This window comes from Photobacterium sp. GB-72, from assembly GCF_003026095.1.
In the GTDB taxonomy this organism is placed as follows: Bacteria; Pseudomonadota; Gammaproteobacteria; order Enterobacterales; family Vibrionaceae; genus Photobacterium.
In genome coordinates this window covers 115,343-162,027 of the sequence record NZ_PYNV01000011.1, presented here as the reverse complement: position 1 = coordinate 162,027, position 46,685 = coordinate 115,343, and the positions used below count along the sequence as shown (strand labels likewise).

Sequence of the window (46,685 nt, the reverse complement as noted above, 5' to 3'; positions counted from 1 at the left end):
TGCTGCCTCTAATTTAAATTCAGCACTAAATAATCGTCTTGTTCGTTTTGTCATGATGTCACCTATCCATGTTAAGAGGTGATGATATCACCTCTGAGTAGGTGGCCAAATTTAATGTACCACTACACATTGACCTTTCTCAATACCAGTATGCACTAGATTTATATCACCAGCACATAGAAGGTTTAGAACGTTATATCCAAGGTGATAATGAACTCAAGAGCGAAATACGACACATAATTTCTACTCTAGTGGATCGTATTACCGTAGATTCTAGATACATGATTCGTATCCAGTTTAAAGACGGTTCAACTAGCTATTACATACTACTCCGTAGACGTGATGGAAAGAAATTACACCAGCGTCATTACGCACGTATCCAAATCGTTTCTGAAAGCGATTACAACGGGTTAATATCGGTTTCCCCTGAGCTAGTTAGTGTGATATCAACCGAATCACTCATAGACTCGCACATTGCTTTTCTTGAGGATGTGGTCAACCCGATCCCTCTCGGAAATGTCTACGTTAAACCAGACACAAAAGTTGAAGCGTTTTTTAACTTGCTAGTGGATGATGTCTATGAATGGAAACGTAAAAGCATCATGGCTGCTGGTGCTACTTGTACGCAATGGCAAGACTACAAAGATAGTGACGTTTCAGTATACGGGTGGACTAAAGTTGTAGTGGAACTAACTACTAAGTACTACACCAAACGTACTACAACCTTGATCCACCGTAACAACTTACAACTAGATCAAGTAACAAATAAACTAGGTGTACATAAAGTAAGTATTTGTAGTTAAGATCTATAAGAAATAGACAACTACCAAAATGAAATCAGGGGCTTTGCCCCTGAATCATGCCTATAACCATATAAAATAATATGTCGTTGACCTTGTTTCTCTTGGTATTGACTGTGCAGACTTCCGACATCGTAAAACACGTAATAATAACGTTGCACCACTACGGGCTATTGGTTAATACAAAAAAGGCTGTCATTTAGACAGCCTTTTATTTTTGGTAGTTAAGATCTATATAGTATAAGTAACTACAAATTGTACTCAAAGGGGTTCCCCCTTTGATTTCTGGTATTTCCATTTAATCTACCTTACTTGCTTTTATACAAGCTTTCAAAAATGGTGAAATATCACCATTGCCTTTAGCTGTAATACTTTCCGTTAAGTTATTTTCTCGATAGAGACCATCACCAATTTTGTAGTAATGAAGTCCAGTTTTTGGATGCAACCCAGCATAAGCAATTGGAACACCTATAGCTTTCAATGCCTTGACTCTGGGTAGATCGGTAACCTCTCCAGTTTTTGGATCATATGTCCCAGCGGCTTCCATTGGATCGTGCTGTTTAAACGTCATTGCTTGTAGTTCCATATAGATCATTTCTACCCCATGGGCTTGATCATCGGGAATGCTTTTAGTAATCATTATTTGTTCTTCTGTTAAGTTATCTTCAATTTTATCGTACCAGTTAAGATTTGAGTATTTTCTTTTAAAATCAACTGCTTGATTTGATTGAAAGTTCTTTTTATGTTCGATGTATGGTTTTAACTGAGCCATAAAACTAACAAGATTAGAGAAAGCTTTTTTCTCTTCATCCGATCTGGGACGACGTTTTATCGTCCCATCAGCATCAATTAAGCCAAGTTTATATGCTTTTAAGTCGGTCACTTTGTTATTAAGAACTGCAATCAAAGTCGTTAAAGCTAATTTCTCAGCTGCTGGTGTTATATCTCTATGATCCATTACGCATACCTTCATTAAAGAATCTAACCCATTCACGTGTATAGATATCTATAGAGTTTGAGCCATATTTCTTTTCCCAGTATTCAATTGATTTTGCTGGATCAAACTTGCCATGGTCAGCTTGACGGTCAATATAGTCTGGTGTCGGATATCTATTCATATACTCTTCACGACTATCTTGTATAGTGTCCATGCACCATTCTTTTTTAAAAATCATTACAGCCCCCTTCCTTAAGCTAATTGTCTTAATCGTTGGTGGAACATTGGAGATAAAAGATCATCAACATCACATTCCATAGTTATAACCGTTCCTGATTTCGTGGTAGCTTTGATTAAGAACTCCTTGAAATCAGGATCTGTTTTGCGCGAGTCTTTTGGTTTACGGTGTATAAGATCAAAGTCAGCGAACATACTTGATATTTCGCGGTTTTGGTGAATAGATTCTGCTCTTGGGCTTCGTGATAGCTTTACGTGTCCATCTTGTTCTTCTTGTTCTTTTTTAAACTGCTTAAATCCAGTTAATGGTTTTTTAGAGCCAACTTTGATAACTGGTTCAATACTTGCCTTGCTAACTGGTTCAATAGAACCAACTTTATTAACTGGTGCTATGTGGGTTTTCTCTGTGATTTCTTCAGTGTTATCAACATCAACGCCACCAAGTATTTCCTTCAGATTATCAATTGCAAACTTACGGCTTTTATTATCATTAGAATAAAGCAAATCAATTAACACCATGCTTTGACTTAATGCCTTTAAATCACTACCACCAGTATTATTAGGATCAATAACTGTATTAATAATGGCATCAACTTTTGCTCGTGCATCATCGTCACTTGGTTGTAATTTACTCAGCTTACCTAGTTGTTCATGCTGTAAGTCAGATAGTTCACTATCTGGAGTAATCAAGTCAGGAAAACCAATAACACCATCATTAAAAGGAATGTTATATTGATTGCATAACGCTCGCTTTTGTACTTGGTCAATCCAGCGTTTAAACCGATTGATATGGAAAACTGCTAATTTCTTATCAATCAATACCGTATTTTTTATATTTTTAATAAAGGTGCTGCCAGTCAATAAAATCTCATCTCGCAGTGTTTCATTCACTTCAGTTTTAAACGCATCAAGTAATACCTTTAATTTAATCTCATCGGTTCTGATAAACAGTTGCGTTAATTCCTCGACAAACTCATGCTCTCTTAGATTCAGCTCAACGTTTATTCTTTTCTTTGGTACTAATTTCTTATCTAGATTGCTTAAAATCTCTTGTAGATTGACGATAAGAGTGTGATCAATGCTCTGCTCTAAGGTCATATTAAACTGAGCACCATTCATTTTTATGATGTAACCATACTCAGTTTTTTCTGTAAGAAACTCACCTTTGTTTTCAGGGTGATTGTTCAGTGATTTCAGTAAGTCATTCAGTTGATTTTCTCTTAGTTCTCGGTGAATTTGCTGGTGGTTTTTTTCTTTAAACCCTTTAAAAGTAATCATGTTGTTAATCCTTTGTGTGTTTTATATATATGTATTTATGAAGAAAAATTTCCTCACTAAATACATATATGAAAAGGAGGATTAACGGTGAAACGTTATGAAATCGAACAAATTATAAAAAATGCGGAAAAAGGAATATCAATTTCATTCCAAGCTAGACAACTTGGGTTGAATGCGAAAACTTTGCATAGTCGCATTAACAGGTTTAAAAAACGTGTTGTTTAATAGGCAACATATCTTTGTGTTAAGTCCCTCAGAAATGGGGGCAATTTTAACTTTTCGTAATTTATAATTCTTTTAAAGCAAAACCCCATAAGCATAAGCTTATGGGGTTTTTTATTGCATATATTTGAAGTTGTCTCTATGAATTAAAAGATCTTCTTGTTCTTTACTACTCAATGAATGGAAGTGTTTTGCATATACGTCAAACTCAGCTTCTAAGTAATCAAAATCTTCATCGTCTAAATCATCTAAGTCAATTTGGTTTTGATTAATTGACGTCGGAATAAATGTAACTTTTTCTTGTTGTTTTTTGGAAAATATAGCTTTTATTTTATCGAGCATGATTCTAATCCCATTTTATGTTGATATTTTATATCACTGTTAATATCCACTGTAACCGCTTGCCATTATTCCACTATCGGGATTGTAAGTAGGTAGGTTGAAACTTGAGTATTCATTGATACCATTTGACATTCCAATGAACAGTGGTTCATATGTATCTTCAATTCTGTCATCATGATAAGTCGACATCATTTGATAATAACTACTGTTATCTCTTGCTGTCATCATAGTCACACATGCCATTGTCAGATCGTCATGATGTCCAACAGATTTGAATACATCTGGGGAAACTTCAATGAAAGCTTTTAATTCATTAAGTAATTCAACGTCATAGAATATAAATGCACTGCTTTCGATCTCAGCTTTTAGTGTCTTACAACCACGGTTTTTATTCTGATTGTGCTCAATACCTGTTGTAACTTTATTTTCACTGTCGCCTTTTTTAAAATCAGATTTGAATAAATGCTTGTATTTCAATTCTTTTTCAAGCTTATATGACAGTAAGTGACCATCTTTATTCAGCTCGACAATGATCATTGCTTTATTAAAGAAATTAGCTGTTGTTACAATTAAGTTTGCATAACATGCTATTGAAATATTCTTATCAGCAAAAGTAGCAACAACATCACCATGATCGTGTGAATAGACTATAAAAGCGGAATAGTCATGCCCAACACCTCTTGCAACATCCGCTGATAACACAAGCTTTTCATGATCAAGTACATTCCTAAACATTCGGATTGTATGCTGGAAGTTCATTCCCTCGGTTTTATAGTTCACTGGAACATAAGACGGGTCATGTGTATCAATTGTCATTAAGACATCACCGCTTATCAACGTGTCGTTTGCAACATTAAAGCTTGTTTCATATTCACGTTCAAAGGTTGATAAACTATTACCATTTTTTGCTAATTTGGAAGCTTTGAAGAACTTTCCATTATCAAAAACTTTGTCATTCTTAAATGCTCTGATACCCATATTCCAGCGACTTTTTTTCTTGTCAGAACGGTTGAAAAAGAGATTTTCTGGATTTTCTTGCCAGTTAACACGGTAACGAATAAAGCCATTTTTTGACTCTTGACCATCCTCAAAACAGTCTCCAGCAAGATCGAACATCTCTGCAAAATAATTAATATCTTTATTCCCGTTAGGCGTAGAAAAGATAATACATTTTGTATCATCACCACTGGAAAGCGTTGGTTCAATCGTTAATGAAAATGTCTCTTTGAAACCATCAATAAATGCAGCTTCGTCTATGAATACAACTGAACACTGGAAACCACGCATTGAGTCTTCGCGGCTTGCAAAAGCTTGGATACTACTTCCGTTTGCAAACTCAATCCTTGATTTCGACATCGATACAATTTCAGGTTGAATCCAATCAGGAAGATTGCCGATTGTTAACATGATCATTCGCAACATGTTTTCAGCTTTTGACAAACTATCCGCGACAATACCAACTGATTTAAAAGGATTGAAAGTAACATAATGCGCTGCATACCCTGAAGCTGTTTGAGTCTTACCAACCTGACGAGACATTGCAAAGACTGTATTTCTTTCAAACTGCATCAATCGCAATTGCGTTTCTTGATACTTTCTTGGTATGAACTTCACTAAACCATGGGTAACATGCTTCAAATAACAGTATTCTTTTATGAAATAAAGCGGATCAAGACACCGCATATACTCCATCACATGATCTACTGAATAAGATAATTTGAAGTCCTGTGATTTATAATCAGGTTTCTTGTTAAACCGATATTCGTCGTTTTTATTTTTATAATGCAGATTCCCAATGTCATAACGGTCAACATTGACTTTCGCCATTGGGAAAACTTTGCGTAATTTCTCTGGGCTATTTAAAACACCATGTTCTAATGGTTTAACATGTTCGTATAGTTCAAACTTACTATCACCAAGACTGTCCACGTAATTTTGCATAATTAACATGAAATCATGGTTTGACATATCTTCATTAGAAATGCTTTTTTGAAAATACTTTCTTGCAGTCTTTAATTTGTTATCAATTGATAGAGTCATACTATTCACCAATTGACTTCAAAACTTCTTCTTTTTTCTCTACACGTCTAATTGCATTGGCAACTGTATTACGGTGTACACTCAGTTTTTCCGCAATCTCGGTTTGTGTGAAAGCACCTGACTTCCATAATAGGTAAATCCTACGGTCATAAGACTTCTTAATTATTCCTTTAGCCATTTTTACACCTCATTTTTATTAATTGTATTTATATGATTATTTAGTCTTGTGCAAAATGGTGTGTATCCTGTTCATAACGGTGTGCAATTAAATGTAGTTATTGTGCAAGATGTGCAAGATTTTATGTTGTGGAATGGGTAAACGAGGATAAATGGTCTGAATATACTATATATTTTAAGTCGGTATTAGAACCATACTCGCTATAAAGAAAAAAGGGGAACCATTACGGCTCCCCTATTTACCTTTCATTACTCTGTCAGGTTTGATGATATACTTTCGCTAGCCAACTAGTGATTTGAACAACTTAATTCCAATTACGACGAACCGTCGACAATGATACTTTTAATTCATCTTTAATCTTATTCTGGCTTAAACCTTTTGTTTTAAGTTCTTGAACTTTATCTTTAACTTCAAGCTTTGGACGCCCTAACACATCTCCGTTATGTTTTTTCTTTGCTAGTGCTTCTTTTGTACGCTCACTAATTCGATTTTTCTCAAACTCCGCAAAGGCTCCAAACATTTGTAACATCAATTTACCTTGCGCACTTGATAGATCTTGAACTGGTAAATCTAGAATAACTGTTTTGACTTCCATTTGATCTAACATCGTAACAACCTGTTGTACATCTATGTTGTCACGCCCTAAACGGTCTAATTTAGCAATGACTAGCGTATCGCCTTTTTCTAACTTGTTATCAACTAAGTTTTTAAAGTTTGGACGTTCCATAGCACGTACACCACCTGAAATCTTGTCAGTGATAAAACGGTGAACTTCTACTGGATAGCCTGCATTACACATAACCATTAATTGTTGTTCTGTTGTTTGATCATCTGTTGAAACACGCCCATAGCCATAAACACGATTAGTCATTTTGAACCCTATAATCATTTATATGTTCTTTAACGTGTGTTCATTATGTTTGCTGTGTTCTTTATTGTCAATACGGTTTTTGAGCATAAAATAAAGGGGTTAAATGATTATCTGTTTTTATGCTCAAATACGGTCGTATTTGAACACATTAATTTTTGAATAGTCGATTGACTTTTAGTAGCAAGTTTTAATCATTCTAGATCTTTTAAATCAGGAATCATAAAAGAAAATTATGTATGCTCAGTATCTATTATCTGAATCAGTGAACGTTTAAGGTGCTAGGTATTAATCGTGATCTAAAAAAGCTCTCCTTTTATGTACTTACTCGAATCCATCTCCAATAAATCCAGAAATCAATACCTTACGAACATAACTTGGTAGACTATAAGGTTTAAACTCACCATTGAAATCTAAATTATTATAATCCTGTATTGCATCAAGAATTATATCTTCTGCTGCGGTTCGAAAGCTCTGATACTCTTCTAGGACATTCGTCATATCTAGATCCTCACTTGCTTTTTTCTCGTTAAAGAACCCTGCATGTTTTAGCGAATTGTATACGCTTCTATCAACTAGACGAGTATCTTTTATTATCTGTTTTTTCTCTTCTCTACTTAATGGATTTGCGCCCCACTTTATTTCCAATTTATTGGAGACCATTTCCTTTCCTGCCTCACGTAATTCAATTATTCGTTTAGCACGTTCCATTGTTTGTGTAGTTTTACCCTGTTCTTTTAATAATGGTTCACAAATGTACATTGCAGCTCCAGCAAGTAAAATCGCTTGGATGTAATCAAAGTCATCTTCTGCTTCAATGTATGATTTAGCAGCACGATAAAGCATGTGTGGCGCAATTTCGAGTTTATTCATTTTAGTCCTTAATAAATGAAAAAGGTGACCATATGGTCACCTTTTCCTTATTTTCCGTCTAGCTTTTTAGATAGTGCCTTACTATGTCGTACATTTTTAAGCTTCATCACGAAATTGACACTTGTTGCTATTACCATGTAGATACAAAACAACTGTACGTAGGTTAGTGCAAGTAGGAACCAAAGCCCAATAAAGCTAAACACATTTGGATATGTTGCAAACATACTTGTTTTCACGATGAAAACTTGTAAAGACGTACCCAGTACAAGAAATCCCATTGTCGCAGCGGATAAGACAACAACCCCAACAAGCAACTTAACCGTCAACTCATCTTCATCAGAAAATACCGCTACAACTTTACTAGGTTGGACAATACGTAAAATCACATTAGGGTAAACATACGCAATCCATAAACCCATGATAGTAAAAATCATGGCTGAAGTATTTTGTAGAATAGATACTAAACCCTGTATTTCAGGAAACTTAATATCGCTTCTAAAACAATAACTTACTGACGTAACAAGCAAAACGACTAATATATGCCAAACAATAAAATTCTGACTTGGCGATTTCATTTTTATCACCCATTAACTTCTTCTTTTTGAACATCTTCTTGTTCAAATGCAGCCAATAGGTTATCACGTTTTAGTTCTAAAGCATTGAACAATCGTTTAGTTGTATAGTGACCAGTGTCATCAACACCACCACCAACCATGTCATTCACAACAAGCACGTTTTTGACTACAAACTGGTTAAGCCAGCAGATACCACCGACACCCTCTTTACGGAAACCCAAGTTACGCCAATCATCCAAACCGCCATCGTATTCATCGTTATAGCTATCAAAGATCTTTCTCAGCTCTTCTTCAGTTGGCTTTGCATCGATATTAACTTCAATTTTACGTGTCTGCTTCGTCACTTCACCAGAAACAAAAGGTAACCCTTTGAAAAAGCGTGTCCAATCATTTACTTGTACATCTCGTGCTGCAATAACCTCACGTTTAACAAAGTGTGTAATATCTTTAGCAATCTTTCCTAAATCAGCTTGCGTTGTCAGCTTAGTGTATTGTTTAGTTTCGCAACGGAACCACAATTTTTCGTTGTTATTATCATCATCAGACTTAAAGTAAACAGATGTGTAGTTGCCCTGCTTACCCTCCTTGACCTCACGCACCTTAGTTTTAATGTTGCTGTGCAACCACATAAAATCACGGAAGAAGTTATTCAGCATTGAGGTATCTGCAATTGAATTATGAAAGCGAATGGACGCAAACACATTTTTGCTAGGAACAAACCAATAGTAAGCTGCTTCACCCCAGATAACCTTTGCATCGTCTTCTGCTGCATCATCAGCGTTATACAAACGGTTATCGTCAAGTTTCGAGTCAGCACGAATGCCGTAAACACCATTACCTTGACCAATAGCTCGCCATAGAACCATCATGTAATCCCCTGTCTCTGGATCACATTCTAGTGCTTTGAGATATACTTTCTTTCTATGGGAATAACCAGGAGTTTCATCATCCCACAACAGAGTATCTTCTAATGAGACACGGTCTTGGAACCATTCATGCAGAGATTCAAGCATGTCACTCATACTTAAATCTTCACAATAGTCATCTTCTCTGTAACGATAAAATCCAAGTTTTTTGTATTTAAAAAAGGAAACAACCCCAGTACTCATTTAATAGGCTCCAAATGAAACGTCTTGCGTATTGAAGCATAAAAGTGCATTATTTCAAACAACTTAGCGCACATAATTAATGGTTCAATGGATAGATTTACTTAATAGAGGATCATAAACTGACAGACTAGGTTTATTGATTTGACTCCATAATTATGTTGGAAATTGCTTTGCTATCTTTACGTTCAATGATGTGTTGACGTTCTAGCATTACTTCATTTAATTCTTCTTCAGATATAGTCGCTAAAAATTGCGCCAAACGTACTTTCCAAGAGCCTTCATGCATCTTTTTAGCTTGGTTGAAGTGGTTAAGCTTTCCTTTACCTTCAACTGATTGTTTAGTGAAGTTTTCATAGTTCTTGTTAATAGTCCAACGAACTTTATCGAAAGTTTCACCAAACCCTTCTACATTATTACCTTTGTTTCCACGAGTCATAGTAAACTTACCATCTGTTAAACGGGTCATTAGACCTTCCATTGAATTAACACAAGCAAACGAACCTTTATGAACCCCACTTGTTACAAGAATGAACATGTCATATTCACCTTTGTAATACTTCAATGTATTACGGTGTCTTAACCGACTATAAACACGTTTCATTTCAGGGGTATTAGTGTTTGCCTTTGAGAAAGCAATCAAAGCTTTCTTTGTTGGAAACTGAATATAATCAACTTTCTGACTATTAATAGTAATACGATATTCGTTATTGATGTTAAGTGATACTTCTGTTTTGAACTTGATAGTTTTCATTGTTTATTTTCCTTCGGATATTAGGTTCGTTAGGATTCGAACCATTTTTTAATGTAAATAGTCTTTTAAGCTATCTAGCTAATATTTATGTTTTTATTTTTTCAGCGATCATTAACTTAACTAGAGTCTCGTTAATTTTATATTTGGTTGGATTATCTAGTTAACGACAACGGCTAATAACAGTATGTTTACCTTTAAAACATAACTAAGACTTCCCTATTTACTATCAATTACAGAACAGTTCCTATGCTGCTCACAGTAATATTTCGCGACCTTTAATTTAGATATTCGCTCATTTTTTTACACATTAAGATTTATCCTAAAAACATTTTTAAAATCATCTCAAAATTGTGTGTTTTGAACGAATCAATAAACATTTTTAATGTTATATGTATAATTTAATTTTTTAACGTCAATGGATTTTTACAACTATAAAAGGTTATATCAGTGAGCTTACTTAGAGACATTCAAACTTCAGTCATTTCGGATTCCCCAAACTTAAGTTCTGTGTTGCTTAAGTTACGATTACTTGCTGCTCGATTAAACAGCGATCTATTGGGAGATTGGATTTCATATGAATTTTCTGGCTACCCAAAAGACGTGGATGTTCCTGATTATAGAAAGGTAGTTGTTTCATTTACTGGTACATTTAATGGTGGGTTTGGTAGTTCAATAACGAATGCAGCAATACCAACATATCTTATCGAAAAATTTGTAGGTAAAGGAGCTTCTACACGAATTGTAGATGATGGTATAGGTACAATTGATGATTTGGTTAAACATGCCGATAATACAGGTAATGGCATGATTAACATGGATTATTCCAACTATATTATGTATCTACAAGGCAAGGTCTACCCTGATTATGCTTGTAATAATATATCAGGTTCGTTTGCACGTACTTCATGTGTTCAGATCCAAAATGAAGTAAAAAGTCGTATTCTAAACTTCACGATTGAGCTAGAGAAAGCAATACCTTCAGCAGCAAGCATCACTATCGAACCTAAAGATAGTGATCGAGCAAATGATAGTGAAGTAAGCCGTATAGTATATAAAACGGTTTATAACATATCAGCTGGAAATAACGCTAAGATAGGTATTAACCATTTTCAAGGTAACCTCGATGCATTGACGAGCGAGATCAAAGAATTAGGTTTCTCTAGCGAAGATGCTGAAGAACTTGCAAAAATTGTCGAAAATGAAGAACCAACATCAAAAGAAGAACCGTTGGGTCAGAGAGCGAAATCATGGATGGCTGATAACTTAAAGAAAATAGGAGAAGGCTCAAGTAAAGTGGCTGTAGGCGTAGCCACAACTGTTATCACAGAAGCAATTAAAAAGTATTACGGACTGGGATAATAAAAAAGGGAACTCTTACTAGAGTTCCCTTTTTACTATCAAGTTCAAGAGCAGTTCCTATGCTGCCCTCAATAGTATTTATGCATCTGGATACCATAGATGTAGGAATTAAGTTTTGCGCCCCCAACAACAAGGACGCAAAACACACACAAAAAGGACGCAAAACATAATCTTTGCGTCCCAATTTGCGTCCTTGTAAAGTTGCAAACAATCACACAAGCCAAGTATTTACTGACATATATAGATATTATCAATAATCATTTCAGCTATATTATAAGATGAAATAATTTATTAATTTAAAAAGGACGCAAGACTAAAAATAGAAACTGGAGAGGTGCTTGCACCTCGACAAGCAAGGAGGAGGAACGACGACTTGCCGATGTGGTTAAAATAGATAATTTAGCTGTCTAGATCTTGAACACTATTTTTAATCAAAGCTTCAAGTGAAAAACTACTACGTAGTTTTGATTCTTTATAGTTCTATATTGAAAAGAGTTTACGTATAAATTGCTATTGAAGTAATAACTATTGTATCAATGTAGTAAACCTTTTCTTGAATTGTATAGATAGCAAGCAAGCTTGCAGTTTAACAAATTCAACGAACTTTATTATTATCCAAAAAGAAATAAGAGTATTATATAACTACTATTAACGCTTATAGACAATACTCTTCATACATACGAAATTATAACTATCATGCTTAAAGACAAAAAACCCAGTCATATCGACTGGGTTTTAATTATTCTTGTTTGTCAATTTTATGGTAAATCTCTTCTCGATGTACTGAAATATCCGTTGGTGCATCAACGCCTATACGCATTTGATTCCCTTTAACACTCAGTACAGTAACTGAGATTTCGTCACCGATTTTAATAGTTTCGCCAGCTCGACGTGTCAAAATAAGCATAGTACTTTCCTTGTATAATTTATCTAAGTAAAAACATTTCTTACTCATATGTATTTAGTTTTATTATTTTATGATCTGTTGTAGCTTACGTGGTTTTCTAGCTCTCGGTTTTTACCTCTTACCAGAATAACTTTTTCGGGATTTTTACCTATCTTTGGTGATTGTGGGTATATCGTTGGTCTTCCCACCACTACTCTACTCATTGCATACTCCTTGCTTAATTATTTATTTAAGGAACGTGAAAGGTTGTTTCCTTAAATACCTAAGTAAAGAAGTGGAATTAACCAGTTTTCAAGCTGCAAAACTGGGATTTTTAAAGGATATGAAAATGACAATTATTGCTGACCTCACACAATCAAATCTTGATCATGATCTTCAAGCTTTCAAGAATACTTATCAACGTTCACCAAAACACATACAAACTGTTTTAGAACAATCCCCCTATCTACTAGCAAACTCAGCTAGTAGACGCATGTATGAGCACCGTAGGAAGCGTATAAGAAATTCATTATTAACAGGAAGACCAATCAACAAAGGTCTAGAATGGCTTTTAAATTAAAAAACCACGAACCAGATAGGAACGTGGTTTTTTTGTTAGAGTGAAGAGTATTAGTTTACGGTGATTATTCTTGGTCAATCTCCCATGGGTGCAACTCTTCTACAGCTATCAAACTATACCAACATGCCCCAGAAACAAGAAAACCCACACTAGGTGGGTTTTATTATCAATTGCAGTGTGCAATACAACACAAATCCACTAAAGGTGCTCTAATATTTTAGAACAACTTGTTTTCGCATCGCCGAACAACATATGGCTATTATCTTTAAAGAATAATGGGTTTTGAACCCCAGCATAACCAGTACTCATTGAACGCTTAAACACAACCACTTCTTTGGCATTCCAGACTTCAAGTACAGGCATACCAGCGATTGGACTGTTAGGATCCTCCATCGCGGCAGGGTTAACAGTGTCGTTTGCACCAATAACAAGTACAACATCAGTTTGTGGGAAATCATCATTGATCTCATCCATTTCTAACACGATGTCATAAGGCACTTTTGCTTCAGCTAATAGCACGTTCATGTGTCCAGGTAGACGACCAGCAACAGGATGAATACCAAATCGAACATCAATGCCTTTTGCACGTAACTTATCTGTGATCTCGTGAACAGGATATTGCGCTTGAGCAACCGCCATGCCGTATCCTGGAGTAATGATAACTGAGCGTGCATCTTTTAGCATTTCAGCCACTTCTTCTGCTGAAGCTTCACGGTGTTCGCCGTATTCTTCATCAGAGCTTGCTGCTGTACCATCCGAACCAAAACCGCCAGCGATAACACTAATAAATGAACGGTTCATCGCCTTACACATAATGTAAGAAAGGATAGCACCAGAAGAGCCTACTAATGCACCTGTTACGATTAGAAGGTCGTTTGCTAACATGAAACCCGCCGCTGCTGCAGCCCAACCAGAATAAGAGTTAAGCATGGATACAACCACTGGCATATCAGCGCCACCAATTGAAGCAACAAGGTGGTAACCAAATACAAACGCAATAAGTGTTACTAAGATTAGCGCCGTTAATGAACCTTCTGACTGTACAAACCAAACTAGCAATAGTGCTGAAACAACAAGCGCTAACAGGTTTAATTTGTGACGGTGAGGAAGCATTAGTGCTGATGATGAAACTAATCCGCGTAACTTAGCAAATGCAACTAACGAACCGGTAAAAGTTACGGCACCGATAAATACGCCAAGGAAAATTTCAACCAAGTGAATGTTTAACATTACACCTGTAAGGTCACCGTGATCTAAGTAAGTATTAAAACCTACTAATACCGCAGCCATACCTACAAAGCTGTGTAACATAGCAACAAGCTCTGGCATCTCTGTCATTTCTACTTTTTTAGCATAGAAAATACCAATTGCACCACCAATGATCATCGCAAGGATAATCCAAACTGTGCCTTCAGTGTGAGGACCAAAGATAGTAGCAATCAGAGCGATTGCCATACCAGCAATACCAAAGTAATTACCGTTTCGTGCTGTTTCTTGCTTAGACAGTCCCGCTAAAGACATGATAAACAGTACGGCAGCAACAAGGTAAGCTGCTTGTACGATTCCTGCAGACATGTGTTACTCCTTATTTATCTTTACGGAACATTTCTAGCATTCTCTTGGTCACCGTAAAGCCACCAAAGATATTAATACTAGCGATGAGAACAGCAATAAACGCGAGGAAGGATACCACCCCATTTCCCTGCCCGATTTGGAGCAAAGCACCAACAATAATGATACCCGAGATAGCGTTAGTTACTGACATTAAAGGAGTATGTAAAGAGTGGGATACATTCCAAACCACGTAGTATCCAACGACACATGCAAGGACGAATACAGTGAAGTGCGTTAAAAACTCTGCTGGAGCATAATTAGCAATCCAAGCAAATAGCGCAATCCCCGCGCCCATTAAGCCAAATTTCTTAACCGGTGATGCAGGCTCTTCAACTTTAGGTTCAACTTTAGCCGCCGCTTTTGGCTGTTGAGCTGCCGCAGAAACTTTAATTGGTGGCGCAGGCCATGTTAGTTCACCCGCTTTAACAACCGTTAGACCGCGTAATACTTCATCATCAAAATTGATATCAATATTACCGTCTTTCTCTTTGCAAAGCAGTTTAAGTAAGTTAACAAGGTTTGTTCCGTAGAGCTGAGAAGACTGTGTTGGTAAGCGACCAACCATATCTGTATAGCCGATAACTTTTACACCATTTGGTGTCGTAACAACTTTATCTGCTTCAGTGTATGCACAGTTACCGCCATTCGCAGCAGCAAGATCGACAATAACACTGCCTGATTTCATTGAATCTACCATTTCTTTGGTGATCAATTTTGGTGCTGGGCGCCCAGGGATAAGTGCGGTAGTAATGATGATATCGACATCTTTCGCTTGCTCTGCGTATAAACGCTCAGCCGCTTTATTGAATTCATCAGACATTTCTTTAGCGTAGCCATCTCCCGTTGAAGTATCTTCTTTATAATCAACTTCTAGGAATTCAGCGCCCATTGATTCAACTTGTTCTTTAACTTCAGGACGAACATCAAAAGAACGAACAATCGCACCAAGGCTACCAGCAGCACCAATAGCGGCAAGACCTGCAACACCAGCACCAGCAACGAGGACCTTCGCTGCAGGCACTTTACCTGCAGCGGTAATTTGACCAGTAAAGAATCGACCAAACTCATGAGCGGCTTCAACAACAGCACGGTAACCTGCGATATTTGCCATTGAGCTTAAGGCATCAAGCGCCTGTGCACGTGAAATACGCGGTACAGAATCCATCGCCATAATATTAATATTTTTAGACGATAGTTTTTCTAATAATTCAGGATTTTGAGCAGGCCAAATAAAACTAACTAAGCTTGCACCCTCTTTGATGAGCTCAAATTCATCTACACCTGTTACAGGATTAACCTGCGGTGCATTGACTTTAAAAATAAGATCCGATTGCCATACTTCATCAGTTGAGACAACCGTTGCCCCTGCCGCTTCATAAGCAGCGTCATCAAAGCTTGCTAAACGTCCAGCTCCTTGTTCAACAACAACGCTGAACCCCATTTTCAATATCTGCTCGACCGTTTTAGGTGTTGCAGCTACTCGCGTCTCATGAGCGAGTACCTCTCTCGGTACACCAATCTGCATTATTATTCCCTGTACATTGGCTAAAACATAATCATTTTGTATCCAACCCAGCAAGCAACATCAAGCTTTTTGTAGTAAAAATACAAAAATCCCCATATCTACAAGTCAAAAACCCTAGTGACTGTCATTATACTACTGAAATTAAACTACATTTATATTTCTAGCATCCATAATAGTACATTTAAAAATAATGACTGAATCACACTTTCTATCTGCTTTTGACTCTAAAACGATAATTGTCAGCTATATACTCAATAAACAATATTTAACCTAATCAACTTATTGTTTTAAAAAACAACCAACTTTAAATATGCTTAACTGATAATTTTGTCATATGAATATTCACAATAGGATAATGATATAATGTAAAATTCATTTTTAATGTTTAAAAAGATACTTTTATACCATTACAATTGCAATGAAATTTGTTGAATATTACTACAGCTTTTATTTGAACATTTTATCGCCCATTTGTTTAATAAACATTTCTGCTTTTTTAATCATAAATGTTTCCGCATCATGACGAGAGCTGAGTAAATCTGAACGAATAAAGTGGTGTGTATTTAATTCTCCGTCGATCTCTTTACAAATTCTTCCAGCGATTCTAAATTGCCCTCCTTCTTGCTTCGGCTCAGGATAAATTAAGTAACCATTATAAAGAGTTGGCTCAACTTCCTGAGTGGTAACCTCTGATTTTTTAGAACCAAATAGCTTTGAAAAAAAGCCCATTTTTATACTCCTACGACTAAATCATTTAATAATATTTTTATTTTTAGCAATGAATATTTTACTTTAACTAAAGCCAAATAGTACCCACTATTTTTAGGCGGTTATAGCGGAATTTTAAGCAAAAAAAAGCCGGCAATCATGCCGACTTTAAAAATCTCAATACAAAATGTTATCGATAGATGCCAATATCTTTCTGTAAATGAACTGGGATATCTTCAATACTGTAAGCGACTGACTTTTTTGATCGGTTAAATACAATATCAAATAGGTGTGCAATCAATCCTTTGATCGTTACTTCGTAACTTTTTTTATCCTGAAGATGTAACGTTGTAGCTGCGTCCACATCAAATGTATGTGCCATGATTGCCCCTGAAAAAGGTATTAAATTCAATAAACACGAGTAGTTTATCGTCTGTTTACATAACCTATAAATGACAATATTTCTTTCATAGCATTAGTTTTTCTTATGTGTTAACACTTGATTACTAACGATTATTACCCTAAAGCACAAAAGACTATTAAGAACGATTACATTACTAAATGTTTAGTTTTTTGTTTCAAATAGAATCTTTTTTTGTATTTAAACAAAAACAATGATAACAATAAGTTAACAAAAGGATTTTTAACTTATGCTTTTTTTTCTTAATAAATATTCTGCTATTTTATTGATGTTTGCAGGTATCGTCGGTTTTAGCTTTCCAAGTATTAGTCGTATTGTCTTCCCTGCTTTACCGTATATCTTGTTTTTCCTGATGCTTTTTACTTTATTAGGAATTAAACAAGAGTTACTTATCCGCAAGTTGTTATCTAAAAGTGTTTGGTCTTATGCGCTTTTCCATAGCCTAGGGCTCACTTTATTCGCCGCTGTATTGCTATATATCTTTAACATTTCAACGCCACTATTTATCGCTATAACGGCGGTAACGGCGACAGGTACATTATTTGCGACCCCTGCCATAGCGAAAACCTTAGGCTTTGATGTATTGCATGCGATGGCATTAACGATTGCCTCAACATTAATGATGCCAATCATATTATTTTTTAACCTTACGTTACTTCAAAGTGACACAGTAACTTTGGATTTTATCCAATATATACAACGACTAACGATATTCATTATTGGACCAATGGCTATTTCTGCGCTTTGCTACAAAATGATAAACCCAACACTATTACAGAAAATTCATCACAGAATATCTAAGTTAACCGTTCTGCTAATTTTTACTTTTCCACTTGGACTTGTCGCTCCTTTGAGGGAAATGTTTGAACGTTCATTACACGAAGGGATGAGCTATTTACTGCTAGGCTGTTTACTTTGCGGATTATTTTTCGGTATCACTTACTTAACCTATTATAAGAAAAATCAACAAGCCAAAACGCTGTATGCCATTACTGCAACTAATCGTAATGTATTACTTACCTACACCATAGCAAGCAGTTATTTAGGATTTGAATATTTAGCACTGATGGCAGCGATTCAAATTCCGACTTATACATTACCTGTTCTTCTTAAACTCATCGCCAAGACTAAGTTTGAAAACCAAGATTCATTTGTCGATAAAAAGAAAGCCGACTAACGGTAAATTGTTAGTCGGCTTAAGCTTTGTTTCTATCGATGAGTTTACCTAGTATTTAGGCGACATCTTGATTACCAGTACAGGGAATATAAACCGTATTATTATCTACTGGTACATCAAAGTATTTTTTCTGTTTTGCATAAGCTTCAAAAGCATCAGCCATTGTAACGTTAAGCGGCATAGGCTCTTTAACGTAATCTAATAATGGCGCATAGCCTTCTTTACCTGTTGCGGTATAGCCCGATGAAACGGAACTATAAACTTTATCATCTTCAACAGGTATCCACTTACCGTCTTGTAAATGCTCTAATAACTCAATGCGTGTACCTTTCACAGCACAACAACGATAGGTGTAACGAAGATCTGCTACATAGGGAAAACTTCCATCACCAGTCCCATCTACACCGTTACTAATCGCATTATCAATCGCTCCTTCAAGCGCTTGACGAATACGTTTACCTTTAACGCTATAAATCATAATACCAATAGCAAAAGGTAGTAATTTCCCTGCGATATCTGCTGGTGTAATAATACCTGGATTTAATGAGCACCTAACGCCACCAGCGTTATGAATACCAAAATCGACGTTATGACCTAGCTCACGGGCTTTCCAGACGAAACTTTCAACCACCCAAGGAGCAATTTGACTTGGACCTCGTTGATCAGGAATACGAATATGACGAAGCGGCTCATTAATAACAGCAATTTCTTCAGTTTGCAGTGCACGTACCGCAGGGCGATAGTGCTCATTGAGTATATTTTCAATGATAGGATCTTTCACTACAAAACGAATGTTATCTTGCTGGCTTAAAAAATGACGAACGATTTCATGATCATCACTTTCTAAATGCTCGGTGCGGCTTGCATCTACCGTAAATTGACGACCTAATAATAGTTGATTAGCACCAAACGCCTGCTCAATTGTTCCGTCTTCAGCAAACTCTAATGTTATATGTCCTACCGCCAATGCATTACAACCCGCTTGTACAACACAGGTATTATTAACAGTGTGTGCGTATTGATCAGTTTTACCGTAACCAACGTTGGTGAAATCACCTTGCATGGTGTGAGTATGGCCACCAATAATGACGCCTATTCCATCAACAGCTTGAGCAAGCTCAATATCGTGGTCATAGCCTAGATGGCTTAACACAACAATCTTATTGATACCCTGCTTATGTAGATACTGAACAGTATTACGCGCAACCGTCTCGACATTCATAAAGTGAGTATCGGGATCTGGGTTCGCAATGCCGGCCATATTTTCGATCGCTACACCAAAAATCGCAACAGGCTCACCATGCACATCTTTTACAATATATTTAGCGGTTGCAGTGCTATTGTCATAACCGTAAACATTGGCTTTATCTCGCAGCGGATTAGACTTGGTTTGAACTTCTTGTGACAGATCCCAATTACCAGCCAGTAACGGGAAATGCGTATGATCAAGAAAATCAGCGACACAGTCGTTACCCATATCAAGTTCATGATTTCCCAATGCCATCGCTTCAATACCAATCGCATTTAGTAGTACAGCATTAGCCATACCTTTATATAATGAGAAATATAACGTGCCTTGGAAACAATCACCTGCGTGTAAAAACATGAATTCACGTTGATTCAAATAGGCTTCAGCTTTTAATTCACTTACTGCCGATGAAATACGAGAAAAACCACCACAACTGGCATAAACCGAGGATTCAGTATCTAAAACGTGTTCAGGTAAATTCAGTGATATAGATGATGGTTCAAAATTTGAATGCGTATCATTGATATGAGCAAATGTAATCTTTGCTTTTTTATTATTCTTTGTCATAAAAAATTACGTCTCTCCCTGAAGGACTCATATGAATGAGAGATATGTTTAGTTTAAGTCACCTATTTAGCCTAAACGATTTCACTATAAGACAAAATAACTGTGATAAATATCAATATAGCATGATTCATGATGATCATTTAATGAATAGTAAGACTAATTGCTATTTATCATCTTACTATCCATTAAATCATCTTTGCTAAAATGTTACTGATAACGAGCATGGCGTTGTAAAAACTCAATTTTGTAACCATCCGGATCTTGTACAAAGAAAAACTTCGCTAATAACGTCCCCTCACGGAAAAACTCTTTAATCTCTAAAGGCGCATAACCACAATCCGTTAATTTTGCATGTTCAGCTTCTAAATCATCCACAGCGACAGCAATATGACCATAACCCGTACCATGGGTATACGGTTCTTCCGTTCCCTCATTCCAAGTCAGCTCAAGCTCCATATCATTTTCATTGTTGCGTAAGTAAACCAGACTAAACCCTTCAAAATCTAAACGCTCAGCAATCTCTAAATCTAATGCTTCTTTGTAAAACTTTAATGAAGCGTCAAGATCTAACACACGGATCATTGAGTGAATTATCTTAGCCATCTAACTCTTCCTTCTATTATTATTTGTTTGAAATCATATAACTATTTAAAGCATATCATGCTATGAATATGTGATCAGTTCTTGCGAGTCAACGATTGATTTACTATATCGTATACAGGAATAAACGAGGTTTGTAGAGTTTTATGCATTTAGAAAGAATTGAAATATCCGGTTTCCGTGGTATTAAGCGTTTATCCTTGTCTTTTAAAGAGTTAACCGTCCTAATTGGTGAAAATGCGTGGGGTAAATCCTCTTTGCTCGATGCGCTTTGTTTAGCATTGTCTCCAGATGCTGAGTTTTACGAGTTTAACTTTTCCGATTTCCATATCGATCATGCGTTAGGTAATGAGCGAGCGACAGAAATTCAGATTGTTTTACATTGGAATGAAGATTATAAAGGTGAACATAATGCCCGTCGCTACCGTGGGTTTCAGCCTTTTCTCTCAGAAAAAGACGGTATAAAGCATTTTTATTATCAAATTCACAGCCATATTGAAAACGATAAGATCATTACTAATAGACAATTTTTACATTCAACTGGTCATGGCATTTCACATCCTGATACGGATAAGTTGATTCGACAGCTAATGGTGCTTCACCCTATTGTTCGTATTCGTGATTCGAGACGTCTTCACGAAGAACGTCATGACGGTAATAATGAGCAGCCATTAACGCAAACGCCGCAAGAGCTTCGCGTACAAAAACGTTTAGATAATACCTGTCGACGGTTAATGACACAGCCCGGTCACGTCAGTACAGCAGAAATTAAAAGTAGTATTACTACGTTACGATCGTTAGTTGATCACTACTTTGCCTTTGCGCCCCACCAGCGTAGTAAAGCATTATCGCCACACTACTCTTCATTACAACAAACCAATACACATGGTTTATATGCAAATCCGTTTGATCAATTGATTCAGCCCCACATGACAAAGCAAGCGCGTTTATTGTTAATGGGGTTATTGAATGAATATATTCGTGCAAGGGGTCCTGTCGAGTTAAAACGCATTTCACGACCTATTATGATCTTAGAGGATCCAGAAGGTCGTTTGCATCCGATCATGCTCCATCAAGCATGGGCGTTTATTCAAAATATGCCGATGCAAAAGATCTTAACGACCAACAGCCCTGAGCTTTTAACTTCTGCGCCGTTAACCGCGATCAAGAAGTTGATACGTCAGCCATATAAAACGGAAGTATATGGTGTAGATAATGGGGAGTTGAGTAAAGATGATACCCGTAAAGTCACTTTTCACGTACGCATGCATCGCCCGAGTGCTTTCTTTGCAAGAGTATGGCTGTTAGTTGAAGGGGAAACGGAAGTATGGTTATTTAATGAAATGGCACACCTAAATGGTTATAACCTTGCCGCAGAAGGGATTCAAATTATTGAGTTTGCGCAAAGTGGATTAAAGCCATTGATCAAGTTGGCAAAGATACTCGGTATTGAATGGCATTTAGTGGCTGATGGTGATCTAGCGGGTAAGAAATATGCAGAGAAAGTCCGTAATATGCTTGGCGATGATCCCGAGCGTGAACGCTTGACAGTATTGCCAGCAAAAGACATTGAACATTTCTTATATAAAAATGGCTATGAACCTTTGTTTCGTGACTTAGCGAATATCACTGATACTAAAATACCAATGCGTAAGATCATTCATAAGGTACTAAGAAAAACAGCGAAACCCGATATGGCATTGGCAATCGTTAAATATACTCGCGATGAGAAAGATAACCGCACACCTTTGCTTATCCGTTGGGTATTAAAACGTATCGTTGCAATGTCGCGTGGTTTTGGCTGATAACCAGCATCGAGTTTAGTTAAATCAAAGCCTGTTTAGATGTAGGCTTTTAATCTTTTGATTAAAGATGTGCTAGAAGAGAACGATCTCTCGTATTTAATGGTTACCGTTTTCTTCTTTCTTTTTCTTTATCACATTTTGATATCGAATTTCAGCAAATATCCATCCAAAGTAATTTACTATTAAGCCCATGACAGACCAAAACAGTGCGTATTTTGCTGTATTCGGTAAAAACACATCCCATTTAGATTGATTAGAAAAAAGTAACGTTTGTAAAAACAAACCAATTATTAAGAAAAAAACATAAATTGCTGTTTGAGAAAGAACATAATGCAACTGCCCTTTTTCACGCCGTATGCTCCAACGTTTGAACCATTTTTCATTCCATTTTTTAAGCATTATTATTTTCCTAAATCCGTTATTTGATTATGTCTTTTAAATTACTATTTATAATTCATGATTTATAAACTCATTGACTAAAAATTAGAAACAAAGCTCACTATAATAGTAACCGTATAACATAGTATCTTTATCACGTGATAATTCGATCAAAAAAGCCAGTCAATCAAACTGGCTTATTATTGCGTAATAAATAGATAGAGAAAATATGGTATTACATATTTAAATTAATCATCTTTTTTGGAAAAACAACGTCACTTTACCTACTTCAAAGCCAAATTTGGTCATGGTTGCAACATTGAACATGTGCTTTTCATCTTGGCGATACATCCAGTCATTAAATGTAATATTATAAACTGTATCATCTACGGGAATCGCTAAGGTATATTGCCATTGCAATGCATTACCGACCTCAACTCCTTGTGCTTCACCAATAACATCACCCGCCGTTCCGGTATATCGTCCATCTGCTTGTTTTTTTATCGTCCAAATACGCTGTTGGGTTTCACCATCATCAAATACAAAGTCTTCGACAAGGGTTAATGTATCCTTTTTTACTGTACCTACTATATCAACCGTAAATCGGCGTGTTTGTTTACCTTTATAATCTTGCAGCATTCCCCATGCCGTTGTTTTACCAGCAAAGTAACCAAATAAATCAAACTTGGGTTGTGAAGATTTATAATCAGAAATAGACGCTGTACACCCTGTTAAAAGCAACATTAATGCTAATAATATTGAGGTTATTTTTTTCATGCCATGACCTTATTCCATAGTCTCACTTTGAATGATTAACATGCAGAGTAAGAGAATTTATGCTCGCTATTTTCCAATTAACTGCTGACGTAATTCCGGATACGATGTCTTTGGTGATAACCAAATAGCAATAAAGCTTTGTGATAGCGATGGTGATAAGACTTTCCCTAGTGGTTTACTTTGTTGATAAAACTGCCCTTCACCATTACGGAGAACGAAAGTTAATCTATCTCCCTTTTTAACGTCTGGCCATATGGTTGATAACGTTTTTAGCCACGGTGTTATCTGTTGGCTGCTATAACCTAAATGTTGCCATTGTTCTTCAGTCGCATCCAACAAGGCATCTTTATCGATATTACGTAGATAAAGAATAATTAAAGCTAAATCATCTTGCGTCCCCTTATATCGTCCTGTTGGCGTTTTTAGCTCTGAGTGATAAATATCCCATATTCCCCACTCAAGTGTTGCTTCACCCACTATTTTCCACTGATACCATGGGTATTTATCACTAAGGGTCTGTAACTGTAGAGTAGCGTTATTTTGAATCGCTTTATTGCTATAATCCGCTTCTGCTTTAGCAACATTAGAGCATATCAATAAACCCAAAAAGATAACGAGTGTTCGCATTTATTGCTCCTGTGCGGTCGGATTATTTGGATCTTTATGTAAAATACGCAGTAACCATAAAAGATACGCCGATAGAGCCAACCAGATCACTATTAGCACAAAGAATGTATCTAATGTTTCTAGCTGCCAAATTACCGCACCTAATTTCATTCCAGACCAATAACTCAATGCACCGCCAAAACTGCCAGCCACCAGCAACCAATGTGTAGCAAAGCTACTAATTGATGTGCGTAGAACCCAAACAAAAGTTGTGAAACCCAACCAAAGCAATATCAGCCAAAGTGGTATTAACCCAATACTCTCCACATTAAAGAAAAGTGGCGTTCGATTCGGTATTGGAAAATCAAACACCTGCCAATGTCTGAGCATTGAATCAATCACTATGCCGGGTATCGATGCTAATACAGAGAAACGCCACGCCTTAGATTCCATAAACCATGTAGCTATTAGTATGAAAACCAAGATATAAGTAAAACGATATTGCCCCCACACAGCGAGTAACCAATAGAAGTTAAACACCATGCCAGCCAATAACACTTTTAGTTTGTTTGCCAATGGTTTTACTCTCTCCATTGCGGGCGACTTGCGACAAATTGAATAGTACTAATGGTGCGCTCTAAGAACCCCCCCTCGCAATAAGCAAAGTAAAAACGCCACATCCTCATAAATCTTTCGTCGTAGCCATATTTTTCTAATGCTACGGCATTCTCATTAAACTGCTGATGCCAATCCTCAAGCGTTTTCGCATAATCTAAGCCAATATCTTTGATATCTCGCATCACGAAATCACTGTGCTGTGTTAGATTTTCAAGCAATACGGTAATTGAAGGTAAGAAACCGCCAGGGAATATGTGTTTTTGAATAAAATCAACGCCGCGGCTGTAACTATCATAACGTTGATCGGCAATTGTGATTGCTTGAATCGCCATTAAGCCAGTTGGTTTTAATAATGACTGACACTTTTCAATATAGGTTTTAAGGTATTGCTTACCGACTGCTTCTATCATTTCAACCGATACTAACTTATCGTATTGCCCCGTTAAATCGCGGTAGTCGTCCATAAGTAAGGTGATACGATTAGATAGACCTTCTTTTTCAACTCGCTCTTTTGCCCATAAATATTGTTGCTCAGAGATCGTAGTAGTGGTAACACGGCAGCCGTAGTATTTCGCTGCATGAATCGCCATACCGCCCCATCCAGTACCAATTTCTAGTAAATGATCGTCTTCAGTCAATTTTAATTTCTGACACAAACGATCCATCTTATTCCATTGTGCTTGATCCAACGTGTCATTTTTATTGAGGTAAATAGCCGAAGAATAAAGCATATTAGGATCAAGAAAGTGACGATAAAGATCGTTACCAAGATCGTAATGTGCTGATATGTTTTTGCGCGCATTCTTAATCGTATTTTTACGCAGCAAGTGCCCAATCTGTTCGGAGATTCGACTCATCCACCCCACTTTTGCTTCAAGCTTATCTAACGTTGTCAGGTTCTTAGCCAAAACCCGTACTACATTGGTTAAGTTTGGTGAATCCCACCAGCCTTCCATATACGCTTCACCTGCACCAATACTGCCATCCGTCAGTAAGCGTTTATAAAAAAGCGGGTTATGGACATTAATACTCGCTTGTAGCGGTGCTTGTTTGTCACCAAAGAAGACGGTGCCTTCCGTTGAATCAGATACACTTAAGCCCGCATTAGAAAGGTGTTTTAATACTTTAAATAAAATATGCCGAGATGCATGATCAGAGGCTGATACATTAACTGATGATGATTGTTGTACGTCGCTTCTAAGCATTGTCATTCCCTCGTTTAATCTTGTGTTTATTTACTTTTTCATACGGTGTGTTATTTGGGTGATCATAAATTGGTACGCCTTTAATAAATAATTTAAGCGCTTGCCAATAAATACCTATAACAACCTTTATTGTCATAATCGGTGTAAGCAGTAATTGCTTGATAAGTATTGCAGATGTGAAGTTTTGCTTACGCATCTGCATGGTGGCATCAAATACTTTTTGATGGCTATTTTTCGAATCACCCGAATACCTGCTCGGAGAGATGCAATCTTTGTATCGACTCACAGCCAAGTTAACCAGCAAATTGCTATCAGGCTCTGTTAATCGCCAATGATACTGTTGATGTATAGGGTTAAAAGGTGAAACATGAAACGCCTTATCATGACTATATTCACGCCCCTGCCAATATTGCGGGGCCGGTATCGCATAGTAATGACGTTCGTTCCAAGGTGTATTACTGACTTCAGCTAACATATATTGCCATTGACCTTCATCATCATGGAGGTAATACAAATTAAGTGGGCTGAAATACAATCCGCAATAACGTAAGTGACATAGCATAGTGACATTGCCATCAATCATTTTACCTGTTAGCGCATAGACCTTATCTTTTACAGCTTGTGCTAAATCAGGATCACCTTTTACGTAATCATCACGTCGAAATCGAGCGAAATTAAACAGTGATAATCCAAAGCCTTTTACTTGTTTATCCAACTGATCTAATTCATTTAAGTGGATATGGGGCATAAACATAGAATATGTGAATCTATGATCCACTGGTGTAAAGCGTCGATGCCTAACCCATCCCTGAAAAATGCCGCTTTTAAGCTGATTATCTTTCCCCATACTAATAACTTCGTATGACACAGTTATATGATGGTTCATTAGAAACATTCAGAGATTTCGCTGTTACCATTTCATCTTCTGATTGCGTCAATGATTGCATTTTTATTGCTTCGACAACGTCTAACGCGCTACGTACCCCGTCTTCATGAAAACCGTTATACCAATACGCACCACAGAACCATGTTTGATTTTGTCCATTTATTAAATGACGTTTCTGCTGAGCCGCAATACTTTGAGTATTGAAAACAGGATGAGAATAAACAAATTTGCGCAGTATTTTGTCTTTATCTATCGATTCAGTTTGGTTAAGGGTTACACAAAATGTTTCAGGAGCTAGAATGCCTTGAAGTATATTCATGTTATAAGTCAGTGACGCTAAGTTACGTTCTCGAGCATCACGAGATTTAGGTAACGAATAATTCCAAGATGCCCATGCAGCCTGACGTTTTGGTAATAACGAAGTATCGGTATGAAGAACCACTTCGTTTTCTTGATAATGAATATCTGATAACACGTAGTTTTCTTCTGATGTTGCATCAGACAGCATTTTTAACGCTTGATCACTATGACAAGCGAAAATCACTTGATCAAATTCTTCTTGCTTAGTATTAACCGTAACAATTACCTTGCCTTTACTACGCTTCACCGAAGAGACAGGGCTATTTAGTTGAATACAATCTCCGATATAAGACATCATTTTTCTAACATATTCACGAGAACCACCCGGTATTACACGCCACTGTGGACGATTAGTTATGTCTAACAAACCATGGTTTAAGAAAAAACGCAGAAAGAAAGCTAAGGGAAAACGTCTCATATCAGATAACGTTGAAGACCAAATAGCAGCCCCCATCGGTAAGATATAATTTTCAGCAAAGTAATCACTAAACTGATGCTGAGTTAAAAAATCACCTAGCGTTTGATTCATTAACTCACTATCACCTACAACCTTTTTAGCAAGCTTATTAAACTGGGTGATCTCATACAAAAAGCGATAAAAAGCCGGGTTCAATAAATTACGTTTCTGGGCAAACAGTGATGAAATAGTATGCCCATTATATTCAAGCCCCGTACGCTCATTGTGAACACTAAAGCTCATTTCGCTTGGCTTACCTGTTATTTCAAGTTGTTCAAGCAAATTTTCAAAGTTTGGATAAGTACGATCATTAAAAACAATAAACCCAGTATCGATGGCATAATCACCACTATCTACAGTGACATCTACCGTTGCAGTATGCCCACCGACATAACTGTTTGCCTCGTAAACAGTAACTTCGTGTTCTTGATGTAAATACCAAGCGGACGTCAAGCCTGAAATACCGGAACCTATAATGGCTATTTTCATTATGATTTCCCCGTCATTCGTTTAATTACTGCCAATCGAAATGTAATTGGCAAAAGCGCAATAGTTTTAAGAAACAGTGTAAAGGTGGCAGGAAAACTAATTTCTTTTTTTCCTGCAGCAATACCTGATCTTATTTTTTTTGAAGCATGTTCGGGTGACACTAACATTGGCATCGTAAAATCGTTTTTATCTGTTAATGGCGTTTTTACAAAACCAGGATTCACTAACGTAATTTTCATATTCAAATAAGCGAGATCAACAGCAAGTGCTTGAGTGATATAACTCATTGCAGCCTTAGAAGCGCCATAGGCTTCTGCACGTGGTAAAGCAACGAAACTGGCAGAAGAACTGATAATGACTAAATGCGTTTTTTCATTAAATCGCGCTTGTAAGGCTTCTATGCAATGGAGAACTCCGTAAACATTGACATCAAAAACGCGTTTAACTAATGCTGTATCAATTTTTCCTTCATCAATGTATTCACACGTGCCGGCATTTAAAATAATTAACTCTGGTAGAGTCTCTAAGGATGTAAGCGCTGATAGTGTGCTTTCAAAATCTGTTACATCGAAACGTAATGTTTTTATCGCTTGATGTTCTTCTTCTAATTCATTTAAACGCTGCGCATTTTGACCGCAAGCAATAACACGCCACCCGTCATCTGCATAATCACATGCAAGCTGTTTGCCAATCCCTGAACTAGCACCTGTGATCAATACCTGATTCATTGCCCTAACCTTGATTTAATGTGTCGAATAATGCGTCCAAACATGGGTAGACCTTCATAAATCATTTCCCCCATATCGAAATAATCACGATGATAAATCACTTTATCTTGTTCAAATTTCAGCTGAGTACAGCCTTCTAAACTACGTTCTTTGCCATTTTGTAATCGAGGATGTGAAAAGTGCATTGTCCATTGAACAAACGCTTCATGATCATCTTCTACATAGCTATTAATAATAAATCGACAGCTATTTATATTTTGATAAAGGTTAAAAAAGTAAGCTTCTAAAGCACTAAAACCTTCAATTTTATGTGCAGGATCTTCAAAAATAACTAAATGATGATAAACGTCAGACAGTTGAGAGAGGTTGTCCTTTCCTAGTTGTCCATACACATTAAAAAACTTAATTAATGCAGGGTTTATCACTGCGTCCATTATTTATTCCTCCACCAGTGTTATTGATGAATATCCATATAAGCCTTTGCTTGTTTAAAAGACTCAATTGCGACTAGACGGGCTTCCTTATGATCGACAATTGGCAATGGATAATTCAGTGATTCTGCACTCGCCCATTGATGCGGCGTGTGTATGTATTTATCCGGAACATGTTCTAATTCCTTAACCCATGTACGGATGAAATCACCTTTTGGATCAAATCGTTGCCCTTGTAGTGTTGGATTAAATACTCTGAAATAAGGTTGTGCATCGGTACCTGTTGATGCGGCCCATTGCCAACCTCCGTTATTGGAAGCGAAATCACCATCAATGAGGTGCTGCATAAACCACTGCTCACCGACACGCCAATCACATAACAAGTCTTTCGTTAGAAAACTTGCAGTGATCATACGTAAACGATTATGCATCCAACCTGTTGCACGTAATTGCCTCATAGCGGCATCGACAATAGGAAACCCCGTTTTTCCTTCTTGCCATGCTTTAAGTAATGTTGCGTCATCTTTCCATTTGACAAACTGAGTAAACTTTTGAAATGGCTGATGTTGGCTTAATTCAGGGTAGCGATGAAGTAAATGACCATAAAACTCACGCCAAACAATCTCGTTCAACCATGTAAAAGCGCCATCATCCTTATTAATTTCTAATGCATTTGGAAAGTGCTGCAATAGCTGATGCAGACACTGCCTAGTTGAAAGCGCCCCAATAGCAAGATATGGGGATAAACAACTAGTGCCATCAATCGCGGGAAAATCTCTGTTTTGGTGATATGATTCGGCTTTAGTTTCACAAAACGTTTCTAATCTTTGTGCAATAGTTTCTTCATCTACTGGCCATAACACACTATCGATAATCGGATAGTTGAAAGCTTTGATTTGATGACAGGCAGACAATAACTTAATCACCACGTCACTAGTTACAGTGTCACCCTTATTTGTTACAGGGTAACTAGGTGATAATAAGAAACGCTTGATCCATGCATTTCTAAATGGGGTGAAAACTTTGAATAATTCCCCATCACGGGTCAAAACCATTTCAGGCTGCAAAATATAATTATCATCAAAAATACTGAATTTTATACTATTTTTTGCAAGCAATTCCCCTACAGCTATATCACGTTTATGCTCATTAATTGGATATTGTTTATTCGCAAAAACATGCACAGCATTATAATCAAAACAAACTTGCTCAATAACTTTAACCGATTCTGAGAAGTCATTAACTTCAATAACTTGCAAAGGAATATTTTGTTTAGCCAACTGTTGCTTTAATACTTGTAACCGACGATGAACAAAGTCTACTTGAACTGCCGCCATATTATGTTGGTGCCACTGCATAGGCGTTGCAATAAAGAGTGCGATAATAGGAAGTCCACTATCGATTGCATGATTTAATGCTGTATTATCAACAACACGTAAATCTGAACGAAACCAAATAATAACGTGCTGCTCTTTTACTGTTTTATTTGTCATCATCACTCCTATTAGCTTATTAAAATAATAATGCTGGTGGATCTTTTTACTTCTACTGCTTGTGGATCATTTTTATGCTTCCAATGAAAGAAACTTGAACATTGCTTTCTTTTTCTATTATTTCAATATCAGCTAACTGCTTATTATCAAGTTTGTTTTCTCCAACGATATAGACGTGGTTAATGTCATGCTCTGTTATAAATGCTGACAATCCTGTTACTTTTCCTAATAAATCAGATAAAACAATCGCGTAATAACCTTCATACGCTAATTTTAAGGCCTGTTGCCACACAAAGTGATTATCTGAAGATGAAAAACTTAACACGAGACTTGGGGGATTTTTATCTGAATTAACTTTCGCTAATACAGGAATAAAACATTGAGTAAGTGCTGAGTTCCACACACTTTTTTGTAATGTTTTTAATGGATTATCACTGCGTGTTATATGTTGCTCAATTGGCTTTAAAAATTGCTCTTCTAAAACATTAAATGGATAAAGTTTTAATGCTTCACGTACGCGTTTTTCTATTTGTTGTGCTTTACCCTGCTCAATTAAACAGATGGTTTCGTCAACCATTTCTATTTTTTCAACATTTAATTCATGATGTTCAGCAGTACCTTCTAATAAAGGTTTAACCTTACCAATTGATACTCCTTTGGCTAACCAAGTTAAAATTTCATGAATTTTAGCAATATCGCTATCGGTATAAAGACGGTGACCTTTAGGTGTTCGTTGAGGAACTAATAAACCATATCTGCGTTGCCAAGCACGTAAGGTTACAGAGTTAACACCCGTAGCTTCAGATACTTCACTAATTGAATACAACTTAATTTCAACGTTCAAATTATTACCTTCATTCGTAATTTCATAATTAGTTTAAGAACATAACAATACAAACTTGTACAACTGCTCTTTCATGTATAACTATAGTGTTAAACCTCCAACTTGTACAATGATTTAACCTTGTACAAGATTGAAGTTAGAGTTGTATCACATCAAAAAAAGAGGTGGTGAGTAGTAATTAGAAATAAGCTAAGTATTGTGGCAATCAAAATAATGATTGCCACATTGAAAAACGCTATGCGTTAAGTGCTTGTTCTAAATCAGCAATGATGTCATCAATATGTTCAATGCCGATAGAAAGTCTTATCATTTCAGGATGAACACCAGCTTGGCTCTGTTCTTCTGGTGTCATTTGTCGATGTGTGGTTGAGGCAGGATGACAAGCCAGTGATTTAGCATCACCAATATTCACTAACCGTTTAAACAAACCGAGTGCATCATAAAAACGAACACCTGCTTCATAACCATTTTTCAGTCCGAACGACAAGATAGCAGAGGGTTTACCCTTGGTATATTTTTGTGATAACTCGTAATAATCCGAATCAGGAAGACCAGCATAGTTAACCCAACTAACTTGGTCATGGTTAGCGAGATATTGTGCAACTTTAAGTGCATTTTCAGTATGTCTCTCCATGCGTAATGGTAAGGTTTCCAAACCTTGCATCAGCATAAACGCATTCATCGGAGACAGCGCAGCACCTGTATTTCTTAGTGGCACAGTTCGCGCTCTACCAATAAATGCCGCTTCACCAAACGCTTCATTATATACAACACCATGATAAGACGGTTCTGGTTGGCTAAATACAGGGAATCTATCTTTGTACTGTGTCCATGGAAATTTCCCTGAATCAACAATAACGCCACCTAATGTTGTTCCATGTCCGCCCACATATTTAGTCAATGAGTGAACAACAATATCAGCGCCAAATTCAATTGGTTTACATAGCACAGGTGTTGCAACAGTGTTGTCGACGATAACAGGTACGCCTTTATCATGTGCTAACTGAGATACTCTTTCGAGATCAATGATGTTACCACTAGGATTACCAATACTTTCACAATAGACCGCCTTGGTCTTTTCATCGATTAACGCAGCCATAGATTCTGGTTTATCATCTTTTGCAAACCGAACTTCAATCCCTTGGCTTGGTAACATATGAGCAAATAACGTATAGGTTCCGCCATAAAGTTGTGGTGTTGATACAATATTATCCCCTGCTTGAGCTAGGGTTAGAATCGCATAGTTAATCGCCGCGCTTCCAGCACTGACCACTAAACCCGCAATACCTCCTTCAAGCGCAGACATACGTTTTTCTAATACGTCATTGGTCGGGTTCATGATACGGGTATAAATATTGCCCGGCACTTCAAGATTAAAAAGATCAGCACCGTGCTGTGCATCATCAAACTCGTAGGCTACCGTTTGATAAATTGGTGTTGCGACTGATTTAGTTGTCGGATCGGTTTCGTAACCACTGTGAATGGATAGCGTTTCGTCTTTCATTTTTCTACCTTGAATAATTGAAGAGAATAATAAGTATACAGACTACATTTAATAATCTATTGATGTAGCCTAATGGTTATTTTAGTTCAACATATGGCGTTTATATCTTAAAAACCACAATACGTATTTATAATGAATAACGTAACTTCAATGCTTCAGGATAAGGCGCTAAATAAGCTTGTTTTGATAAATACTCATTAGGGTTTAATGCTAAATGATGATTGATGAGTGTTAACGGTGCGATTAATGGCAGGTTACCTTCACGATAGCGCATAATAACATCGCGTAATTCTGCTTTTTGTTGTTTATCTAAATTACGTTTAAAGTAACCTTGAATATGTAGCAGTACATTCGTATTCGTTTTGCAATTTGAACGATGCTTTAAACCGTCCATTAATAATTGACGATACTCTACAAAGAACGCATTAATATCGTTCCATTGATGACTTTTAGCTAATAACTGACCAAGCTTACGGTACGTTGCTGGGTGGCTTGCCATCAACGCTAATTTATAACGAGCATGGAATTTCATTAATTTATTACTAGTAATTCCGTCCTCACCTTTAACACTCTCATATAAATCATTAAGTGCATAAACCCGAAAAACAAAGTTCTCCCTTAATACCGGATCACATAAGCGACCATCTTCTTCAATCGGTAACCAAGGCATTTTCTGCATAAGGCGTTTAGTATAAATACCAACAGAACCGCCAGGTACTGAGTGACCATTATCAAGATAAAGTTTAACTCGCTCCATACCGCAAGAAGGCGATTTGGCACATACAATGTAACCACACAATGTTTCTAATGAAGGTAAAACATTATCAGTAAATTCATTCATTTTGTCAGTATAATCAAGTGTATTATCTTTACTATCAACTAAACGAATATCAATGCTGTTATCCAATAAACGAATAACTGGACGTGGGATTGTCATGCCTATGCCAACCTCTGGACAAATAGGCTTGAACTCAAAATAATCACTTAACTCTTCGTCTGCGAATTTGAAACGCTTATGACCACCGTCAAAACGTACTTGTTGTCCTAAAAGGCAACCACTTATTCCTACTATAATCGCCATAAATACTCCGTGACACTTAACAACAATACCTTCTTATGCTTAAGGTGAAAATAATTTTTGTTAATATTAAAAGTAATCATTCAATGATGAATGGTTATATCTTTTTATTAATAACAATACTTGCATTATTTCCACCCTTGATGCCATAACGAAGTATTTCTTAAATCTTGCCAAATGATCATAAATTCACGTTTAGACATTATTGCTTCCATCGTGCAATACAGAACTTTACCTTCTTCGTTAATTTCAAGTTCAGTAATAATAAAATGTTTTTCTTTATTTTTAGTGACTGCAGCAGTCCACTTACTGTTTAACAACTTTTTAGGGTTGAATTGATTCACTATATTTACCCTTAATTTCATTATTACAATGAGAAACGAAGCTTTAGTTTTTCAGGGTAAGGAGATAAATATGCTTGCGTTGCAAGATATTCATCAGGGTTTACTGTTAAGTGATGATTAATAAGTGTTAGCGGGGCAATTAAAGGAATATTTCCCTCACGATAGCGCATAATTACATCACGTAACTCTGCTTTTTGATCCTTATCTAAATCACGTTTAAAGTAACCTTGAATATGCATTAACACGTTGGTGTTATTTTTACGGCTTGCACGGTTTTTCAGAGCGTCCATAAATTGCTGACGATAAGTTAAGAAGAACTCAATTAAATCATCCCACTCATGAATTTTCGATACTAAGCGTCCAAGCGAACGATAAGACTCTTGATGATGTGCCATTAAGCAAAGTTTGTAACGAGAATGAAACTTAATGATTTTTCCTCGAGTAATACCACCGTCAACACTACGATAGAGATCATCAAGTGCATAAACACGGAAGATAAAATTCTCTCGCAGTACTGGATCACATAGTCGGCCATCTTCTTCAATAGGTAACCATGGCATTGCTTCCATTAGACGCTTGGTATAGACACCAACAGATCCGCCTGGTACTGAGTTACCATTTTCTAAATACAATTTAACTCGTTCCATACCACAAGAAGGTGATTTAGCGCACACCACATAGCCACGTAACCACTCAAAACTAGGTATAATTTCATCGGCGAACGCCTTCATTTTATCAGTGTGATCAATAGCATTATCTTTACTATCAACAAGCCGTACTTCAATGCCATTATCTTGTAAACGAATCACCGGACGCGGCGTAGACATCCCAATAGCCATTTCAGGACATACCGCTCTAAAGCTGAAGTATTCAGCTAAGTCTTCTGCTACAAAACGATTACGTTTATGCCCGCCATCAAAGCGTACTTTCTCGCCTAATACACATGAACTGATTCCTACAGGGATACCCATACTCGCCTCCAAAGTTGTACAGTTATTTCTTGTTGTACAATCAATGTAGACAAATAGATCACCTTGTACAAGTTTTTTTTATTGTATAAGTATTGTGATGACGAATGAGAGCGCCTATAAGGCTTAAAACACACTTATCGTTAATATTTAATTAACAATACCTTAACTTGATCTAAATCATCATGATGATTTGGAAAGAAGCTTATTGTTAACTTATTGTTAACAGGAGGTGGTATGAAATTAAGAAAAGATAAAAGATGCTATACCGATCTTTGTATTAACGGTAAATGGTTCCATCATGATCACTGCACAAATACGGCTTATATGCTGAAAGGAGGTGATTCTCCTCTATTAGAATTGGCAAGAATACCGCAAACAGAGAGTGAGCTTATTGGACTGCTAGAGGAAGCAACATTAAATTAACATAGTGGTATGTTCTATGATTCTAATTCTGTGTAATCTTTGGATATTAATGAGAACCAATCATAAAGCGATGTATTGATAAATACATCGCTTATTTATAGCAAAAGCTAAATTAGCTCCAGCGCTCTTGGCGCCATTCTTGTTGCTGTTCTTCGTTTAAGAACGTCCAAGCAATAAGACGTGAGATCTTTTGACCTTGTGACATTTCAATAGTTTTTACCGAAACCGCACCCACTTTCTCAAGTTGCTTGTAAAGTACACCTAAGTTTTCTTTCTTCGATACTAAGGTTGTAAACCAGAAGCACTGTGTAGACTTACTTGCACTTTGATTGATCATTTTTTTGATAAAACCGACTTCACCGCCTTTACACCACAATTCAGCTTTTTGACCACCAAAGTTTAATACAGGTGTTGTTGATGACTTCGCATTATTAAAAGCAGGCGATACTTTACCGCGAGAACGAGCTTGTTGTTTCTTATTCGCATTTGCTGCAAGGTTACGAACTTTTCGTTCAGAACCTGCCATTGCTTCTTCTTCAGAGCTATGGAATGGCGGATTACATAACGTAAAATCAAACACTTCTTCATCATTGATCGTATCTGTAAAGATATTATCAGCATTCTTTTGTAGACGAATTTGAATAGCGCCTTTTAAACGTGGATTGTTACCTGCAATGAATTTTGCTGATTTCACAGCAAGAGGATCGATCTCTGAACCAACAAATTGCCAGCCATAAACACGATGTCCAATAATTGGGTAGACGCAGTTTGCACCGATACCAATGTCTAAACCACGAATACCTTTACCTTGAGGAATCGCCCCTTCGTTAGATTGCGCTAATAAATCAGCAATGTAATGCAAATAGTCGGCACGACCAGGAATTGGAGGACATAAAAAACCAGCAGGAATATCCCAATGATCCACTTGATAAAAATGCTTTAATAACGCTTTGTTTAATGTTTTAACTGCGAGTGGATCGGAGAAGTTTACAGAAAGATCACCATAAGCATTTTCGCTAACATGCTGATCTAACTCTGGGGTTGCTTTAATTAGTGTCGCAAAATCATAACGCGCACGATGTGGGTTACGTGGGTGTAAGCCTTGCTTAGGCTGTGCGTTTTTCTTTTGGGTCATCTTTGCTTCTCGCAGAATTGGATCTTATCAAAGCGCAGCATTGTACATGCTTATCGATGATAAACTTAGTGTTTAAGGTGTTAATGATTAAATAAATGGCTAAATCGTCCACTTATTATTGCTATATCTTAATAATTTGACGTGTTGTTTAGTTCTAAAATACAAATTATCAGCTCTTACCACTGCTTATTTGTCATTTTTAAGTCCAATATCGCATCAGTACAAAAATCAAAACAAGAGAAAGGATTTATACTTAATAATAAAAACAACAAAAGGATAGTTAATAATGTCGCAAGAAAATACTTTTGTTATTTACTGTTCTCCACGCCTCGCTAAGTACCCTCACCTGCCTTTACTCGTGCTATTAATCGTTATTTTTGCGGGAAGTTATTCACATATCGCCATCGCAAATACACCAGTGACAGCAATAACGGATACCTCAAAGTCAAACCATCAAGCTGTTGATACATCACATGAACTGACAACGGCTGCGTTAAGCAACAAGGAACTGGTCATCGGCACTTATATTTGCCCTCCTTTTGTTATGCAAGATCAATTTGGTGAATATACAGGATTAAGTATTTTACTATGGCAGCAAATAGCTGAAAAGTTGGAGATCCCTTACACCTTCAAAAATTACCCTTTAAAAGATCTATTACAAGCGGTTGCGGCAAAAGAAATCGATATTGGGTTATCGTGTTTATCGATCACACCAGAACGAGAGCAAATCATTGATTTTTCGCACTCTTTTTACGAAACGCATCTTGCAATTGTTGTTAAATCAGCCAGTCATTTCGATACATTTAAAAGTATTATAACTAACAGACATCTCTTAACCATTATTGCTATTTTTGTCACGGCTGCGGCAATTATCGGTGGCCTCTATTATTTATTAGAGCACCGTGTTAATGACAAGCTTTACTCGATGCGTTCAAGACCCGCGCAATTAATTGAAGGTTTTATTCTAGGGTTGTTATTTATTACCAAAGGACCTTTTAATTATTACGAATTTAAAACGCTAACAGGACGAGTACTAACCGTTGCACTGGCGGTTTTCACAACCCTGTTTATTGCCAGTATCACCGCAGTTTTAGCCAGTACATTTACTATCGGATTAATTAATAGCGATATAAAAAGCCCCAACGATTTAGCGAATGTTAATACTGGCGCAAAGACCGCTTCAACGTCGTCGCAATTTTTAACTCGTCACAGTATTGCCCATCGTCAATACGACACAGTCGTTGAAATGTTGGATGCTTTAGAACGTGGTGAAATCGATGCTGCCGTGAATGATGATGCAATAATAAAATATGAACTAAAGATCGCAAAACAAAACGGTAAATATGAAAAATTAACTGTCTTACCTTATCAATTTGAAAAGCAAAATTATGGTATCGCGTTAATAGAGCAAAGCCCTTACGAAGAATCAGTAAACCGAGAATTACTACAATTTAGGCAGAGTAATGAATGGCGTAATGCATTGCTTGAATACTTTAAAATCAAATAGCGCAGAACATAAAAAGAAAAAACAGATATTTGCGCTATAGCGTTACAGGATTAAGCTATAGCGCGAATAATGTAAACATTAACGAATACGGAATAATTTACCTAGTTGACTTAATTTAGAAGGGTGATAAGACCAACAATGATCGAACATCTCTAAAAGTTCTGGATTGCCGTATTTTGACAGGTTAACGGCATGAAAACGGTTCTTCTGGGCTTTCAGTTTTTCTACTCGGCTTAACATAGCCTCAGGCTGGCTAGGCGCAATAAAGTCAGATAGCACCACGAGATCAGCGTTTTTATATTTACCGTCACTCATCAAATCAATCGATTGATCTAATACAGGACCAAGATCCGTACCGCCATGAAATGAATAAGATAAAAAGTTAACCACTTCGCTTAACCCATCTTGCTTCGTCAACTCGTACGTAATCTGTTGAGTTGAAAACATAATGACATAACAATCACGTTCATCAGCAAGTGCTATTTGCATTAAGCCATAAGCCAGTGCTTTGGCACAATTTTCAGGGAAACCCGACATAGAACCTGAAGCATCAATACAAACAATAAATGGGCCTTTATCTTGATCTACCTGTTTAGTTTGTCGCTTATACGCTTTTACCTTACGTAGTTTACGCTGCGTACCTTGCATACGGTAATTCATTAAGCGTTTATCGGCTAAGTGTTTATAGAACACCACTTCTAATTCAGGATAGGCTAAAAACATTGCTTCATTAGGTAAGAGTTTGGCGAGATCGTCACTTTCATGGATCCCAACAATATCATCAGTGACATTGTCACTTTTCTCTTCCACCAGCTTAAGTTCTTCTGCTTTTACGCGCTCTTTATTAGGATCATCGACTTCACTGGCCATACGCCCTAACTTCTCAGCAATATCTTGCAAGCCGTTATTGTTTTTTAAAAACTTAGCAATTTTCTTCATGACATCGACATCAGTCTGCGTCAATTTCGCTTTTGCCATATCCCATAAACGACCGGCCTTTTTCTCATCTCCAGCTTCAGTTACTTCTTCCACTTGCTTTAACGTTTCAATACGCTGATACAAGTCTTTCAACAAATCTTCTTTATTTTCTTCAATTTCCGATTCTTGCGCTTCTTTTAAGGCATAAGCAATATACTCATACCACTTGTCACAAAAGAATCGTTGTAACATCGGGTTATGTTTCTGGTGTTCTTTGGCTACAAGATTTTTTGCTTTGAAATAAAACGAAGACTGCCCTTCCAGCTTTTTTACGACGTCATCAGCATGCTCGATAAAATAATCTTGATCCCATTTACAGACTTGTTGATAAAGCTCTATTTCGTCATGAAACCGTTCTACTACCGTTCCCTTAGCGGTTTGACGGATCATTTGCCCTCGCCATTTCATGACTTGGTTTTTCATCGCCGTTTTAACACCAGGGCTAGATTCTGCCGCCATTAATAACTGCGGACGTACCATGACTTCATGAACAGCACTATCAATAACGCCTGATTCAGCAAGCATCAATGCGAAGTTTAATCCTTCAGAGACTGGCATACGCGATTCTCCTTTTTCGTGCCTACCGTTAGGTGTTGATTACACCTAACGATAAACTGCTTAACAACAAGCATTATTTGGCAAAATACTCAGAAAGATGGGTAATGCGAAATGCACTCTTTTCGACAAGCCCTTTAAGCTCTGCCACTTTATCTGCAGCATCACATAGACTTTGTTCAATCAGTGCAGGAAAAGCATCATTGATAAAGTTATGCGGTAATGCTCCGTGGAAACTTGCACGTGACTTTTTAATGTTATGCTCTGCATCAACTATTTTTGCCATGGCACCGTCAACACCGTCTTGCCATGTTTGTTGCTGAGTTTCAGTGATACCTTTATTACCTGCAATGCCTACTAATACCGAGCGATTAGCAATATCTTTAATGGTTAGGCGGTTTTGCGCATCAATTTCAAATTGTAAGCGACACAAATGCGTGTTCTTATTTACAAAACCATAAATATCACATTTACCCGTCCTAATTTTCTTATCAAACTCATCACCATCTACGTATACCCATCGGCTATCACCCGGCTCTTGTTCCGAGACTGATGGATTTTGCTGTAGCATCACCAATTTGATCATACGAGGGTTGTTGTTAACGTTAAATCTTGCGGCTGTCGCAAAGTTATATTTAAACCACTCTTTACGCATAGTGCTTTCTTTAGTAAAAGGCACAGCCAATTTTTCAACGACATCATTGTTAATCTTATTGATGATAGTTTCTGCTTCATTAGCGTCTAAACTTGAGTGAGTCTGATTAAAGGCATGTTCTGTCGCGAATGTATTAATGATATTACAAATAACATTACGCGATTCTGGGCTATGCCATAAGCAATCTTGCAACAGTAACAAATCAAGTGGGTTGATTTCACTACGACCATTAAAAAACGCGCTGGCTTTTAATAGCCGTACCGACTTTTTCCAACGTCGATCAGAGATATACAACTCACTGTCACTATCAATCACATCGGTTTGATTAACATGCTCTTCAACCATTGATTTAAGCTTAAAGATTTGTTCAAAGGTCTCTTCACTTAATTGGATCTCATCAATATGCTGCTGCCAGTTAACATACTCTTCATCTTTAATAGTGAGACTTGGATCTATTTCTTGTAGTGTTGGCCCTTCCCCCATCAATAGGGCTTTAAAGTTCTTTTTCTCTTGAATACGATTAACGAATACACGAACGAGCATTCGATCATATAAAGCATCAAGGCCACTATCTTCATCAGGTAACTCGTTAGATGCGGTGATCAACAAGCGCATAGGTACAGGTAGTATGTCTTGACCATTTTTGAATGTACGTTCATTAACCACTGTTAATAACGTATTTAGAATAGCAGGGCCGGCTTTCCAAATTTCATCAAGAAAAACCACTTGTGCTGTCGGTAAGTAACCATCAATTAAACGGACATATTTACCATTGTCTTTTAACTCTTGAATAGATAAAGGTCCAAACACCTCTTCAGGTGTTGAAAAACGCGTCATCAAGTAATCAAAAAATTTGCTATCATCAAAAGCCTGAATTAATCGTTTTGCAATTAAACTTTTTGCGATCCCTGGTGGCCCTAAAAGAAAAACACTCTCTCCTGCTAATGCCGCAAGCAAACACAGCTTAATCACTTCCTCACGTTCATAAACGCCATTAGAAAGCCCTTTAATCAATTTTTGAATCCGTTCAGATAAAATTGCTTTATTCGGTGATGTTGCTGTTGTTGCCATTTTAAGCATATAACCAACCTTGTGTATTTCCTACTAACGCTGTACGGCGCCTACCTCAATCATTAAATGTAAATCCCTACACTTAATGTTACATCTGTTAATCGACTTTAGCATTTTACTAAGTTGATTCAAAATTTTATCTTATATTGGCAATGATATTAACTATATACTCTCATGGCATTAACCTTTTACAGTGACTATTTCTAGTTACTATTAACTCGCCAACACATGACTTTTAGTTATGAGATTCACAAACCTGTCACACTATCGTAATAACATACGCTCGAAATAATGAAGCTCATGGAGTAAAAAATGCTTAAAACCGTAATTCGCTTACTCGCATTAGGCGTATGTATATCATTCAATGTACAAGCAAAAGAAACAGTCACCGTTGTTGGATCTACATCGGTAAGTCACATTATGGATGTGCTTGCAGATACCTACTCGTCAACGCATAAAGACACCACAATTGAAGTTCAAGGTATCGGTTCAACCGCGGGTATTAATGCTGTTAAGCAAGGTGCCGCTGAAATAGGTATGAGCTCCCGTGTCATTTCTCGTGCTGAATTAGATAATAACTATAAAGCCATTACTATTGCTTATGATGGTATTGCGCTTGTAGTAAATAAAGCGAATCCGGTAACAAATCTGACGCGTGAGCAACTTATTGCTATTTACCAAGGTAAAATCACTAACTGGAAATCAATTAACGGTAAAGATTTAGATATGGCAGTCGTGAGCCGTGAAAATGCATCAGGCTCTCGTTTTTCATTTGAACACTTTTTTGGGTTAACCAAACAAGTTTCTGGCTTTACTGTTTCTAATATCAGCCCACGCGTACTGGTGGTAAGTACCAATGGCATGGTGAAAAGTTTAGTTTCACGTAATAAACATGCAATTGGCTATGTCTCTCTTGGCTCTGTTGATGATTCAGTCAAGGCTCTCTCGTACGATAATGTTTTACCGACTGCTGCCAATATTGAATCAGGCGAATATAAAATTGCTCGACCGTTTTTGTTGATGTTTAAACAAAAAGGCTTAGCCAATGATGCGCAACAATTTATTAAATTTGTCCTTTCTAACCAAGCGCAAAGTATTATCAAAGATAAGGGCTATGTTGCTATTGATGAGAAAGCCTGATCGTTACAAATTAAATACCTCACCTTAATAACCAATAGAAATAAGGCGGCAGTATTAATTATCATGCTATTACACTGCTCGCCTTTATATTTCTATTTTAACGATATTTATTTAACAACGGGGTAACACTCAGTTGCACCCCATTCTGTCCACGAACCGTCATAAACAGTGAGCGCTTTACGGCCAATCAAATTTGCAGCTAAAGCTAAAATGCATGCTGTCACACCTGAGCCACAGCTAAAAATTAAACGCTGTTCTGGTGTTGATAACGCATCAAACTTGGCTTTTATCTCTGCTAGCGCAATAAAGTGGCCATTATCAAGCAATTCACCAAACGGTAGATTTTTTGCATTAGGCATATGACCACTTCGAATGCCCTCACGTGGCTCTTTCACTGAGCCCAAGAAGCGTGCACGTGGCCTTGCATCAATCACAGCAACATTTTTATCAGTGAGTAATTCATTAAGGTGTTTAGCATCTATCACCCATTCTGATTGTAACTGGGCGTTAAAATCCATTGGGATTATATTTTCTAGTTCACCTGATTCGAGTTCAAGCCCAGCTTCTATCCATGCAGGTAACCCACCATCTAAAACAGAAACATTATTGTGTCCCATCGTTTTAAACATCCACCAGCCACGTGGCGCTGAAAACATGCCTAAGCTATCGTAAATCACAACATGGGTATTATTACTAATACCTAGTTTGCTTACCTCGAGTGAGAACTGCTCAGCCGACGGTAACATATGCGGTAAATCGGTATCTGGATCGGCTAGCTTGTTATTAAAATCAAAAAAGCGTGCACGTGGAATACGTTGTTCAATCAGCTCTTGCTCTGGAGAGCGATCAACGCCAGGCATAAAAGACGTAGCATCTAATACGACAAGATTGCTCTGTGCATTATTCGCTAATGCTTGATGTAACCATTGCACTGAAACTAAGTCTTGATGTGGTACTGATGTCGACATGACGGATCCTTTGTTTATGCTATTAACCAAATTGATCTTACTACTTAATCAACAGTTTGTACCAATACAGATAGCCCATTACTTTGCCAATCATTGTTTTCAGCCATACGCAGTACATCTGCACTACTATATAAAATGCCATCATATACAACCACAATACTGGCATCGCCTGGTTGTAAGAAGTGTGTTTCTCCGTATGGTGTATAGCGAGTTGCACCAATACTAATAATGGCTTGCTTTGGGTGATCAGCTTGATTTAGTAGCGCGTTAATATTTTCAGTTGGCCCAATATCCTGCTGGTGATTCATACGTTCAATAACCCAATCAAGCAGCTTTTGGTGAAAGTAGCTATATCCAACTACTGGGCTATCTTCACCATAGCAATGAAGTTGACCATTAGAACGATGAAAACTTGCGATACGGAAACGATCTAATATCCCACCAGTTTGGAAATGGTCGATATCAATCAAGGTTTCTGAAATCCCTTTACTGTTTGCTCCCCAATTCTTTTTCTCACTAATTTTATTCGCATCAGGCTTTCTAATAGAACAATCATTATACGCTGCAAACTGACGTGGAATTAAACTAACAACATTGATTTCACCAGTACTTTTTTGTTGATATTTAATATCACAAATAAGCGCAACTTCGGGCTCAATCTGTAAATTATCAGCGTTGTTTGATGGCGTAATGCGCGTAGATGAAAGTGGGTATACCGTTAAGAATGAATTTGTATTAGAAGGCACATAAAAAGGAAAAATGCCTTTGGGTTGAACTTCTTCTTTTACTTCTATATCTAAAAAATCCCTCGCTTCACCCGCTTGTTCTAAATGCCCAGCAAAGTTACCTGCAATACCAAAACCAATACATGATTTAAACATAACTCAATCCAGATAATGAAAATATATCGTAGATTCTAAATTCATCAGCAAAATTTTTCTGGAGTTCAGTTATCACTATTATGTATCGAAAATAATACAAATTCATTTTTTTGCGATAAATGACACACTACTAGTAATTTTTTAAACAGTTGTAGCTACGCTTTAATAAACAACAGTTCAAGATGGAGCTGCACATGACATTGCATTTATGGCTAAAAAAATTAACGTACTTAGTCGGTATTTTTGCTGCTTTTAGCTACCAATCATCTGCGTTAGCGAATACACCAGTTAATGCGCAAGCAACAGCCAAGGCCATTAATGGTACCGATGCTACCCTTTATGATTCACAACTGATCCCTTGGCAAGCTGCACTCAAACAAAAAGGTTTCGACAGTGTCAGCTGTGGCGCTGTTGTGATAAGTGAGTATTGGTTACTAACAGCAGCACACTGCAACTCATCAAACATTAGTGATATTGCCATCGTTGGTACAAGCATGATTCAAGATGGTAATTTTGCAAATCTTGATAAAAAGCATTTTTTTAATATCGTAAAGAAGATCAGTCATCCTAATTATAATGAAGACAATTTTATCAATGACATAGCGCTCTTTCGCGTTAATCGTTCAATGTATGGTATTGCCCAGTCAGTTAAACTAGCTACTCCTAATGAACAAATCATAGCTGATAATATATTCAGCAACACTTGGGCGACCAATATGGATTCTCCTGTCACTGCTATTGCTTCTGGTTGGGGAGACACTCTTAGAAAAGGTTATCCAACTACATTACAAGTAATTAGTTTAGCCGGTGTTCCTGATAACCAATGCGTTGGGCTCAATATCGGTAATGAACATATTGTCTGCGCAGATTCAAACATTAATGGCTTAATTAAAGATGTATGTAGCGGTGATTCTGGCGGCCCGCTTATCTGGCAAAATCATCAAGCAGTATCTGATAGTGATAAAGGCATTCGGTTAATCGGGTTAACCAGTAATGGGGCAAAATGTTCAAATCGAAATGACAACCCAGAAAACCAATATAATCAGCTTACAGGGCAATATACCCAGGTTTCTACCCATCGAGATTGGATAGAACAACAAATACAAGATTATGATAATTCAACATTCACACTTAATGATTCCTCATTACAACCAACGCTGAATATCGATCCTTTTGCCGTAATAAAAGATCCTTCAAATAATAGAGACAATACGCAAACTGTCGTAACTGCGGCTGCAGAACAAACAGAAAGTGGCGGTACAGTAACCTTTTATAGCCTCCTGCTAACTCTTCTCATACTTTACTATCGCCGAAACCAAGGTAACTAAACACAGCTAAATGATTACAATGTTAAACTTGCTCTTAATAATCTTTTCATGGTACTAAATTAGTAACCTTTATGAACTGATTGATTTCTTAGTAAACATTAGCTTGTTGCACAACTCAAAATAAAAATGAGCGATTTGACGGATATACGAAATGGATTTTTTCCCTGTTTTTCT

The 46,685-nt window shown here is 37.0% G+C and carries 50 protein-coding genes (1 of these 50 cut by a window edge); 11 read left to right on the top strand and 39 right to left on the bottom strand.

What is annotated here, in order from left to right:
- Positions 1-281 precede the first annotated feature (281 nt).
- The gene (locus C9J40_RS13735; protein WP_146144963.1) at positions 282-803 is read left to right on the top strand and encodes a hypothetical protein; all 522 of its coding nucleotides are present in this window, start codon (positions 282-284) and stop codon (positions 801-803) included.
- A 295-nt stretch (positions 804-1,098) separates the two neighbouring features.
- On the opposite strand, the gene C9J40_RS13730 is transcribed toward C9J40_RS13735, so the two are convergent.
- Genes C9J40_RS13730 through C9J40_RS13720 form a run of 3 tightly spaced genes read right to left on the bottom strand, consistent with a single transcriptional unit; the run spans position 1,099 to position 3,252 of the window.
- On the bottom strand, positions 1,099-1,758 hold the full coding sequence (locus C9J40_RS13730) for a hypothetical protein (protein WP_107247227.1): 660 nt from the start codon (positions 1,756-1,758) through the stop codon (positions 1,099-1,101).
- Positions 1,748-1,975, bottom strand: coding sequence for a hypothetical protein (locus C9J40_RS13725; RefSeq protein WP_107247226.1), 228 nt, complete (start codon positions 1,973-1,975; stop codon positions 1,748-1,750). Before C9J40_RS13725 ends, C9J40_RS13730 begins: the two co-directional genes overlap by 11 nt.
- 14 nt (positions 1,976-1,989) lie before the next feature.
- The gene (locus C9J40_RS13720; protein WP_107247225.1) at positions 1,990-3,252 is read right to left on the bottom strand and encodes a hypothetical protein; all 1,263 of its coding nucleotides are present in this window, start codon (positions 3,250-3,252) and stop codon (positions 1,990-1,992) included.
- 87 nt (positions 3,253-3,339) lie between these two features.
- Between C9J40_RS13720 and C9J40_RS22020 the strand changes: the two genes are divergently transcribed.
- Positions 3,340-3,477 carry a hypothetical protein gene (locus C9J40_RS22020; protein ID WP_158259556.1) on the top strand — a complete coding sequence of 46 codons (138 nt, stop codon included), beginning with the start codon at positions 3,340-3,342 and terminating at the stop codon, positions 3,475-3,477.
- A gap of 111 nt (positions 3,478-3,588) precedes the next feature.
- On the opposite strand, the gene C9J40_RS13715 is transcribed toward C9J40_RS22020, so the two are convergent.
- From C9J40_RS13715 to C9J40_RS13680, 8 genes are all read right to left on the bottom strand, one after another.
- Complete coding sequence (locus C9J40_RS13715) at positions 3,589-3,816, bottom strand: hypothetical protein (RefSeq protein WP_107247224.1); 228 nt, start codon at positions 3,814-3,816, stop codon at positions 3,589-3,591.
- 39 nt (positions 3,817-3,855) lie between these two features.
- Positions 3,856-5,856 carry a terminase large subunit domain-containing protein gene (locus C9J40_RS13710; RefSeq protein WP_107247223.1) on the bottom strand — a complete coding sequence of 667 codons (2,001 nt, stop codon included), beginning with the start codon at positions 5,854-5,856 and terminating at the stop codon, positions 3,856-3,858.
- A 1-nt stretch (position 5,857) separates the two neighbouring features.
- Entirely contained in the window at positions 5,858-6,034 is a 177-nt protein-coding gene (locus C9J40_RS13705) for a MarR family transcriptional regulator (RefSeq protein WP_107247222.1), read from the bottom strand.
- 304 nt (positions 6,035-6,338) lie between these two features.
- Positions 6,339-6,905 (bottom strand): recombinase family protein, encoded by a 567-nt coding sequence (locus C9J40_RS13700; protein WP_107247231.1) that lies wholly within the window; start codon positions 6,903-6,905, stop codon positions 6,339-6,341.
- A gap of 321 nt (positions 6,906-7,226) precedes the next feature.
- Positions 7,227-7,775, bottom strand: coding sequence for a hypothetical protein (locus C9J40_RS13695; protein ID WP_107247221.1), 549 nt, complete (start codon positions 7,773-7,775; stop codon positions 7,227-7,229).
- Positions 7,776-7,822: 47 nt separating this feature from the next.
- Positions 7,823-8,350, bottom strand: a complete 528-nt coding sequence (locus C9J40_RS13690; RefSeq protein ID WP_107247220.1) for a hypothetical protein — start codon at positions 8,348-8,350, stop codon at positions 7,823-7,825.
- Between the two features lie 5 nt (positions 8,351-8,355).
- The gene (locus tag C9J40_RS13685; protein WP_233220323.1) at positions 8,356-9,372 is read right to left on the bottom strand and encodes a hypothetical protein; all 1,017 of its coding nucleotides are present in this window, start codon (positions 9,370-9,372) and stop codon (positions 8,356-8,358) included.
- Between the two features lie 220 nt (positions 9,373-9,592).
- Positions 9,593-10,210: a hypothetical protein gene (locus C9J40_RS13680; RefSeq protein ID WP_107247218.1), complete on the bottom strand. Its 618-nt coding sequence runs from the start codon at positions 10,208-10,210 to the stop codon at positions 9,593-9,595.
- Between the two features lie 447 nt (positions 10,211-10,657).
- Between C9J40_RS13680 and C9J40_RS13675 the strand changes: the two genes are divergently transcribed.
- On the top strand, positions 10,658-11,569 hold the full coding sequence (locus tag C9J40_RS13675; protein ID WP_107247217.1) for a hypothetical protein: 912 nt from the start codon (positions 10,658-10,660) through the stop codon (positions 11,567-11,569).
- 739 nt (positions 11,570-12,308) lie between these two features.
- Here the strand turns inward: C9J40_RS13675 and csrA are convergent.
- Positions 12,309-12,476 carry a carbon storage regulator CsrA gene (csrA, locus tag C9J40_RS13670; RefSeq protein WP_107247216.1) on the bottom strand — a complete coding sequence of 56 codons (168 nt, stop codon included), beginning with the start codon at positions 12,474-12,476 and terminating at the stop codon, positions 12,309-12,311.
- 68 nt (positions 12,477-12,544) lie between these two features.
- A complete protein-coding gene (locus C9J40_RS22340; RefSeq protein WP_255418995.1) occupies positions 12,545-12,679 on the bottom strand; it encodes a hypothetical protein in 135 nt (44 codons plus the stop codon).
- Between the two features lie 71 nt (positions 12,680-12,750).
- Here C9J40_RS22340 and C9J40_RS13665 point away from each other — a divergent pair, with 71 nt between their 5' ends.
- A complete protein-coding gene (locus tag C9J40_RS13665; protein ID WP_146144962.1) occupies positions 12,751-13,035 on the top strand; it encodes a hypothetical protein in 285 nt (94 codons plus the stop codon).
- A 198-nt stretch (positions 13,036-13,233) separates the two neighbouring features.
- Here the strand turns inward: C9J40_RS13665 and pntB are convergent, their stop codons facing one another.
- The 4 genes from pntB to C9J40_RS13645 all read right to left on the bottom strand — a co-directional run bounded on the left by pntB (position 13,234) and on the right by C9J40_RS13645 (position 17,264).
- A complete protein-coding gene (pntB, locus tag C9J40_RS13660; RefSeq protein ID WP_107247214.1) occupies positions 13,234-14,610 on the bottom strand; it encodes a Re/Si-specific NAD(P)(+) transhydrogenase subunit beta in 1,377 nt (458 codons plus the stop codon).
- A 10-nt stretch (positions 14,611-14,620) separates the two neighbouring features.
- Positions 14,621-16,174 (bottom strand): Re/Si-specific NAD(P)(+) transhydrogenase subunit alpha, encoded by a 1,554-nt coding sequence (pntA, locus tag C9J40_RS13655; protein WP_107247213.1) that lies wholly within the window; start codon positions 16,172-16,174, stop codon positions 14,621-14,623.
- Between the two features lie 447 nt (positions 16,175-16,621).
- Complete coding sequence (locus C9J40_RS13650) at positions 16,622-16,903, bottom strand: HlyU family transcriptional regulator (protein WP_107207168.1); 282 nt, start codon at positions 16,901-16,903, stop codon at positions 16,622-16,624.
- 169 nt (positions 16,904-17,072) lie between these two features.
- A complete protein-coding gene (locus C9J40_RS13645) occupies positions 17,073-17,264 on the bottom strand; it encodes a hypothetical protein (protein ID WP_107207169.1) in 192 nt (63 codons plus the stop codon).
- Between the two features lie 268 nt (positions 17,265-17,532).
- Between C9J40_RS13645 and C9J40_RS13640 the strand changes: the two genes are divergently transcribed.
- A complete protein-coding gene (locus C9J40_RS13640) occupies positions 17,533-18,480 on the top strand; it encodes a hypothetical protein (protein WP_107247212.1) in 948 nt (315 codons plus the stop codon).
- A gap of 55 nt (positions 18,481-18,535) precedes the next feature.
- Here C9J40_RS13640 and C9J40_RS13635 read toward each other — a convergent pair whose 3' ends face one another.
- Both C9J40_RS13635 and C9J40_RS13630 read right to left on the bottom strand, forming a co-directional pair.
- Complete coding sequence (locus C9J40_RS13635; RefSeq protein ID WP_107247211.1) at positions 18,536-20,296, bottom strand: bifunctional UDP-sugar hydrolase/5'-nucleotidase; 1,761 nt, start codon at positions 20,294-20,296, stop codon at positions 18,536-18,538.
- A gap of 207 nt (positions 20,297-20,503) precedes the next feature.
- On the bottom strand, positions 20,504-20,899 hold the full coding sequence (locus C9J40_RS13630) for a VOC family protein (protein ID WP_107207172.1): 396 nt from the start codon (positions 20,897-20,899) through the stop codon (positions 20,504-20,506).
- A 143-nt stretch (positions 20,900-21,042) separates the two neighbouring features.
- On the opposite strand from C9J40_RS13630, the gene C9J40_RS13625 reads away from it, so the two are divergent.
- Positions 21,043-22,701 (top strand): DUF2813 domain-containing protein, encoded by a 1,659-nt coding sequence (locus C9J40_RS13625; protein ID WP_107207173.1) that lies wholly within the window; start codon positions 21,043-21,045, stop codon positions 22,699-22,701.
- Positions 22,702-22,797: 96 nt separating this feature from the next.
- Here C9J40_RS13625 and C9J40_RS13620 read toward each other — a convergent pair whose 3' ends face one another.
- The 15 genes from C9J40_RS13620 to C9J40_RS13550 all read right to left on the bottom strand — a co-directional run bounded on the left by C9J40_RS13620 (position 22,798) and on the right by C9J40_RS13550 (position 35,870).
- On the bottom strand, positions 22,798-23,100 hold the full coding sequence (locus tag C9J40_RS13620) for a hypothetical protein (protein ID WP_107247210.1): 303 nt from the start codon (positions 23,098-23,100) through the stop codon (positions 22,798-22,800).
- Between the two features lie 231 nt (positions 23,101-23,331).
- Positions 23,332-23,856, bottom strand: a complete 525-nt coding sequence (locus C9J40_RS13615; RefSeq protein ID WP_107207175.1) for a DUF3833 domain-containing protein — start codon at positions 23,854-23,856, stop codon at positions 23,332-23,334.
- A 66-nt stretch (positions 23,857-23,922) separates the two neighbouring features.
- Complete coding sequence (locus tag C9J40_RS13610) at positions 23,923-24,483, bottom strand: chalcone isomerase family protein (RefSeq protein WP_107247209.1); 561 nt, start codon at positions 24,481-24,483, stop codon at positions 23,923-23,925.
- On the bottom strand, positions 24,484-25,038 hold the full coding sequence (locus tag C9J40_RS13605; RefSeq protein WP_233219104.1) for a DUF2878 family protein: 555 nt from the start codon (positions 25,036-25,038) through the stop codon (positions 24,484-24,486). It lies immediately after the preceding gene.
- A gap of 5 nt (positions 25,039-25,043) precedes the next feature.
- Complete coding sequence (locus C9J40_RS13600; protein WP_107247207.1) at positions 25,044-26,285, bottom strand: cyclopropane-fatty-acyl-phospholipid synthase family protein; 1,242 nt, start codon at positions 26,283-26,285, stop codon at positions 25,044-25,046.
- A complete protein-coding gene (locus tag C9J40_RS13595; protein ID WP_107207179.1) occupies positions 26,278-27,132 on the bottom strand; it encodes a DUF1365 domain-containing protein in 855 nt (284 codons plus the stop codon). Before C9J40_RS13595 ends, C9J40_RS13600 begins: the two co-directional genes overlap by 8 nt.
- Before the next feature lies 1 nt (position 27,133).
- Positions 27,134-28,477: an NAD(P)/FAD-dependent oxidoreductase gene (locus C9J40_RS13590; protein WP_107247206.1), complete on the bottom strand. Its 1,344-nt coding sequence runs from the start codon at positions 28,475-28,477 to the stop codon at positions 27,134-27,136.
- On the bottom strand, positions 28,477-29,205 hold the full coding sequence (locus C9J40_RS13585) for an SDR family NAD(P)-dependent oxidoreductase (protein WP_105062256.1): 729 nt from the start codon (positions 29,203-29,205) through the stop codon (positions 28,477-28,479). The genes C9J40_RS13590 and C9J40_RS13585 overlap by 1 nt, the downstream gene beginning before the upstream one ends.
- The gene (locus tag C9J40_RS13580) at positions 29,202-29,639 is read right to left on the bottom strand and encodes a nuclear transport factor 2 family protein (RefSeq protein ID WP_105062257.1); all 438 of its coding nucleotides are present in this window, start codon (positions 29,637-29,639) and stop codon (positions 29,202-29,204) included. The genes C9J40_RS13585 and C9J40_RS13580 overlap by 4 nt, the downstream gene beginning before the upstream one ends.
- Before the next feature lie 20 nt (positions 29,640-29,659).
- A complete protein-coding gene (gene phrB / locus C9J40_RS13575; protein ID WP_107247205.1) occupies positions 29,660-31,129 on the bottom strand; it encodes a deoxyribodipyrimidine photo-lyase in 1,470 nt (489 codons plus the stop codon).
- A 52-nt stretch (positions 31,130-31,181) separates the two neighbouring features.
- Positions 31,182-31,973 (bottom strand): MerR family transcriptional regulator, encoded by a 792-nt coding sequence (locus tag C9J40_RS13570; RefSeq protein ID WP_107247204.1) that lies wholly within the window; start codon positions 31,971-31,973, stop codon positions 31,182-31,184.
- Positions 31,974-32,208: 235 nt separating this feature from the next.
- Positions 32,209-33,477, bottom strand: coding sequence for an O-acetylhomoserine aminocarboxypropyltransferase/cysteine synthase family protein (locus C9J40_RS13565; protein WP_107247203.1), 1,269 nt, complete (start codon positions 33,475-33,477; stop codon positions 32,209-32,211).
- A gap of 127 nt (positions 33,478-33,604) precedes the next feature.
- Positions 33,605-34,558 (bottom strand): DUF523 and DUF1722 domain-containing protein, encoded by a 954-nt coding sequence (locus tag C9J40_RS13560; RefSeq protein ID WP_107247202.1) that lies wholly within the window; start codon positions 34,556-34,558, stop codon positions 33,605-33,607.
- 125 nt (positions 34,559-34,683) lie between these two features.
- Positions 34,684-34,899, bottom strand: a complete 216-nt coding sequence (locus C9J40_RS13555) for a TIGR02450 family Trp-rich protein (protein ID WP_107247230.1) — start codon at positions 34,897-34,899, stop codon at positions 34,684-34,686.
- Between the two features lie 23 nt (positions 34,900-34,922).
- Positions 34,923-35,870: a DUF523 and DUF1722 domain-containing protein gene (locus tag C9J40_RS13550; protein WP_107247201.1), complete on the bottom strand. Its 948-nt coding sequence runs from the start codon at positions 35,868-35,870 to the stop codon at positions 34,923-34,925.
- 234 nt (positions 35,871-36,104) lie between these two features.
- Between C9J40_RS13550 and C9J40_RS13545 the strand changes: the two genes are divergently transcribed.
- Positions 36,105-36,293, top strand: a complete 189-nt coding sequence (locus C9J40_RS13545) for a hypothetical protein (RefSeq protein ID WP_107207186.1) — start codon at positions 36,105-36,107, stop codon at positions 36,291-36,293.
- A gap of 112 nt (positions 36,294-36,405) precedes the next feature.
- Here the strand turns inward: C9J40_RS13545 and rlmF are convergent, their stop codons facing one another.
- The gene (gene rlmF / locus C9J40_RS13540; protein WP_105062264.1) at positions 36,406-37,428 is read right to left on the bottom strand and encodes a 23S rRNA (adenine(1618)-N(6))-methyltransferase RlmF; all 1,023 of its coding nucleotides are present in this window, start codon (positions 37,426-37,428) and stop codon (positions 36,406-36,408) included.
- Positions 37,429-37,714: 286 nt separating this feature from the next.
- Here rlmF and C9J40_RS13535 point away from each other — a divergent pair, with 286 nt between their 5' ends.
- A complete protein-coding gene (locus C9J40_RS13535; RefSeq protein WP_107247200.1) occupies positions 37,715-38,935 on the top strand; it encodes a transporter substrate-binding domain-containing protein in 1,221 nt (406 codons plus the stop codon).
- A gap of 78 nt (positions 38,936-39,013) precedes the next feature.
- On the opposite strand, the gene viaA is transcribed toward C9J40_RS13535, so the two are convergent.
- Together viaA and C9J40_RS13525 are read right to left on the bottom strand one after the other, a co-directional pair.
- A complete protein-coding gene (gene viaA, locus C9J40_RS13530; RefSeq protein WP_107247199.1) occupies positions 39,014-40,471 on the bottom strand; it encodes an ATPase RavA stimulator ViaA in 1,458 nt (485 codons plus the stop codon).
- A 73-nt stretch (positions 40,472-40,544) separates the two neighbouring features.
- Complete coding sequence (locus C9J40_RS13525; protein ID WP_107207190.1) at positions 40,545-42,203, bottom strand: ATPase RavA domain-containing protein; 1,659 nt, start codon at positions 42,201-42,203, stop codon at positions 40,545-40,547.
- 303 nt (positions 42,204-42,506) lie between these two features.
- Here C9J40_RS13525 and C9J40_RS13520 point away from each other — a divergent pair, with 303 nt between their 5' ends.
- The gene (locus C9J40_RS13520; protein ID WP_107207191.1) at positions 42,507-43,334 is read left to right on the top strand and encodes a phosphate ABC transporter substrate-binding protein; all 828 of its coding nucleotides are present in this window, start codon (positions 42,507-42,509) and stop codon (positions 43,332-43,334) included.
- A 107-nt stretch (positions 43,335-43,441) separates the two neighbouring features.
- Here the strand turns inward: C9J40_RS13520 and C9J40_RS13515 are convergent, their stop codons facing one another.
- Together C9J40_RS13515 and C9J40_RS13510 are read right to left on the bottom strand one after the other, a co-directional pair.
- Positions 43,442-44,302 (bottom strand): sulfurtransferase, encoded by an 861-nt coding sequence (locus C9J40_RS13515; protein WP_107247198.1) that lies wholly within the window; start codon positions 44,300-44,302, stop codon positions 43,442-43,444.
- Between the two features lie 44 nt (positions 44,303-44,346).
- On the bottom strand, positions 44,347-45,183 hold the full coding sequence (locus C9J40_RS13510) for a DUF5718 family protein (protein ID WP_107247197.1): 837 nt from the start codon (positions 45,181-45,183) through the stop codon (positions 44,347-44,349).
- A 194-nt stretch (positions 45,184-45,377) separates the two neighbouring features.
- Between C9J40_RS13510 and C9J40_RS13505 the strand changes: the two genes are divergently transcribed.
- Both C9J40_RS13505 and C9J40_RS13500 read left to right on the top strand, forming a co-directional pair.
- Positions 45,378-46,511 (top strand): trypsin-like serine protease, encoded by a 1,134-nt coding sequence (locus C9J40_RS13505; RefSeq protein WP_107247196.1) that lies wholly within the window; start codon positions 45,378-45,380, stop codon positions 46,509-46,511.
- A gap of 151 nt (positions 46,512-46,662) precedes the next feature.
- Positions 46,663-46,685, top strand: the start of a protein-coding gene (locus C9J40_RS13500) for a siroheme synthase (protein ID WP_107247195.1). The gene runs 916 nt beyond the window's last position; the window shows 23 of its 939 coding nt (coding positions 1-23); the start codon lies at positions 46,663-46,665; the stop codon falls past the right edge of the window.

What these genes read in the sequence shown, in the direction of transcription:
- C9J40_RS13515 (WP_107247198.1), bottom strand. Translation starts at nt 44,302, where the DNA reads ATGTCGACATCAGTACCACATCAAGACTTAGTTTCAGTGCAATGGTTA.
- C9J40_RS13590 (WP_107247206.1), bottom strand. Translation starts at nt 28,477, where the DNA reads ATGAAAATAGCCATTATAGGTTCCGGTATTTCAGGCTTGACGTCCGCT.
- C9J40_RS13730 (WP_107247227.1), bottom strand. Translation starts at nt 1,758, where the DNA reads ATGGATCATAGAGATATAACACCAGCAGCTGAGAAATTAGCTTTAACG.
- C9J40_RS13695 (WP_107247221.1), bottom strand. Translation starts at nt 7,775, where the DNA reads ATGAATAAACTCGAAATTGCGCCACACATGCTTTATCGTGCTGCTAAA.
- C9J40_RS13700 (WP_107247231.1), bottom strand. Translation starts at nt 6,905, where the DNA reads ATGACTAATCGTGTTTATGGCTATGGGCGTGTTTCAACAGATGATCAA.
- C9J40_RS13545 (WP_107207186.1), top strand. Translation starts at nt 36,105, where the DNA reads ATGAAATTAAGAAAAGATAAAAGATGCTATACCGATCTTTGTATTAAC.
- C9J40_RS13635 (WP_107247211.1), bottom strand. Translation starts at nt 20,296, where the DNA reads ATGACAAAGAATAATAAAAAAGCAAAGATTACATTTGCTCATATCAAT.
- C9J40_RS13535 (WP_107247200.1), top strand. Translation starts at nt 37,715, where the DNA reads ATGTCGCAAGAAAATACTTTTGTTATTTACTGTTCTCCACGCCTCGCT.
- phrB (WP_107247205.1), bottom strand. Translation starts at nt 31,129, where the DNA reads ATGACAAATAAAACAGTAAAAGAGCAGCACGTTATTATTTGGTTTCGT.
- C9J40_RS13510 (WP_107247197.1), bottom strand. Translation starts at nt 45,183, where the DNA reads ATGTTTAAATCATGTATTGGTTTTGGTATTGCAGGTAACTTTGCTGGG.
- C9J40_RS13505 (WP_107247196.1), top strand. Translation starts at nt 45,378, where the DNA reads ATGACATTGCATTTATGGCTAAAAAAATTAACGTACTTAGTCGGTATT.
- viaA (WP_107247199.1), bottom strand. Translation starts at nt 40,471, where the DNA reads ATGCCAGTCTCTGAAGGATTAAACTTCGCATTGATGCTTGCTGAATCA.
- C9J40_RS13625 (WP_107207173.1), top strand. Translation starts at nt 21,043, where the DNA reads ATGCATTTAGAAAGAATTGAAATATCCGGTTTCCGTGGTATTAAGCGT.
- C9J40_RS22340 (WP_255418995.1), bottom strand. Translation starts at nt 12,679, where the DNA reads ATGAGTAGAGTAGTGGTGGGAAGACCAACGATATACCCACAATCACCA.
- C9J40_RS13520 (WP_107207191.1), top strand. Translation starts at nt 42,507, where the DNA reads ATGCTTAAAACCGTAATTCGCTTACTCGCATTAGGCGTATGTATATCA.
- C9J40_RS13645 (WP_107207169.1), bottom strand. Translation starts at nt 17,264, where the DNA reads ATGGCACATACATTTGATGTGGACGCAGCTACAACGTTACATCTTCAG.
- C9J40_RS13715 (WP_107247224.1), bottom strand. Translation starts at nt 3,816, where the DNA reads ATGCTCGATAAAATAAAAGCTATATTTTCCAAAAAACAACAAGAAAAA.
- C9J40_RS13565 (WP_107247203.1), bottom strand. Translation starts at nt 33,477, where the DNA reads ATGAAAGACGAAACGCTATCCATTCACAGTGGTTACGAAACCGATCCG.
- C9J40_RS13710 (WP_107247223.1), bottom strand. Translation starts at nt 5,856, where the DNA reads ATGACTCTATCAATTGATAACAAATTAAAGACTGCAAGAAAGTATTTT.
- C9J40_RS13685 (WP_233220323.1), bottom strand. Translation starts at nt 9,372, where the DNA reads ATGAGTGACATGCTTGAATCTCTGCATGAATGGTTCCAAGACCGTGTC.
- C9J40_RS13735 (WP_146144963.1), top strand. Translation starts at nt 282, where the DNA reads ATGATTCGTATCCAGTTTAAAGACGGTTCAACTAGCTATTACATACTA.
- C9J40_RS13615 (WP_107207175.1), bottom strand. Translation starts at nt 23,856, where the DNA reads ATGAAAAAAATAACCTCAATATTATTAGCATTAATGTTGCTTTTAACA.
- C9J40_RS13600 (WP_107247207.1), bottom strand. Translation starts at nt 26,285, where the DNA reads ATGCTTAGAAGCGACGTACAACAATCATCATCAGTTAATGTATCAGCC.
- pntB (WP_107247214.1), bottom strand. Translation starts at nt 14,610, where the DNA reads ATGTCTGCAGGAATCGTACAAGCAGCTTACCTTGTTGCTGCCGTACTG.
- C9J40_RS13650 (WP_107207168.1), bottom strand. Translation starts at nt 16,903, where the DNA reads ATGGGCTTTTTTTCAAAGCTATTTGGTTCTAAAAAATCAGAGGTTACC.
- C9J40_RS13580 (WP_105062257.1), bottom strand. Translation starts at nt 29,639, where the DNA reads ATGGACGCAGTGATAAACCCTGCATTAATTAAGTTTTTTAATGTGTAT.
- C9J40_RS13560 (WP_107247202.1), bottom strand. Translation starts at nt 34,558, where the DNA reads ATGGCGATTATAGTAGGAATAAGTGGTTGCCTTTTAGGACAACAAGTA.
- C9J40_RS13690 (WP_107247220.1), bottom strand. Translation starts at nt 8,350, where the DNA reads ATGAAATCGCCAAGTCAGAATTTTATTGTTTGGCATATATTAGTCGTT.
- C9J40_RS13640 (WP_107247212.1), top strand. Translation starts at nt 17,533, where the DNA reads ATGCTTTTTTTTCTTAATAAATATTCTGCTATTTTATTGATGTTTGCA.
- csrA (WP_107247216.1), bottom strand. Translation starts at nt 12,476, where the DNA reads ATGCTTATTTTGACACGTCGAGCTGGCGAAACTATTAAAATCGGTGAC.
- C9J40_RS13525 (WP_107207190.1), bottom strand. Translation starts at nt 42,203, where the DNA reads ATGCTTAAAATGGCAACAACAGCAACATCACCGAATAAAGCAATTTTA.
- C9J40_RS13720 (WP_107247225.1), bottom strand. Translation starts at nt 3,252, where the DNA reads ATGATTACTTTTAAAGGGTTTAAAGAAAAAAACCACCAGCAAATTCAC.
- C9J40_RS13725 (WP_107247226.1), bottom strand. Translation starts at nt 1,975, where the DNA reads ATGATTTTTAAAAAAGAATGGTGCATGGACACTATACAAGATAGTCGT.
- rlmF (WP_105062264.1), bottom strand. Translation starts at nt 37,428, where the DNA reads ATGACCCAAAAGAAAAACGCACAGCCTAAGCAAGGCTTACACCCACGT.
- C9J40_RS13585 (WP_105062256.1), bottom strand. Translation starts at nt 29,205, where the DNA reads ATGAATCAGGTATTGATCACAGGTGCTAGTTCAGGGATTGGCAAACAG.
- C9J40_RS13610 (WP_107247209.1), bottom strand. Translation starts at nt 24,483, where the DNA reads ATGCGAACACTCGTTATCTTTTTGGGTTTATTGATATGCTCTAATGTT.
- C9J40_RS13595 (WP_107207179.1), bottom strand. Translation starts at nt 27,132, where the DNA reads ATGGGGAAAGATAATCAGCTTAAAAGCGGCATTTTTCAGGGATGGGTT.
- C9J40_RS13705 (WP_107247222.1), bottom strand. Translation starts at nt 6,034, where the DNA reads ATGGCTAAAGGAATAATTAAGAAGTCTTATGACCGTAGGATTTACCTA.
- C9J40_RS13550 (WP_107247201.1), bottom strand. Translation starts at nt 35,870, where the DNA reads ATGGGTATCCCTGTAGGAATCAGTTCATGTGTATTAGGCGAGAAAGTA.
- C9J40_RS13630 (WP_107207172.1), bottom strand. Translation starts at nt 20,899, where the DNA reads ATGGCTAAGATAATTCACTCAATGATCCGTGTGTTAGATCTTGACGCT.
- pntA (WP_107247213.1), bottom strand. Translation starts at nt 16,174, where the DNA reads ATGCAGATTGGTGTACCGAGAGAGGTACTCGCTCATGAGACGCGAGTA.
- C9J40_RS13620 (WP_107247210.1), bottom strand. Translation starts at nt 23,100, where the DNA reads ATGCTTAAAAAATGGAATGAAAAATGGTTCAAACGTTGGAGCATACGG.
- C9J40_RS13680 (WP_107247218.1), bottom strand. Translation starts at nt 10,210, where the DNA reads ATGAAAACTATCAAGTTCAAAACAGAAGTATCACTTAACATCAATAAC.